The following is a 57671-nucleotide window of genomic DNA, read 5'->3' on the forward strand; positions in this document are numbered from 1 at the left end:
AGCCGCCGGACATCGCGAGCAGATCGCAGGAGAGCTCACTCTGCTTCGCACCGACCTGTCCGTTCGAATACGACGCTACATCCACCGACGCCACGCGCAGTTTGCCGTGCGCCGCCGTGATCACGACGCCGTTCATCACCTTGACGCCATAGCGCCGTGCAAGCGCGGGCAGCGTGCCCTTCGATTCGCTCGCGCGCGGATCGATGACTGTCACCTGAGCGCCGGCTGCTTTCAGATCGAGCGCGCATTGATAGCCGTCGTCGTTGTTGGTGAACACCACGGCATTGCGGCCCGGCAACACCGCATAGCGATGCAGATAGGTCGACACGGCCGACGCCAGCATCACGCCCGGCAGATCGTTGTTGCCGAACACGATGGGACGCTCATGCGCGCCGGTCGCGAGAATCACGCGTTTCGCGCGGATCTTCCACATCAGTTCGCGCGTGCCTTTGCGCTGCGAGACCGGCAGATGCTCGGTGAGCCGCTGCGTCACCGTCACGAGGTTGTGGTCCTGATAGCCGAACGCCGTGCTGCGGCACAGGATCTTCACATCGGGCATCTGCCGCAGTTCGTCTTCGATCTTCTGCACCCATTGCAGCGCGGGCTTGCCGTCGATCTCCGCGCGGCACGACAGCAGCGAGCCGCCGAGTTCCGGCTGATCGTCGACCAGCGTCACACGTGCGCCGGACAACGCGGCGGCATGCGCGGCCGCGAGGCCGGTCGGGCCACCACCGACCACCAGCACGTCGCAATGTGCAAAGCACTTGTCGTAGCGGTCCGCGTCCGTGTGTTCCGGCGCCTTGCCGAGACCGGCGGCGTCGCGGATCACTTCTTCATACTTCGGCCAGAATTTGCGCGGCCACATGAAGGTCTTGTAGTAGAAGCCCGCCGGAATGAAGCGCGCGAACTTCTGGTTGACCGCCATGCGGTCTTTCTCGATGCTCGGCTTCGCATTCACGCTGCTGGCGACGAGCCCTTGATACAACTCGACTTCAGTCGCCCGCGCATTCGGCACCGTGTAGGCGCCGGTTTCGAGTTGCACGACGGCATTCGGCTCTTCCACACCCGCCGTGACGATGCCGCGCGGCCGGTGGTATTTCCAGCTACGCGCGACGAAATGCTCGCCATTCGCGAGCAGCGCCGAAGCCAGCGTGTCGCCCTGATACCCCTGGTACTGGCGGCCGTTGAAGGTGAACGTCAGCGGCATGGCGCGATTGATGCGCCCACCGTTGGGGAGTCGGTCTTTCTGGCTCATGATGCATTGCCCTCTTGTGCCTTGTTCTGTGCCGTGTTTTGCGTTTTAGCCTCAGCGCTATCCATGGCGAGCAAAGGACGCTCGAACGTGTCGTAGCCCTGGATCTCATAGCTCACCGTGTCGCGCTGCGCCTTGAACCAGCGGCGGCAGCCTTGCGTGTGCAGCCACTGCTCGCGATGCACGCCGCGCGAGTTCTTGCGCATGAACAGGTAGTCGCCCCATTCCTTGTCGGTGAGTTTGTCGGTGTCGAGCGGACGGGCAATGTCCGCTTCGCCGCCGCAGGAAAATTCGGTTTCGGCGCGTGGCCCGCACCACGGGCATTCGATCAATAGCATTTCTTTGTCCTTGTCGCAGTGCGTGGCGTTAGTGGGCAACAGCGGCAGCGCCGTGTTCGTCGATCAGATGGCCGGTATAGAAACGCTCTAGCGAGAACGGCGCGTTCAGCGGATGCGGCTCATCCTTCGCAATGGTGTGCGCATAAGCCCAGCCCGAACCCGGCGTCGCCTTGAAGCCACCCGTGCCCCAGCCGCAATTGAAATACAGCCCCTTCACGTCGGTCTTGCTGATGATCGGGCAGGCGTCCGGCGACACATCCACGATGCCGCCCCACTGACGGTTCATCCGCACGCGCGAGAACACCGGGAACATTTCCACGATCGCTTCAAGCGTGCCTTCGATAATCTGGAAACTGCCGCGCTGACCAAAGCCCGTGTACTGGTCGACGCCCGCGCCGATCACCAGATCGCCCTTGTCGGACTGGCTGATATACGCGTGCACCGCGTTCGACATCACCACCGTATTGACCACCGGCTTGATCGGTTCCGAGACCAACGCCTGCAACGGATGGCTCTCTAGCGGCAACCGCACGCCGGCCATGTCGGCCAGCGACGAGGTATTGCCCGCCGCCACGATCGCGACTTTCTTCGCCTTGATGAAACCCTTCGTGGTATCCACGCCGATCACCTGGCTGCCGTTGCGGCGAATGCCCGTGACCTGGCAGTTCTGCACGATATCGACACCGGCCTGATCCGCGCCGCGCGCGAAACCCCAGGCCACCGCATCGTGACGCGCCACGCCGCCGCGGCGCTGGATCGACGCGCCGAGCACCGGATAGCGGCTGTTCAGATTGATGGTCGGCTCGATTTCCTTGATCTGCGCGGGCGTGAGAAATTCGGCGTCCACGCCATTCAGCCGGTTCGCATTCACGCGGCGCTCGGTGTCGCGCACGTCCTGCAGCGTGTGTGCAAGATTCATCACGCCGCGCTGGCTGAACATGACGTTGTAGTTCAGATCCTGAGAGAGCCCTTCCCACAGCTTCATCGCTTTTTCGTAGAGCGCGGCCGACTCGTCCCACAGATAGTTCGAGCGCACGATCGTCGTATTGCGCGCCGTATTGCCGCCGCCGATCCAGCCCTTCTCCAGCACGGCGACATTGCGCACGCCGTGTTCCTTGGCGAGGTAATACGCCGTGGCGAGACCATGCCCGCCGCCGCCGACGATCACGACGTCGTATTCACGTTTGGGCTCGGGGCTCTTCCACTGTCGCTCCCAGTTCTCGTGATACGACATCCCGTTGCGCAACAGGCTGAATATCGAATAGCGGCTCATCGTGGGTCCTTGTTGGTGCTGTCTTTACTGGTGTTTCGTATTGGGTAAAAGCGGGATTCAACACTCGATGACGTTCACGGCCAACCCGCCGCGCGACGTCTCCTTGTATTTCGTCTTCATGTCCGCGCCGGTTTCGCGCATCGTCTTGATCACGTTGTCGAGCGACACGTAGTGCTGGCCGTCGCCCTTCATCGCCATGCGCGCGGCGTTCAGCGCCTTGATCGCGCCCATCGCGTTGCGTTCGATGCACGGAATCTGCACAAGTCCGCCGACCGGATCGCAGGTCATGCCAAGGTTGTGTTCCATGCCGATTTCGGCGGCGTTTTCGACCTGCGTCGGCGTGCCGCCCATCACGGCGGCGAGCGCCGCGGCGGCCATCGAGCAGGCCACGCCGACTTCGCCCTGGCAGCCGACCTCGGCGCCGGAGATCGACGCCGTTTCCTTGTAGATGATGCCGATCGCCGCGGCCGTCAGCAGGAAGTTGACGATGCCCTCGTCGTTAGACGCATGCATGAACTTCACGTAGTAGTGCAGCACGGCGGGAATCACGCCTGCCGCGCCGTTGGTCGGCGCCGTGACGACGCGCCCGCCCGCCGCGTTTTCTTCGTTGACGGCCATCGCGTACAGGTTGACCCAGTCGAGCATGGAGAGCGGGTCGCGCAGCGACTCTTCCGAGCGCGAACGCAATTGCGCGCACAGATCGGCGGCGCGGCGCTTCACATGCATCGGACCGGGCAACTCGCCGCGCACCTTGCAGCCGCGTTCGACGCACGCCGACATGGTGCGCCAGATGGCCAGCAAGCCTTCGCGCACTTCATGTTCGGGACGCGCCGCACACTCGTTGCGCAGCGTGATCTGCGCGATCGACAAGCCGGTTTCGCGGCAGACGCGCATCAGATCGTCGCCGGTACGAAACGGATATGGCACTTCGGTGCCTGCACGCAGGCCGTTCACGCGATCGCCTTCGCGATTCACCACGAAGCCGCCGCCGATCGAGTAATACTCCTTCTCCACCAGCAGTTGGCCGTTTTCGTCGAAGGCCTGAAAGCGCATGCCGTTCGGATGCACGATGCCCGAACCCGGCGCGCCCGGCATCAGCTTGCGGAAAAAGCCGAGATGCTCGCGCTCGTCGAATTTCACGGGATGCTTGCCGAGCAGCACCAGTTGCTTCGTTGCGCGGATCGTCTGCAGGCGCGGTTCGATCAGGTCCGGATCGATCAGATCGGGCAGATTGCCTTCGAGCCCCAGCAGCACCGCCTTGTCCGTGCCGTGCCCCTTGCCGGTCGCGCCGAGCGAGCCGAACAGATCGGCCTTCACGCTGCGCACGAAACCGAGCAGGTTGGCGTCTTCGATATGCGAAGCGAAGCGGCATGCAGCGATCATCGGCCCCACAGTGTGTGAGCTTGAAGGACCGATACCGATCTTGAACAGATCGAAGACGCTGACGTTCATGGCGTGCCTTGTGCGTTGCGATGCCTTGGGTGGATTTGCCTCTATTGCACCGCACGTCAAATTGAATCGATAGAATAAAAACGGCATGACAGTGGGATAGTGGCGTCAAGCGGCGCGCCGGCAAAGGTCCGCGGCGTATTTACGAAGACTTCTGACGCATTTGCGACATGCGTCCGGCTTGCGGCTGGCGATGCTGACGATGCTGGGCACGCAACGCCGCTCATGCCGCCGGCACGCCCGGACGCGGTAGCCGCCATCCCCGGTGCTATGCTTGATCCAACCCTTTCCCCTGCTGGCTGCATGCATGAATTCCGCTGAACCGCTTCCCCCTCAATCGATCGACGGCACTTCGAAGCAGCGCATCCGCTTCGGCATCATCCTGTTGCCGAACTTCACGCTGACGGCGTTTTCGGGTTTCGTCGACCTGTTGCGCCTGTCCGCGGACGAAGGCGATTTCAGCAAGCCCGTGCGCTGTTCGTGGAGCGTGATAGGGGAAACCCTCGCTCCGGTGCGCGCGAGCTGCGGCATCCAGATCACGCCGTGGGAGACGTTCGACAGCACCGATCCATTCGATTACGTCGTGGTGGTAGGCGGCCTGCTACATTCCGGGCCGGCCGCGAACGACGCGACGCTCGCCTTCATCCGCCGCGCCGCCGCCACCGATGCGACGCTCGTCGGCATGTGCACGGGCGTGTTCTCGCTGATGCGCGCGGGCGTGCTGGACGGCCACCGCATTTGCGTGAGCTGGTTTCACTACTGGGATTTCATCGAGCGCTTTCCGTCGGTCAACGAGGAAGCACTGGTCGCCGACCGGCTGTTCGTGATCGACCGCCGGCGCATTACGTGTTCCGGCGGACGCGCGTCGATCGATGTGGCCGCCGCGATCCTGTTGCGTCACTTCGAAACCGCCACGGTGCAGAAGGCGCTGCGCATTCTGCTCGTCGACGACATGCAGAAAGGCAATGCGCCGCAGCCGCATCCACCGGGCCTCGCGCCCGCCGCGCATCCGAAGGTCAAGCGCGCGATTCTGCTGATGGAACAGCACGTGGGGCGTTCTTTATCGCTCGATGAACTCGCGCGCAAGCTCGATCTCTCGCCGCGTCAACTTGAACGGCTCTTCAAGGCGCAAACGGGCAAGGCGCCGCAGGCCTACGCGAAGCAGGTGCGTCTGCGCACCGCCGCGTGGCTGCTGACGAGTTCGGATAAGACGGTGGCCGACATTGCGTCGAGCTGTGGGTTTTCCGATGCATCGCATCTGGGCCGCGAATTTCGCAAGCAGTTCGGTTTGCCGCCGATGATGTATCGCGAGCAGCGCGGCACGGCGGCGGAGGCGGAAGATAGTGGGGATTATGACGAAACGTTTCCGGGGCGGGCGCGGGCGATTTGAGGTTGCTGACGGGCCTACCAAGACTTGGCCAGCCGAATGACAGGGCTCATACGGCCGGCAAGTTTGAGGACCAGAGCGGCGGGCCAGAATGTTGGCGCACACGTAGCGTCCCTGGCCCATCCCGTAAGTCAATCGACTACAGCTCTATTCTGAAGCGCTCTGGCGGCTGTAGAAAAAAGGGATAGAAGTTCCTCGCACACTCCATGATATCGGCTGGGCCATAAAAGACGCCGACGTCCCATGATCGATCGCCAAAAGCGATCCAGTCGCCATCAATTGGCATGATGGCATAGTGCTGATGATTCACACCAAGTGCATCCGCAAGACTTCCGCCCGGATCCTCCATCATAAAGTGAAAGAACTCGTCATCCGAGTTCTCACTACGATGAATGAAGCCCGGATACTTTCCAAAATGATGGTGGAAGTAACCGAACGGATCAGGATTCAAAATCAGCGTCACAAATTCGGTATTACTCTGGAAAGTGAGCAACGCCTGTACAAGATCAAAGAATTTTTGTGTCGAGATATCGATCGGATCGAAGTAGAGCAACTCGTTGCGTGGCTTACTCGCGAGCAAGCGAATCTCTGCTTTGGCACGATCGAAATACGTCCGGAACTGTACTTCGTCTCGAATGAAATCCAATTTACTCATTATTTGTCCAGGCGGATTTTAACGGTCGCCTTTTCGGCACCAGATGGGAAGTATTCGGCTGTAGGAACACCCGTATTTGACTGCTCGCGCACTGTATATTTAACGTCGCCCTTTGTAAGAATATCAGTCCGTCCATCCTTGCTGACAGTCTGCGCATAGCCACTCTCCACGAGGTTGGCTTCAAATTCAGCTTTGCCTATATCGGTTCGAATGTTTCGAACACTATCCAAGTATCTACCCGTCGCGCGTGCGCTAACAGGTACGCCCTGAGCCCAAATTTTTGCCGAACAACATATCGCTGAGAGGTATAACGGTTAAAACCGCGTCGGCACTTTCGTTTTCCCCTATGAGTTCGACGACTGCTGGGCGACCACACAACGGAGGTCAGGATGGCAACGACAAAAGGCGTTCCTACGATCGGTCTCGCCCTGCAGGGCGGCGGCGCGCACGCGGCGTTCTCATGGGGCGTACTCGACCGTCTGCTCGACGAAGTCGAGCGCGGGACCCTATCGATTCTCGCGATCAGCGGCGCGAGCGGCGGAGCGCTCAACGCCGCCGCCTGCACATACGGGCTAAGCAGAAGTCCGACCGATGCCAAACGGTCGCTCGAACAACTCTGGACGCTGGTCGGCGCCAGTTCGAAGTGGCAGCCGTTCTATAACTTCCCCAAGGACCTGCTGAAGTCTCCCGAGCGCTGGAATGTCGATCTCAATCCCGCGATACTCGCGCAAGGCATGCTCCAGCCGTTCGCCTCTCCGTATGCGATGCCATGGCTGACCAATTCCCTTGGCTCCATCATGGAAACCGTGATTCCAGACTTCGGGGTCGTCAATGACCCGAAGGGTGCCGTGCCCAAGCTTTACGTGGCGGCGACCAACGTCAACCTGACCGCATTGCGTATCTTCGAACCCGGCGAAATTTCGGCGAAGGCGCTGATGGCCTCCGCATGCTTTCCCACGCTCTTCGAGGCGGTGGAGATAGGCGGCGAGTTCTATTGGGACGGCGGGTATATGGCCAATCCGGCGCTCGCGCCGCTCGTCGAGTGGGTCGACGACATTCTGAGCGTGCTCATCGATCCGCTCTGTACGAAACATGGGCCGCCAGAGCGCCCCAGCGAGATCAACAACCGGATCAACGAAGTCAGCTTCGGTGCGTCGTGGGTCACGGAAGTCCGTCAGATCCAGTTGATCAACGAACTCGCCGCTGAAAACCCTGGCCTCGTTCATCGCGGAAAGCCGTACACGCCCAAGCGTTTTCACGTGATTCGCGCCGACCGCTTCATGGACGAGATCGGCGCCGCATCGAAGAACACGCCCTCCATCGAGTTTTTCCGCGCCTTGCGACACGCGGGCCATGCCACGGCGGACACATGGGTGCGCGATTGCTTGCCGAGCGTCGGCAAGGCTTCCACTTTCGACATCGACAAGCTCGTGAAGAGCCGGGTCAAAGGGACGCCCGCCGCGATTCATACCGTTCAGCAGGCCGAGGGGGAAACGCTTTGATAAGCGTTGTATGACCGAGCCGAATGAAGGCGGCTCGTCTTCGCGCCGAGCCGGTTTCGTAGCGTTGCAACAAGGCGCAGGTGCGACGGCATCGGCGTCTCTCACTAAGGCCAGTAAAACAAAAACCGGCGCCAGGCTTGACCTGTACGCCGGTTTAATCGCTTCCAAATCACCAGCGTAAAGCACGAACTCAGGTTTCGAGCTTCGCGTCCATCGTGATCGTGGCGTTCAGCACTTTCGATACCGGGCAACCGGCCTTGGCGTCGGCGGTCGCCTTCTCGAAGGCGGCTTTGTCGCCGCCGGGGATTTTCACGGCCACGTCGAGATGCACCGCGGTGATCGCAAAGCCGCCCCCGTCCTTGTCGAGCGTGACAGTGGCCGTCGTGCCGATGCGCTCCGGCGTGATGCCGGCCTTGCCCAGTTCAGCCGATAGCGCCATCGAGAAACACCCCGCATGCGCAGCCGCAATCAGCTCTTCCGGGTTCGTGCCGATGCCGTCCGCGAAGCGTGTCGAAAACGAGTATTGGGTCTCCTTGAGGACGCCGCTGTCGGTGGAAATCGAGCCCTTGCCGTCTTGCAGGCCGCCTTGCCAGACTGCTGATGCCTTGCGCTTCATCGCTCTCTCCTGTTTGTGCCTGCTTCGCGCGCTGCACGACCGAATCTGATGCCCACCGCAACGGTCCAGCCCAGGATTTGCGGTTTCGGCATCGGTCGCGTGTGTTGCGCGGTGCTGCGGGCGCGGGCGTGGACCGAACTTCATCATAGGCGCTTCCGTGTGCCAGCGTCGTGACGATGCCGGCTATCGGTCAAAACAGAAGCCGCCCGGAAATTATGTCGATAACGGTAATAATCTTTCCTCCGAAAGCGGCTTTTTCACCGACCTCGTAAGAAATAGACTCGTTTCAACGGATCGGCACCCCGCATTGAACCGATCTCATCAACAATCGAATACTGGAGGTCACCATGAAATCGCTTATTTCCGCAGTCGTTATCGCATCCGCGCTTTTCGTCCCGGCTGTTTCGTTCGCCCAGCAGGCGAATGGTCCGGTGACCCGCGCACAAGTGCGCGCTGAGCTGGTTGCCGCGCAAAAAGCGGGCCTTCTGAATCAGAACGACACCGACTATCCGAAGGCCATGCCGCAAAGCGGTACGACCGTCGCCGCCGCGGCGCAGGCTTCCCAGGACGTCGGCGGCGTGAAGGCAGTCTCGTCGGATGCCGGCGCGCGGGATTCGGTGCAGCAACGCCTGTTCTCGACGTATCGCGGTCAATAAGCCGTTAAGCCGCGCGGTTCGCGGCGCAGTGCTTGCCGGTGTAGTCAGTGCATGGAAGGTGAAGGTGTAGTCGCAGTAAAAAAGCGCCCCGGTTGCGAAGTTCGCAATCGGGGCGCTTTTTATTGTGTGGCGGAAAAGTTGGGCGGATAGGTTGTAAAAGAGGCGGCGTGGGATGCCGAAGCCGGCCGCTTCTCGATACAGATCACGCCGTAGCCGGCCGCTTCGAAGTTCGCTCCAGCAACGCCGCCCGCGCAATTACACAACGGCGCCGCCATGCCGCCCGCTATTCAGCGAACGGCAAGCCCTCCTGTCCCACCGCGCGCATCCCGAACACGTTCAGCGTCATCGCCACCAACGCGTAGTAGCCGAGCAGGCCCACCAGGTTGATCACCACCTGATGTCCGAAACGCTCGACCGCCTTCGCATGGATCGCGTCCGAAACGCGCTTCGTGTCGTACAGTTCGCTCGCGAAGTCGTGAATCAACGCGTCGTCGGCATCCGCGAAATCCGGGCGCTTTCCCTGGCGAATCGCCTCGGCATCCGCTTCGGACACGCCGGCTTGCAGCGCGATCGGATGGTGGATGTACCACTCCGCCTGTGCCTGCCAGCGCGCCGCGGTCACCAGAATCGCCAGCTCCGACAGGCGCAGCGGCAAACCCGTCCGATAGCGGCAAAACGCGCCCAGCCGCTGCGCGTGCTGGGCCAGTTCCGGGCTATGAATCCAGCCGAGAAATGGCCCGTTCAGATTGCCGCGTGGGCCGGACAGAATTTCGTCGAGCACCGCTTTCTGTTCAGGCGTGGCGTCGGACAGGTCGAAGTGAGGCAAACGCTCGGTCATCATCGTTCTCGCAATTCGTGGTGGTGTCGTCGTTTCAGACGGCGGCCAGCGCGCCGCCGACCGCATCCGTGAGCCGGCTGACGATTTCATCGATGTCGCGCTCAGTGCAGATGAACGGCGGCGCCAGCAACACATGATCGCCGATCTGGCCGTCGACCGTGCCGCCCATCGGATACACCATCAAACCACGCGCGAACGCCTCGCGCCGGATCGCCGCGTGCAGCTTGAGGCCCCCGTCGAATGGTGTTTTGCTGGTGCGGTCCTTGACCAGCTCGACGCCGACAAACAGTCCGCGTCCGCGCACGTCGCCGATATGCGGATGCTGCGCGTAGTGCTCACGCAGCCGGCCACGCAACTGTTCGCCGCGCGCCAGCACATTGGGCAGCAGCTTGTCTTCCTCAATCACGCGTTGCACTTCGAGCGCCGCGGCGCAGGCGGTGGCGTGGCCGATATAGGTATGGCCATGCTGAAAGAACCCCGAGCCGCCGACGATCGCCTGGTAAATCCGCTCGCTCACGAGCGTCGCGCCGATCGGCTGATAGCCGGCGCCGAGCCCTTTCGCGATGGTCAGGATGTCCGGCGCCACGCCGTCTTCCTCGCAGGCGTACAGGTGGCCGGTGCGGCCCATGCCCGACATGATCTCGTCGAGGATCAGCAGCACGCCGTAGCGATCGCACACCGCGCGAATCTTGCGGAAGTACTCGCGCACCGGCGGCACCGCGCCGGCCGTCGCCCCGACCACCGTTTCGGCGACGAAGGCGGCGACCGTGTCCGCGCCGAGTTCGAGAATCTTCTGCTCGAGTTCGTCAGCGAGACGCTGCGCGAAGGCCTCTTCAGTTTCGTCGGCGCGCTGCTCGCGATACGCGTAACACGGACTCACATGATGCGCTTCGATCAGGATCGGCAGGAACGGCTCGCGGCGCCACGCATTGCCGCCGATCGCCAGCGCGCCCAGCGTGTTGCCGTGATAACTCTGCCGACGCGCGATGAAATGGCGGCGCTGCGGCTCGCCCTTCTCCACGAAATACTGGCGTGCGAGTTTCAGCGCCGCCTCGATCGCCTCCGAACCGCCGGACACGAAGTACACATGTTCGAGCCCTTGCGGCGCGCTCGCCACCAGGCGGTCGGCGAGTTCTTCGGCCGGCGCGGTCGTGAAGAATGACGTGTGAGCGTACGGCAACTGCTGCGCTTGACGTTTGATCGCGTCGATCACGCGCTGGTTGCTATGGCCGAGACAGGAGACAGCGGCGCCCCCAGACGCGTCGATATAGCGCTTGCCGGTGGAATCGATGATCTCGATGCCGTCGCCCGCGACAGCGACCGGCAGCGACAGCTTGGGCGTTCGATGAAAAACGGTGGACATGGTGTTCGGTTTCCTGTGGTTGCGGCAAGCGCTTAGACGGTTTGATCAGATGCCGTGCGGGCGATGAAGGTGTCGAATGCGCACTGCCCTTGCCGGTAAACTTTCATCGACACACCGGCGTTGCCGATGTCGAAGAGCGCGCTGGCGAGCGTGTTTTCGTCGTCCGGATCGAGCGGGTCGTCGCGGTAGATCGGCAACCCCGAGGGCGCGCGATCGTGCAAGACGTCGAGCAAGGCGGCGGGTTGCAACGGGCGGGTGATCGCGGGCAACAAGGCATCCACGCGCAATTGACGGTCTCGCGAGGAATCCGTGACGATTTGCGCTTCGGCTTCGCAGCCGCGATGAATCATGTGGTTCGCGTGGCCGTAGAGATGCGTCACCGTTTGCATGGAACATCGCAGCGCGCTGGCCTCGACGCTGACGATGCGCGCGTCGCCCGCGCAGCCGAGCGTGTGATGAAAGCCGCTCGCGGCCGGCGTGTCGTGCAGGATGTGCAACGCTTCGTCGAGCGAGGCGGCATCGAGTACGGCACGCGCGAGGATCATGCGCGGCACGCCGGCAACGGGTGTGCGAATGCGCAAATTGTTGATCGCCTGCACGACGCCGGCGCGGCTCGCGGCGAAGGTGTGTCCGGGCAGCGATCCAGGGTAATAGAAACTCACGAAGCCCGGCTTGCCGGCCGGCCGAACCTCGACCAGCGCGCAACGCTTGCGCAGAAACGGATCGCCGTCCTCGTTATGCGCGATGAAGCGCGCGTCGCCAACGACCGCCGCCAAGGTGGTGCAACCGTCCGGCGCGTTGTGAATCAGTTCGCCGCGGCAGTTCCAGAGAAACACGTCTTCCGCCGACCAGCCGAGGCCTGCCGCCATACCGTCGAGTTCGGCGAGCAACGCCGGGAAATGCGCCTGCGCCGCGTCGCGCAGTTCCTGCACGAAGGGAGCGCCGCGCCAGCGCCGAACCGCCTGCCATGCGCCGCTCTGATGCATGTAGTCGGCGAACACCGGCCGCGCAAGTTCGCCCAACCGGTAGCCGATGTCATACGGCTCGCCGCTCACCGGAAAAATACTCAAATCCTGCTTCGACGCCACCATTCGCACCCATTCAACAATCGGTACGTATTTATACGTTAAAACAACATTTGTTGTCAAACGACGCGACACCGGACCAGATGGAGCGGAGCTGCGTCACGCACGAACTCCACCCGATTAGGACGGGAATGTTCAAGGCACGTACGCGCCCTTCGCATGCAGCGACTGCTCGGCGATGGCGAGCTGTTCGACCGCATTTGCGCCTTCCAGCGCAAGCAGATGCGCGACCAGCGATTCGGCAAGCGCCGTGGCCGCCACCAGCGACGGAAAAAACGAGGGACTCTCGTGCGAAAAGATCAGCACCTTGTCGGCGTTCAAGGCGATCGGCGAGACAGCGCTGTCAGTGATGGCAATCAGCTTGCTGCCCTTTTCCAGCGCGGCTTCAGCTACGCGCGCGGCTTCCACCGAATATGGCGCGAAGCTGATCACGATGGTCGCGCTATCACGCTCGATGGTACGCAGTTGCATTTCGAGCGTGCCGGCCTCGCCGTTGAGCAAGGACACCGAGGAACGGAACAGCCGGTAACCGTACACGAGACCGAACGCCACCGCGTAACAGGACCGGAAGCCGGCCACATGCACATGCGGCGCACGCCGCAACAGACGCGCCGCTTCGACGATCACGCGGCCGTTATGCGCGGCAGTAACCTCGAGATTGTGTTGCTGCGCGACCAGCAGATCGTTCGCCAGCGCGTCTTTCGATTTGACGAGTGAACGCGCGCGGCTCGTGAGCGGCTCGGGCCGCGTGCGCACGCGCGCGACGAACAGGTTGCGCAATTCGTTCCAGCCGGGGAAACCGAGTTGCTGCGACAGGCGCACCAGCGAAGCCGGTTGCACCTGCGCTCTCTCCGCCACTTTGCGCATGGACGAGACCGCGACCTCGTCGGGATGATCGAGCAGGAAACCCGCTCCCATCTGGAACTGCGGACTCAGTTCGGAAAAGCGCGCCCGGATCAGGGCGGCGAGCTGGTCGAAACTGTCTGGCATGCGGGTGTACCGGGCGAACGGTCGATAAGGATGACAACAAATGTTACCACCCGGCACCTCGTATCCAACAGCAGTTCCAGTGTGCTCAGTGTGCTTTTGACGCTTGTTTAAAGAAGCGCGACCACCCGCACGTCGCCCTGCTCCGTCGAGGCGACGACCTTATCGCCGATGCGCCGGAACGTGATCGACACGGACGCATCGCCCACCCGTAAATCGCCCACTTCGAGCCAGTCGATGCCTTCGGGCAGCATCGGCTGTTCGATCAGCACTTCGCGCCGCTCGGCGTCGATCGTGATGCCCAGACACGCTTCGAGCATCATGAACGGCGAACCCGCTGCCCATGCCTGCGGCAGACAGGCGACCGGATAGGCGGTGGGCGGCTCGCCGCGCCGCCGTGGGAAACCGCAGAAGAGTTCCGGCAAGCGCATGTCGAAATTGACCGCCGCCTGGAACAGCGCCTGCAAGAGCCGCACGGCCGCGGCCTTGCCGCCGTAGCGCGACAGGCCGCGCGCGCAGATCGCGTTGTCGTGCGGCCAGACCGAGCCGTTGTGGTACGCCATGGGGTTAAAACGCGACTGGCTCGCCGCCAGCGTGCGCACGCCCCAGCCGGTGTGGAACAGCGTGGAGTCGAGCGCGCGCACCACCGATTCGCCACGCTCGCGCGAAGGCAGACCGAAGGCCAGCAGGTGACCGGCGTTCGACGCCATCACGCGGCACAGTTCGCCGTGGCCGTCGAGCGCGATACCGTAGAAGCCGGCCTCTTCCATCCAGTACTTTTCTTCGACGCACTGACGGATTTTTTTCGCACGCTCGCTGTATTGCGCTGCCGCGTCATGCAGGCCGCGTAGCTTCGCGAAGTGAGCCATGGTATCGAAGGCGGCGCTCGCATACGCCTGCACTTCGACGAGCGCAATCGGGCCGTCTGGAAACCGGCCGTCGGCGTGAAAGACGGAATCGTGGCTGTCCTTCCAGCCTTGATTCGCCAGACCGCCGTCCGATTCGCGCTGATAGTCCAGCAGGCCAAAGCGATTCTTGTCGCACACGCCCGCGACCCACTGCGCCGCGCGCTCGAGCGCCGGCCACAATTCGTCGATCAACGCGAGGTCGCCCGTGCGCGCCGCATACGCGCCGGCCAGCACGATGAATAACGGCGTGGTGTCGACGCCGCCGTAATAGAGCGCGAACGGCACTTCGCCGGTGGCGGCCATTTCGCCCTTGCGCATCTCGTGCATGATCTTGCCGGGCGCGGCGTCGCGAAACGGCGAGTTCTCACGCGCCTGATGTTCGGCGAGAAAGCGCAACACGCCCGCGGCCAACTGCGGCTGCAACCACAGCGTCTGCAGCGACGTGATGATGGCGTCGCGGCCGAACGGCGTCGAGAACCACGGAATACCAGCGTACGGATACGGGCCGGTCACCAGATCCGTGGTCAGCAAGCCGAGGTCGGCAAGCGAGCGGTCGATCCATGCATTGAAAAGCGGGTTGCTCGAGCGCACGCGCGCAGTGACGCGGCGGCGCTCGCGCATCACGAGGTGGGCGTCGACGAGCGCGGCGCGCACGGCAGCGCGGCCGACACGCGGGCGTTCCGCGTCGATCTGCGACAGGTGGGCTTCGCTCAACGCATGCGTGGGCTGCGAGACGCCAGCGCTGGGTTTGTCCGACTGCGCCACGACCTGCACCGACACCGACAGATAGATCGACACACAGGCCTGGGCCGGCAGCTTGACGGTGTAGTCGGCGCGGTCGGCGAAAAGTTTGTCCGGTTCTGGCGAGAAAGCGATCTGCACATTGCGCGCCACGTCATCGAGGCCCACATAGCCGAGCAGCACTTCCCGATTCTCGACGCGCGCCGGTTCGACACGGCCTTGCTTGTCGCGCTTCAGGCCGCGCACTTCGAACATGTCGCGGAAGTCGCTGGCGAACGAAATGGACAGCGGCACCACGGCGTCGCTGGTGCCGTAGTTGGTGAGTTCGATGGCTTCGTTGAGCACGGTGCCCGACAGCACCCGCACGCGCTCGACGTGGATCACGCCTTCGGGCGTGCTGTCGCCGCCGAGCGGCGGCAACGGGCGGTTGGTCAGATGCGCGGTGAATGACGTGTTGTCGCTGCTGACGCTGCCCGATAGCAGCGACGGCGCGCGTCCGCCGAAGGTGAGGCGCAGTTGCGAGAGAACACGTGTGTCGTTGACGAACAGGCCGTCGTCGTGGCCGGTGATATCGCCGAGCGGATCGTTGACGATGAAGGTGTCGCCCGACTTCAGCACGTGCTGAGTGGCGCTGGCGACATTGAGGTTTTCTGTCGGGATGAATACGCCGTCCGGCTCGGGTTCGCGGTGGTCGATTCCGCCCGAAAGGCCGCCGAGGGCTTCTGGCTGCTGCATCAGGGTCACTCCTATGGGTTCGCTGCTGCGTTCACGCTTGTGCGTTCGGTCTACATCCGGTTGCTACCTGAGTCGCTTCAGATTGTAGAGGGTCTGTCCGCGTCAGACGAACTTATCACAGGGGAGTTTCGGTTTTTTTCAGTGGCACAGGACGTGCAGAGGGATGGCGCGGCGCTCCTCGTGAGAGCGCCGCGCGGGCGTCGGGCGGGTGGCCGCGGCGACGCTTACCGCTTCGCCAGCGGCGCGGCTTCGCGTTGCGATTCGCCGACGAAAAGCTGACGCGGACGACCGATCTTCTGTTCCGGATCGGCGATCATTTCGTTCCACTGCGCAATCCAGCCGACCGTGCGCGCCATCGCGAATATGCATGTGAACATGGCCGTCGGAATACCCAGCGCGCGCTGCACGATGCCCGAGTAGAAGTCGACGTTCGGGTACAGCTTGCGCGACACGAAGTATTCATCTTCCAGCGCGATCTTTTCGAGCGCCATGGCGAGCTTGAACAGCGGGTCGTCGTGCAGGCCCAACTCTTCCAGCACCTCGTGGCAGGTTTCGCGCATCAGCTTCGCACGCGGGTCGTAGTTCTTGTAGACGCGGTGACCGAAACCCATCAGCTTCACGCCGGAATCCTTGTCCTTCACCTTCGCGATGAACTCGGGGATGTTGTCGACCGAGCCGATTTCTTCCAGCATGTTCAGCGCGGCTTCGTTCGCACCACCGTGCGCAGGGCCCCACAGACACGCGATACCCGCTGCGATACATGCGAACGGATTCGCGCCCGACGAACCGGCGAGACGCACGGTCGAGGTCGATGCATTCTGCTCGTGGTCCGCGTGCAGGATCAGGATACGGTCCAGTGCGCGCACCAGCACGTCGTTGACCTTGTACTCTTCCGCCGGATTCGCGAACATCATGCGCATGAAATTCGCGCTGTACGACAGGTCGTTCTTTGGAAAAACGAACGGCTGACCCACGGTGTACTTGTACGCCATCGCCACCAGCGTCGGCAGCTTCGCGATCATGCGGATCGCGGAGATTTCACGGTGCAGCGGATTATTGATGTCGAGCGAGTCGTGATAGAACGCCGACAGCGCGCCGACCGCGGCAACCAGAATCGCCATGGGGTGCGCGTCGCGACGGAAACCGCGGAAGAAGAAGTGCATCTGGTCGTGCACCATCGTATGCTGCGTGACGGTCTTGACGAACTCTTCCTTCTGCTCCGCGTCCGGCAATTCGCCCTTCAGCAGCAGGTAGCAGGTTTCGAGGAAGTCGGCGTTCTGCGCCAGATTGTCGATCGGATAACCGCGGTACAGCAGCTCGCCTTTGTCGCCGTCGATATAGGTGATTTCGGAGTTGCATGCCGCCGTGGACATGAAGCCCGGGTCATACGTGAACTTGCCGGTCTGGCCATACAGCTTGCGGATATCGATCACATCCGGTCCGAGCGTGCCCTGATAAATCGGCAGATCAATAGTCTGGTCGCTGTCGGAAAAGCTCAGCGTTGCGTGTGTCTTCGAGTTCATCTACACGTTCCTTTTACTTTCACATCGCACACGTGCCGGCATGCTCGATCGTCATAGGCGCTTTGGCATGCTCAGGCTCCGCGGAGCATTTTAAGGTCCAGCGGGCCCCGGATTGCGACGATTGACCGCAACAATGCATCTCGGCTGGCGCAACATTCGTTGCCGGCATTTCGTCTTACGAGGCTTGACGTCGCCGGGAGAACTCGCAACGGCGCGGCGCGAGCAAACCGGTCGCGCCCGTCAGCACCCACTGCTAGCTAAATGAAAGTTGAGCACTTACTGCAACAATGTTTTGCGGCAGTCAGGCTGCGGAGGCACGGGTGCATCTGCGATACTGCATTCGTGTTTTGCTTCCCCTGCGAACACATCGCTGTGTTTGGCCCGCCGTCCTACGGCGGGCCTTTTTAATCAGCCAAAAGAACAGGAAGGACCACATGAACGCCTCTCTCGAAACGCTGTTTCCGGATCACGTCCACACCGACGAGAACATCGTCACCGCGCTGAATCACCAGGACATCGTCGTCGCGCTATCGGCGGCACTGAAGACGCAGGACGTGGCGGTGTTGCATATGCTCTACCCGCGCACGGACGCGCGCACTCATCGCAGCCTCGATACGCTCGTGAACGTGCTGCACGGTCATGGTTTGCATGAAGTCGCGGATCTGATCGCGCAGGAAGCGCACTATCTGCTGTTCAAAGACCCCGTGAAAGCGTGGAAAGCCTTCCACGAAATTCGCAACGACTCGCTCGCGATCGGCGTGCATCTGTACTATCACGGGCTAGTGGGCGAAGCGGCGGAACGCGCGCTCGATAAAGACGCGCATCGCAAGGCATGAGGTCGAGCGTTTGAAGTGTTGCCGGGATCGAGCCAGCTTGCGGATCATCATCGCGAGCGTGAGCCACCCGGCGCGGCGTCGCCGTGCATTGATTGCACGTTTATTACGCGCTCATGGCGCTCGTTGCTCGCTCACTGAACGAATGAATTCGTCGACGTAGCGATTGAACGCCGACGGATGCGCGAGGTTCATTCCGTGCGACGCGCCGCGCACCGTTGCGCGGCGCGCGTCCGGCAACCAGTTTTGCAGCGCGGCCGCGGTACGGCGAAACATGTCGGGACTCTTTTCGCCGTCGATCAGCAGAACCGGGCAACGCACCTCGGCGGCTTCCTCGGGAACATAGGCGGGCAATGGATCGCGGAATTGACGCGCGAGCGTGTGCGCATTGTCGGTCGCCATCCGGCGAAAGCCCGGTGTGCTCATCGCCCAGAAACCGGGCCGGCTGACCGAGTCGACGAACAGTTGCAAGCCGGCCTCCACTTCACCGCTTTCGATCAGTTGCGCCGCTTTCGCGCGTAACGCATTGACCGGCTCCGGCAAACGCGCGGGCGGGCGTCCGGCAATCTGCAACGGACCGCCCGGGTCGGCGAGCGTCAACGTCCGCACCTGCTCAGGATGGCGCCGCGAGAAATGAAATGCCACACAACCGCCACGCGAATGTCCGACCACGTGCGCCGGTCCCACGCCAAAACGCTCGATGAATTCCGCCACTTCGTCGGCATGCTTGCTCCAGCTGAACGGCAGGCCAGGCTCGGTATCGGTAGCCGGCCAGTAGTGCGTGAGACTCGCTGCGACACAACGGTAGTGCTTCGACAGGCCCGCGAGTTGCGGTTGCCAGTAACGGTAGTCGCACAGCGAGCCATGCACGAACAGCAGCGGTTCGCCCTCGCCGGCTTCTACGTAAGGCATGCGCAAACCGCTTCGCAGTTCGATGAAAGATGACGAAGAAGACGCAGCGGAAGCGGATCGATTCACGAGTGGTTCATGGACAGCGCGGCAACGCCCGAGTACGGCGCTGTCGGCTCGAAATGGAATGGGGAGCGAAAGTGCGTCCCTGGATTTGGGACGCGAAGCCTATTGTCACATAGCCAGCCGATCGGCGTGGCGGCCCGCTTCAGCGAACGGAAGCAACCGTTCCGACGGCGGCAGCAACACGACAAGCCCCGCGCGAAATCATTCGTAAGCGAACTCGTCCAGCAGACCGGCGGCGGCCGCCGCGCCCGCGCCGCGCACCGCGCAGGTCAGCGGTTCATCGGCGACGCGCACGTCGAGGCCGATCTCGTTCGTCAGGCGGCGGCTCAGGTTGCCGAGCAGCGCACCGCCTCCCGTCAGCACGATGCCGTTGTTGGCGATGTCGGTCACCAGTTCGGCCGGCGCCTCTTCGAGACCGCGTTTCACCGCGCCGATCATCTGACGCAGCGGCCCCTCGATCGCATCGGCGATATCGTGGTTGCTCAGTTGAACCGTGCGCGGCAAGCCGTCGTCGACGCTACGGCCGGTCGCGTTCATATGCTCGCGCGGCACGTCGCGCACGGCTGAGCCGATGTTTTTCTTGACGTGTTCAGCGGTCTGCTCTCCGAGCAGCACGCCATATAGATTGCGCACGTAGCTCACGATCGCCATGTCGAAGCTGTCGCCGCCCACGCGGATCGAGCCGCTATACGCCATGCCGCCGAGTGCGATCACGCCGACTTCCGTCGTGCCGCCGCCGATATCGACCACCATCGAACCGGTCGCCTCGGACACCGGCAAACCCGCGCCGACCGCCGACGCCAGCGATTCGCCGATCAGGCTCACCTTCCACGCGCCGGCCGCCACGGCCGCTTCCTTGATCGCGCGACGCTCGACCTGGGTCGCGCCGGCCGGCACGCACAAGGTGAACGCGGCGCGGCGGCTGAACAGCGGCCGCAGGCGCGCCATGTCGACGAATTGCCGGATCATGTGCTCGGCGGCGGAGAAGTTGGCGATCACGCCGTGGCGCATCGGCCGCACGGCTTCGAGGTTGCACGGCGCGCGGCCCAGAAGCTGGCGCGCCTGGGTGCCCACGGCGGCGACGCGTTTCGGCCGGTCGGCGGCCTCTTTCTGGAAACACACGACGGACGGCTGGTTCAGCACGATACCGCCGTCGTCGGTATAGATCAGGGTGTTGGCCGTGCCGAGGTCCACCGTCACGGCATGACGGAACAAGCGATCGAACAGCGGGTAATGCGGCGTCGGTCTGGCCATAGGAAGGCTCTGATGTGTCGTTATCCGCCCGTACCGGGCAGTCTGGAAAATGCGCCCCCGGTCACCCGAGCCGCTTGGGCCGCCTGGTCGGGCGTTCCGCGGTCCGCGCGGCGGGGGTGATTCTCATGCTTAAGAGCAGTTAACGGCAACCAGATCAGAAGCTTTAGCGCCGCTTTTCATCAGGGCTGTGTCAATCGCGCGACAAAGCGCCCAGCGCGCGTTCCAGCGCCTCCTGGCCGAGCGCGACACCGTCGGCGTTAATCGTGTGACCAATGCCGGGCAGCGCATACGCGTCGACGGTGTAGCCGGCGTTATTGAAGGCGTCGGCGGCGTATTCGAGTTCCTGCACCGGGATCACTTCGTCGTCCTCGCCGTGGATCAGCGTGAGCGGCGTGCCGTTCTGCGCGACGATCACCGAGGCGAGCCGCCCCGAATACGCGATCACACCCGCCGCGCCGTCCGCGCTGGTCGCCACATGGTGCATCGCCATGATCGACCCTTGCGAGAAGCCGACCAGCGCAAGGCGCCCGAACGACACCTGCCAGTGCGCCAATTCGGTTTCGAGCATGCGCCGCAACGCCGGGTAGGCCGCGGCGACACGGGCCTCGCGATTGCCTTCGTTGACGTCGCGCAGGCTGAACCACTGGCGTCCGCCGAAGCCGCCGTCGAAGGCGTCGGTGCCGTCGAGCGAGGTGAAGGCCACGTCAGGCAGGCTCTCGCTCCAGATATCCGCAAGCGGCATCAGATCGCGCGCATTGCTGCCGACGCCGTGCATCAGCACCACCAGCCCTTTAGCCGGCGCGGTCTCCGGTGCGCGCCGCCAGCCGTGTTCGAATTGCTCCCAGGCCATATTCGTTCCTTCTATTTGTTGATTCGTGGATGGTCGTTCCGCACGCACCGTGCCAGGCGCGGCGATGGATCTCGCCGTGCGGCCGTGTGCGGCCTCAGCCGCGAGCATACGCTGCCGGATTTGTTTTCGCCCTCGCCTTTGCACGCGCCGATGACGTCCAAACGTGAATACAGGTATGCTTTTGCGAGCATTCAGCGGACCTGCGGCCCGACGCATCGCGCGGGCATGAAATACAACAGCCACGCAGCCTGTCCGCGGCACACCGATCCGGAGAACCGTTTGAGCCAGCCCACTTCCGCGCCTGCCTCGGCGCCGCCCGCACCACCGCCGCCGCTGAAGGGTGGCCAACTGGTGCTGGCCACGATTGCCGTCGCGCTCGCCACCTTCATGAACGTGCTCGACACGTCGATCGCGAACGTTGCGATTCCAACCATTTCGGGCAACCTCGGCGTCTCGGTCGATGAAGGCACGTGGGTCATCACCGTGTTCGCCGCGGCCAATGCCGTGTCGATTCCGCTCACCGGCTGGCTCACGCAACGCATCGGCCAGGTGAAGCTGTTCGTCGGCGCGATCCTGATGTTCGTGCTGGCATCGTGGTTATGCGGCATTGCGCCGACGCTGCCCATCCTGCTGCTCGCCCGGATTTTCCAGGGCGCCGTGGCCGGCCCGCTGATCCCGCTGTCGCAAGCCATTCTGCTCGGCTCGTATCCGAAGGAGAAATCCTCGACCGCGCTCGCCTTATGGGCGATGACCGCGACCGTCGGCCCGATTGCGGGCCCGGCGCTCGGCGGCTGGATCACGGATAGTTACAGCTGGTCGTGGATCTTCTACATCAACATTCCGGTTGGCATTTTCGCGGCCGGCGTCACGTGGATGATCTACCGCACCCGCGAGTCGCCGACCCGCAAGCCGCCCATCGACGTGGTCGGGCTCGGCCTGCTGATCACGTGGGTCGCCTCGCTGCAGATCATGCTGGATAAGGGCAAGGACCTCGACTGGTTCTCGTCGCCGGTGATCGTGATTCTCGGCATCACCGCGCTGATCAGCTTCGCATTTTTTCTCGTGTGGGAATTGACCGAAGAGAATCCGATCGTCGATTTGCGGCTCTTCCAGCAGCGCAACTTTCTCGGCGGCACGATTGCGATTTCGGTCGCGTACGGCGTGTTCTTCGGCAACCTCGTGCTGTTGCCGCAATGGATGCAGGAGTATCTGAACTACCGTTCCGTCGATGCCGGCCTCGTGACCGCGCCGCTCGGCGTCTTCGCGGTGCTGCTCGCGCCGGTGATGGGCCGCGTGCTGCCGCGCTCGGATGCGCGCGTGATCGCCACGCTGGCATTCGTCGGCTTTGCGATCGTGTTTTACATGCGCTCGAAATACGTGATCGAAATCGACACGTGGCATCTGGTGATACCCACGCTGCTGCAAGGCATTCCGATGGCGCTGTTCTTCGTGCCGCTGACTTCGATCATCCTGTCCGGCCAGCCGCCGAACAAGATTCCTGCGGCGGCGGGCGTGTCGAACTTCGCTCGCGTGTTTTGCGGCGCGGTGGGCACTTCGATCGCCGGCAACGAGTGGAACAACCGCACGGTGCTGCATCATGAGAGGCTTACCGAGCAGGCCTCCCTCAACAACCCGGTGTTCAATCAGCAGATCGATTCGACCCAGTCGCTGCTGCATCTGAATCCGCAATCCGCCCATGCGTTGTTCGATTTCACCGTGAACACGCAGGCGGCGATGATGGGCCTGAACGATATCTTCTTCGTCTCGGCCGTCATCTTTATTCTGATCATTCCGTTGATCTGGATTACGCGGCCGGCCAAGGGCGGTGGTGGGCCGGATGCGGCGGGCGCGCATTGAGCGCGATGCCGATGCCGATGCCGATGCCGACAGCGATGCGTCAGCGGAAATAACGTGCAGGCGTGTCGCCGAACGCGTCCCGAAACACCGCGATAAACGACGACACGTCGCTGTAGCCCACCTCGAGCGCCACCTGCGTGACGCTCGCGCCGGCGCCAAGGTGTTCCAGCGCAACCAGCAGGCGAAGTTGCTGACGCCACTGTCCGAAGGTTTGCCCCGTTTCCTTGACGAACAGGCGCGCCGCTGTGCGGGCTGTCACGCCGGCGGCCGCGGCCAGATCTTCGAGTACCGCGGCGTCGGCCGGATTGGCGCTCAGCGCGTCGGCGATCCGTTCGGCACGCGGATCGCGCGGCCAGTTCAACCCTAACGGCGCTGTGCTCAGACCCGGCAGACGGTCCAGCAGCACTTGCACGAGACGCGCAGCGGGTTCGTCGAACGGTTGGTCGTGCGGCAGATCGGCCGCGGCGTTCAGCAACGCACGCACCAATGGGTCGGGCACGACGGCGCAGCTGTGCGGTGGGAGCGGCGCGGCATCCATGCCCACATGGAGCGAATGAAACTCGACGGGACTGGCAGCGGACAAGCGGTGCAGCACATCCGCGGGCATCCAGACCGCGTGACCCGGCGGCACGACCCAGCGCTCGGCCTCGGTGCGCACGATCAGCACCCCGGCGCTCACGTGGATCAGCCGCGCGCGACGATAGGCGCCCAACGGTTCGTCCAGCGTCTCGTAGCGCTCCCCGATCACGAAGGCCGGTTGCTCGACGCCGTGTGGATCAAAAGTCTCCATCAGGGAGTCCGTTTTGCCCGGTTGTTGCCAGAAAGGCAGCAAGATTAGCATAGCCGGTCAGAGACGCACGCCGAACAGCGCCGAAAACGGCGTGTGTGGCGACGGCTTGAGCACGGCCGTATTGCCGGCGAGCAAAGCCGGAAATAGACCATGCCGTTGACCGAACTCGAGCCGCCGAGCGTGCGCCCTTTCAACCAGTCTTCCGAATCGCGGCCGCTGCGCTGAGTGGCCCGATAGCTCCAGACGAGCGGGCCGCCCCGGGCGCAGTTTCTTGCCGATGCCGCGCGGCATGTGAATCAGCGCGCTGCGATCCGGCGGACCGCTTTCGAGCAGCAGCACGGACACGCCTGAATCCGCCGACAAACGATTGGCCTGCACACAGCCCGCCGAGCCTGCTCCGACAATCACATAGTCGTAATGCTCACGATGAAGTTGATCGTGAAACGCGCATCGAGCGTGATCTTTCGTACGTCGATACGGAAGACGAGGCAATCGAGGTTGCCCGACATCGGGCGTTTGCACAGATCTGCGAACGAGACGGAGGCGTCGATAGCGTGAGGGATGAGACGCAGAAATGCCGGAGTGGTATTCCGGCCGAAATTCCATCCAGATCAAAGGCAGGATGCTGTGCTCTCACTGAATTATTTGCGTAGCTTATGCTTAAAAATATGTACGTCGCGGGTGGCCGGCGTCGGGTCAACGCCGACCCTGGTTCCGCCAGCTACAATGAGACCTTAGTCCTATTGTTTCGCTAGAAAAATAGAACTAGATTGCTTGTGAGCGATGCACACCGCTTTCAGAACTCGGCCAATGGCCTGAGCGTTTGTGCCATGGCAGGGAACAACCTGCTGCGAGCTGGCATGATCACGCCGCACCGCAGTGGCGAACCAGCATCTGTGTGTGGAAATTTTTGGCCCAATTGGAGAGCGCAATGGAAGCATTCAAGATACTCAAGCTCATGAGTGGCGCATTGATCGTTGTGGTATCCATCAATGCGTGGTCGCAGACTAGCGAATCCGCTGCGACATCGACTCAATCCAGCATGGCGCCGGCAACCGACGGAAGCGCGAAAACCACCAGACAGGCGAATCGGGCGCTCAGCAAGAAAGTGCTTCGGGCACTCTCGAAGGGCGGCGTCAGCACTTCCCGGCTCAACATAGTTGCAAAAGGCGGTGCAGTGGCGCTTGCCGGATCCGTCACCGACTCGAGTCAGATTGACAAGGCGGGCGAGATAGCGAAGGGTGTGCCTGGCGTTACATCCGTGAAGAATTCTCTGACACTCAAAGAGGTAGGCCAGTAAACCTTCCTGATCAGGTCGGCTGGCGCGCGCCGGCCGGATGAACTCGCTGCAAGACTGAGAGCATACGCTGTGTCGCCTTCCCGCTAGATCCTGTCGCACGGACGCCAGAAGGCACATATAGGGATGTAGTCGGGTGAAACGGTGCCGTGTACAACACAATGGCCAGGGATAACCCAGCGCTTCGTCGCAGCCACAAAGCCCCTCTGACTTCGGGGCGCCGGCGCCTTCTCGTCGTTGGCACGATACTGTTGCTGGCCGCCGCAGGCTGGTCGCTGGCGACAGTAATCCGGCCCGCCATCCAGCACACTATTGTCATCACAACCGGGGCGGACCAGGGCATCTATCGCGGCTTCGCGGATCGCTATGCGCCCATCCTGAAGCGTGACGGCATCACGCTGGATATCCGCAGTTCCTCAGGTTCTATCGAAAATTATCAAAGGCTGAAGGATCCAGACAGCGAATACGAAGTGGGCTTTATCCAATCCGGCACCACCAGTCCGAAAGAGACAGACCACCTGCAGACCATTGCTGCCGTTTCCTATGAACCGATCTGGGTGTTCTATCGCAAAGGACCTATCGTCAGCCGCCTGGCCCAGTTGCGTGGAAAAAAGATCTCCATCGGTGTACCCGGCAGTGGCCTGCTCAACGTCGCCCAGGTCTTGCTCGGCTATAGTGGCGTCACTGGTAGCAATACAACGCTGCTGGAAATGGATGCAGTCAACGCTCATCGAGGCCTCGAAAGCGGACAACTGGATGCTGCGTTCTTCATCGGCCGGCCCGACGCCGAGATTCAGAAAACGCTATTGAACAGCGATCTGCAACTGATGAATTTTGCCCAGGCCGATGCATTGGTGCAAAAATTTCCGTCTCTCTCCAAAGTGGTTTTCCCGCGCGCGTCGACAAGTATCGTCAACGATCTTCCGCAGACTGATGTCACCCTGCTAGCCGCCACGGCTCTGCTCGTGTCCAAAGATACCCTGCACCCTGCTCTGGCTTACCTGCTGCTGGATGCGGCCAAAACCGTCCACGGCGGTGAAGATTACTTCACGCCGCTCGGCGCATTTCCCAACCTGAACACCGATGAATTTCCCGTTTCCGACGAAAGCGTGCGCTACTTCAAATCCGGTCGTCCCTTCCTGCAGCGCTACCTTCCATTCTGGCTGGCCAGCTTTATTGAAAGGCGCCTGCTGATTCTGCTTCCCTTCATGGCCTTACTGGTAGGCTTGCTGCAAGCGTTGCCGCGCATGGTGGAGGCTCGGATAAATAACCGGTTCGTGGTCTGGTATCGCGAAATCAAATCGCTGGAAGATGAAATATGGAGAAACAGGCACCCGACCGTGGACCAGATCGCACAGTGGCGCGATGAAATCGAGAGCATTGACGCGCATGCCAGCCAGATAAGGACTCCGCAGCGTTATCTGCGGGATATCTACGCCCTCAAACAGGCAATTAGCGTCGTACGGCACCGGATTTCCCAAGTCGCGGGGAAAAAGACGGAATAGCGGAACGGCGAAAATTGCTCCGACCGGCCGTGGGCTACATCGTCCTCATCAAAGTCAGCTGCTTACGGGAAGCCGGGAGCCGCCCTCGATTGACAATCAGCCTATCGCAACCGGTTTCATTTGCTGTGCATCCATGACGGGTGTCGTACTCCGGCTGCCCGGTTTCTACCGCGTAAGTTCATAGATACGGATGCCATTGCCAAGATCCGTTGCATCCTTCCACTTCGGACTGTCCAAAGACCGACGTGCGTCCTCCAGTCCGCCGTGTTAATGAAATGCACCGACGCGTTAAGCAAGCCCCCCACAACGCTCACGCCGTGGTCCGCAATCGTTCAGATTCTTGTTCTCGATCTCGTGTTTTCGGTCGACAGCATCGTGACTGCGGTCGGTATGACAGAACACGTTCCCATCATGTTTGTCGCTGTGATTGCCGCCGTCGCGGTCATGCTATCCGCGGCGAGCCCACTGTCGCGTTTCATCGAGCGCAATCCCACCGTTGCGATGCTTCGCACTCGGCTTTCTTCTCATGATCGGAATGACGCTCATCGCCGAGGGCTTCGGTTCGCATGTCCCCAAGGGATATATCTACGCCGCGATGGTTTTTTCCGCATTTGTCGAAGGCTTGAACATGTTGACGCGGCGCGCGAAATCAAAGATGCATCGCGCTTAGATGCTCCTCAAATCAGATCTATGCTAGCCGGGCGCAAAAGACCTGCGCAGATTGCTCGCGTAGGTCTTCTCGATGCATACGGGTTAGCTAGTTTGCTCATGTCGGCATTTCATATCGGAGGCCTGTGGGACTTCCACTGGCGGTGATCCTTCCGCCCGGATGCCGAGGCGCTCAAGCAGCTTGCGGTCCGCTTCGGCTTGCGGGTTGCCAGTAGTCAGCAACTGGTCGCCGTAGAAAATCGAATTCGCGCCGGCCAGGAAGCACATGGCCTGCAGCGCTTCGTTCATCTGCTCGCGGCCTGCCGACAGGCGCACCATCGCGCGTGGCATCGAAATGCGCGCTATGGCGATCGTGCGCACGAATTCGAACGGATCGATCGGTTCGGTGCCGGTGAGCGGCGTGCCCTCGACCTGCACCAGATTGTTGATCGGCACCGACTCCGGATACGGATCCATGTTCGCCAACTGCGCGATCAGGCCGGCACGTTCACGGCGCGATTCGCCGAGGCCCACGATGCCGCCGCAGCATACGTTAATACCTGCGTCGCGCACGCGCTCCAGCGTGTCCAGCCGGTCCTGATAGGTGCGCGTCGAGATGATCTGACCGTAGAACTCCGGCGACGTATCGAGGTTGTGGTTGTAGTAATCAAGCCCGGCGTCGCGTAACCCCTGCGCCTGATGCGTCTCCAGCATGCCGAGCGTCACGCAGGTTTCGAGACCCATCGATTTCACGCCGCGGATCATCTCCTTGATCGGCTCGAGGTGCCGATCCTTCGGGTTGCGCCACGCCGCGCCCATGCAGAAGCGCGTTGCGCCATTTTCTTTCGCGACGCGTGCGGCGGCCAGCACGTCATCAACCGGCATCAATTTGTCGGCCTTGAGGCCCGTATCGTGATGCACGGACTGCGGACAGTATGCGCAATCTTCTTCGCAGCCACCGGTCTTGATCGACAGCAGCGTCGACAGTTGCACGGTGTTCGCGTCGAAGTGTGCGCGGTGCACCTGTTGCGCACGGAAAATCAGGTCGTTGAGCGGCAGTTCGTAAAGCGCGACGAGGTCGAGGACGCGCCAGCGTGCGGCCGACGCAACGGTGTCTGCGACGGCCGCGGCTGCTTGCGTCGAGGTGGTTTGGAGTTGGGTCATGCGGTCAATCCTCGTGAATAAAACGTTTGAGCGTTAGCCTGGTGCGGCAAGGTCCGGGAGTGCTTGCTCATGCCCGATTCCGCGCAGTTGCTGCAAGCCCGCCTCGAGCCGGTCAAGATCCGCTTGCGAATGCGCGGCGGAAAGCGAAATGCGTAGCCGCGACGTACCAACCGGCACGGTCGGCGGACGGATAGCCGGTACCCAGAGACCTGCGCGATCGAGCTCGGCGGCGATGTCGAGCGTCGCGTCGTTCGCCCCAATGATGAGCGGCTGCACGGCGGTGTGCGAATCGACCGGCACCCAGGGGGTGGCCTTGAGCATCGTGCGGGTGCGTTCGATCAGTTGGTGCAAATGCGAGCGGCGTGCATCGCCTTCTTCGCCGCCGATGATGCGCAGGCTCACCGATACGGCATGCGCCGCAGCCGGCACCGATGCAGTCGTGAAGATGTACGTCCGCGCGCGCTGTACGAGCCATTCAATCACGGTTTCGTGGGCCACGACGAAGGCCCCGGACACGCCAGCTGCCTTGCCGAGCGTGCCGATTGAAATCAGATGAGGCGAGCGCAGCGCCTCCTGGGCGATTGCGCCGCGGCCTTGCGGGCCGAGCACGCCGAAACCGTGCGCGTCGTCGACGACGAGCCATGCGCCATGCTGCTCGGCAAGTTCGAGCAAGCGCGGCAGCGGGGCCATGTCGCCGTCCATGCTGAACACCGTATCGGAGACGATCACCTTCACCTGCGCATCTGACGCGACAAGCATCGTGCTCAACGCTTCAGTGTCGGCGTGCGGATAGATCCGCACATCGGCGCGCGACAACCGCGCGCCGTCGATCAGGGATGCGTGGTTCAACTCATCGCAAAAGAGCGCCGCACCGCGACCGGCAAGCGCGGTCACCGTCGCGAGGTTCGCCATGTAGCCGGTGCTGAAGTAAAGAGCGCGCGGTGCATCGACGAAGCCGCCAGCAAACTCCGCAAGGTCGTCTTCGAGTCGTGCGTGCGCGCGCGAGTGGCCGCCAAGCAGATGCGAACCTCCGCTACCGGCGCCGTAGCGCTTTGCGCCTTCGGCGATAGCCGCGACGAGTAGCGGATGCGCGGCGAGACCAAGGTAGTCGTTGCTGGCGAAGCCGATGATTTCCCGGCCATCGACCGTCATGTGCGCGGCGCACGGTGTATCCGCGGTGCGCCGTCGACGACGCAGGCCGCCTTCATCGAGATGTTTCAGCCCCTGTTCGAGCGTTTCCAGCAGTCGCATTATTGACCGTCCGTAAGTGTGGTTTCAAAAGTCTCGCGCGTATTCGCCCCGCGCATCACATTGCGCGCCGCGTCCGTCTCGTAGCTCCGCGAGGCAAGCAGGAAGAAGATCGCCGCTGCCAATGCCAACACCGGCGCGAGCGTTAGCGCGAGCCTCAGGCCTAAAAAATCCGACAGGATGCCGACAATGAACGGGCCCGGCGCGAGGCCGATCAGATTGTTGGCCAGGGAGATCATGGCCGTCACCGTCGCTCGCACGCCCGGATGGGTTACATCGCAAACGATGGCCGCGGAACAGCCTCCCTGCGCGGCGGCGAACAATGCGCCGAGCAAGATCAAGCCAAGCCCTAACGGCCCCGGAGGTAGGGCGAACGCGACGATCAACACCAGAGCCGTCACCGCCGAATAGAAGGCCGGCACCAACGCCCGGCGCCGCGGATGGTCTTCACTCAGCCGGTCCGCCAGTCCGCCCCCGAAGATCATGCCGATGCCTGAGGCCAATACCGCCACGCCGGCCATCAGCGCGGCCTTCTTCACGTCCATGCCGTGGTAGCGACCGAGGTAGGTCGGCAGCCAGGCAATGAGAATCGCCGGCATCGCCATTTGCAGTCCACTCGCGACATAAGTGAAATTGCCCGAGCGTGCGGCGAACACTTCGCGCGCGATCTGGGCGATGCTCAAACGGGGCGGCGCGGCGTCCTGTTTGCCCTCGACGGTCAATGCGACCGTCTTGTAGTCGCGCACCACGAACGGATAGACCGCGGCCAACAGGAGACCGGGCGCGCCCACGGCGAAGAATGCCATGCGCCACCCTGATTGGGCCGCAATGGAGCCCCCGATGACCACACCAAGGACCGAGCCGAACAAACTCGCCGAAAGGAATGCGCCAAGCACCGCGGCACGCTGTCTGGAGGGAAACACATGCGCGAGCAGCGCCCCTCCCGCGGCACCGTAGGCCGCCTCGCCGAGACCGACAAACATCCGCGCCGACAGCAACTGTCCATAGCTTTGCGCCAGGCCGCAGGCGACGGTCGCGAGGCACCACACGAAGGCCATCGCCGTGATGCTCTTGACCCGTCCCCAACGATCCGAAAGAAGCGAGATTGGCACGCACAGCAGGCCGACCGCAAGCGAGACCACGCTTACCAGCATCCCAAGCTGCGAGTCCGATAGCGCCCACTCAGCCTTCAGCGAAGGGAACACCGCTCCGATGAGTTGACGTGACAGGTAGTCGGACAGCATCAAGCCGAAGGTGAGCGCAAACACCGCCCACGCATAGGCTCTCGGCACTCGGGCAGCGTCGGCTGAGTAAGAGTCGGCATCGGCGACCGACAAAGTGGTTTTCATGGCAAGCGTCTCCTTATTTGTTGCGGGGCAATCTCTGGTTACGACGGTGTGTTCCGGGACCGAACTACGGTCAGATGTAGGTCGGCCAGGACCTCATCTCGTGGTTGCCAATACCACCGTTGCGCTCGCGGCGATGCGTGGCCAGGGCGTCGATCAGCCAGGCCCGGGTCTGCTGCGGAGCAATCACCGACTGCACGCCGAACGCGCCGGCCAGTGCGTAGGCCGAGGTGTCGCGCGTCAGTCCGGCCTTCAGCTGATCGAAGCGCGCGGGATCGTCCTCCCGTTTGATACCGTAGAGCACGCTGACACCGATCTGCGGATCCATGAAGCTGGCGTCCGCGCTGGTCCAGGCCGCCACCTCGTCGCTGTTACGGCCGCCGCCCATGTTGATGTAGGCCTGACCGTAGCTCTTGCGCAGAATCACCGACAGCTTGGGCACACTGCACAGTTGCACGGCGTGGATCATGTTCATGATGTGCGCGGGCGCGGCCTTCCGCTCGCCCTCGATGCCGACCAGGAAGCCTGGCGTATCGACCAGAAAGACGAGTGGAATATTGAATGAATCGCACAGCACGACGAACGAACTGATCTTGCGGCAAGCCTCAGGGTCCATCGCACCGCCCTTGAACATCGGGTTCGACGCGACGATTCCAACGCTCTCGCCGTTCAGCCGCGCGAGACCGGTCACGGCGGCGCGGCCAAAGCGATCCTTCAGATTGAGGAAGCTTGCTTCATCGACGACGCCGGCAACGACCTTGCGCATGTCGTACGTCTTGCTGCGCGCGCAAGGCACGAGTTCGAGGAGCTTGGCCGCGTCGGGCGCAATGGCCTGGGCTGCCGGCTGGCTGGGAGGCCGGGCATCTGCGTGCGACGGCAGGTAGCTGAGGAAGCGGCGAATCGCGGCCAGCGCCTCGGCGTCATTGTTGACGACCACGTCTACCAGCCCGGTTTGCTCGGCATGCAACTTCCAGCCCCCCAACTCTTCGGGATCGACGGCTTCACCGATCGCAAGCGAGGTGACGCGCGCGCTCGAGACCGCGAGGAATGCGCCTTTACGCATCACCACGAAATCGGCGAGGCAGGTGTACCAGGTCGACGAGCCCAGACAGGGTCCGAGCACGGCGCTGACCCATGGGGTTTCGCGGCGGCGGCAGTACTGCTGCGGGTCCTGCCCGGCAGCAGCCATCGCCTGCGCGCCCAGGCTGTCGGGCACGCGTGAGCCGCTCGATTCGCCAAGGAAGATTAACGGCATGCCGTTTCGGGTAGCCGTCTCTTTGAGGTGGCCGATCTTGCGCATGTTGACGGTCGACGACGACGCGCCCTTGACCGTCATGTCGTTCGACACCACCGCCACACGTCGCCCCTCGATGCGACCGGTGCCGGTAATCTTGGCGTCGGCGGGCGAGGTCTCGCGATCGGCGGCAAGTGCGGAGACGGCCAGCATGCCGGTCTCGCTGAACGAGCCTGCGTCCAGCAGTTGTTCGATGCGCTCCCGCGCGTTCAGGCCGCCGGTGGCGCGGCGCTGCTCGAGCCTGGCGGCGCCGCCCATCGCGAGTGCACCGCGGACACGATCGTCGAGCTGGGCACGTTGTTCTTCGTAGGTAGAGAGGCTGGCATCTGCGGCATTGGAGGCCCGGCTCGTCGATGTGGTTGGGGTATTCATGTGAATTGCCTTTTGGGTTTCAGGTAGTCGTGCAACGGATCGCTGCTCGGCTCGGTCAATGATCGTCCGGCACTATCACGGCACGACCGAGAATCTCGTTGCGGCGCAACTTGTCGAAGACGGCGTCCACCTGACTCAAAGGGTGACGCTCGACGTGACATGCAATCCCGCCGCCCTCCGCCAAAGCAAGCAGTTCCATCAGTTCGAGCTTGCTGCCGCCGAAGGTCGAACTGATGCAAGCACCGTGCGGTAACCCGTGCGGGCTGAAGTCAATCGAGCCACCGCCGCGCCCGACCACGACGATATGGCCGAGTGGGCGAATCACCTGACGTGCCAGCTGAATGCTTGAATTCATCCCGACGAAATCGAGCACGGCCTGTACGTCGGCACCGGCGGTGGCGTCGATAATTTGCTGCGCCACGGTATCGCCGCTCAGCATGGCGAGATCAGCGCCCATGCTGATGGCCAGTTCCAGCGCTTGCGGGCGCTGGTCCGTGACAATCACACGTGCAGCGCAAATTGCCTTCAGGGCGGCAACTGCCAGATGGCCGAGACCGCCGACGCCGATCACCACCACACTGCTGCCCGGTGTGAGCAAAGGAAGTACACGCTTGACTGCGTGATACGAACTCAACCCGGCGTCAGTGAGCGGCGCTGCCTGCCAGGGTGCGAGCGAGCGCAGCGGCACGATAGCGCTGACAGGCGCGACGACGTACTCGGACAGGCCGCCGCCCAGGCCCATGCCAACCTGTTTGCCGCGGCTGCGGCAGTAGTTGTTCCAGCCTTGGGCGCACAGCACGCATTGCCCGCAACCGGCGATCGTGATCGCGCACGGCTGGCCAATGTCGAGACCCTGCACGCCCGGACCGAGCGCTTCTACCCACCCCGCGATCTCATGACCCAGCGCTAACGGTAATTCGATATCCAGATGCGGCGGACAGCAGGTGAGATCGTCGACCGCATGCAAATCCGAATGACACAAGCCGTTGCCACCCACCTTGACCAGAACCTGATTCGGACCGGCCGTCGGCTGAGGAACATCCACCAGGCGCGGCCGGGTTTGCCAGTTGAACAGTTGGTAGGATTTCATGGCAATGCTCCTTGCTCAGCGCATCGTCCGGCCAACAGGACCGAGGCGTCGCCCGGTCGCCCGGTACGCATCTTCGACCCACGCGCACAGCAACGGCCGCGTCGTCGCAGGTTCGATGATGTCGAGCACACCGAAGCGTTCGGCCGTGCGCATTGGCGACGAGATTGCGTGATAGTGAGCCTCGAGATCGAGGCGATGCGCGACAGGATCGGCGGCAGCAGCGATGTCCTGCTTATAGGCCGCGGCGACGCCGCCCTCCACTGGAATCGACCCCCAGCGCGCCGACGGCCACGCATAGCGGTTCGGCAGTGCCGTGCCCGAGGGACCGTGCCACGGGCTCAGCATGGCGCCGGCGAGACCCACGCAACGCCTCAATACGATCGCCAGCCACGGCACGCCCGATTGTTCGATGGCGTGCATGGCCTGCAATGCGGCGGAGAGTGTGCCTTCGCGTTCGGCGTCGGGGCCGGTCATCACGCCCGGCTGATCGGCCAGGTTGACGATGGGCAGGTGAAACGTGTCGCACAAGTCGACGAAGCGCGTCATTTTCAAGGCCGCGGCGCGCGTCAGGGCACCGCCCATGACCATAGGGTTGTTTGTCATCACGCCCACGGCATGGCCGTTCAGACGTGCGAGGCACGTGATAGTCGAGCCGCCGAAGTCGGGCGACATCTCGAAGAGCGACCCCTCATCGAAGATTGCCTTCAGGATCTTGCGGGGCTGGAATATCTTGCGCTTGTCGGCCGGGATGGCGCGATTGAGCCATTCGTCGCAGCGATCGACCGGATCCTCACAGGCCACGCGCGGCGGCTGTTCCCACACATTGCCTGGCAGATAAGAAAGGAAGCGGCGGGTGGCCTGCAGTGCTTGTTCTTCGGTGTCGACGGCCAGGCTCACAGCCCCGCTGAAACGGTGCATCGCGTCGTAGCCGCCGAGCCCCTCCTTGTCGATATCGATGCCCAAAGCCTGCTTCACAACCGGTGGCCCGCCGGCGAAGACCTGACTTTTGCCACGAATCATGATGGAAAGATGCGCGGAGCCGACCCGCACGGCACCGAGGCCCGCGCAGGCGCCCAGCGCGATGCCGACTACCGGGACCGCGCCGAGCAATTGCGTCATCGGCAGCATGGCGTAGCCCGGGATCTTGGTATGTCCAAGCTTGTCTAGCAGTTTGACGCTGCCGCCCGCGCTATCGACCATGCGCACGATCGGCAGCTTGTATTCCCAGGCGTAGCGGTCGGCATAGATCCACTTCTCGGACACCGAACCTTCGGATGAACCAGCGCGGATCGTGAAATCGTCAGCCGCCACTACGGTTCGCCGCGCGTCGATCTTGCCGATACCAACGACCGCATTGCTGGGCGTGAAGTGTTCCCGCTTGCGGTCCGGGCCGTACTTGACGGCACCGGCCAGCATACCGATCTCCGCGAAACTGCCGGCGTCGACCAGGTGGTCGATTCGTTCACGCGCAGTGAGCTTGCCCTGGGCGTGATGGCGCGCCACCTGCTCCTCGCCGCCCAGCTCTCGCGCGATCGCGCGACGCTGGGCCAGTTCGTTCAGGTCATCGGCCCATTCATCCGTTGCGTGCGGGGATGTCTGTGTCGTATTCATTGAGAGATTGCTCCGTCGGGATGGCGCGCCAGATAGGCGTCGCGCAAGTCGTTCTTGGTCACCTTGCCGGCGTGGTTACGCGGCAGCGCGTCGACAAATTCGATCACGCGTGGTTTCTTGTAACCGGCGATCAGCGTGGTGCAATGTTGGGCGAGCGCATCGGCGTCGCCCGCTTGTCCCGGCCGGCGAACCACGAATGCGGCAACCACCTCACCCCATTCGGCGTTCGGCAGGCCGAGCACTGCGACCTCGGCGACGGCCGGATGTGCCTCCAGCGCATCTTCGACCTCCCGCGCATAGACGTTAAAGCCCCCACTGATCATCATGTCCTTGTTGCGGCCCACGATGTAGAGAAAGCCCGCGTCGTCGAAGCGGCCCAAGTCGCCGCTGTAATACCAACCGTCCCGGATTGATTCACGCTCCAGGTCAGGCCTGCGCCAGAACGCGACTTCGCCGATGCCCCGATGCGCGAGCGCAATCTCGCCCACTTCACCGGTCGGCAAGGCATGGCCGTCTGTGTCGCGCACTGTCATCTCGACGTTCATCGTCGGTCGGCCGCACGATGTGATGCGCGTCGAGGGCAGGCCGTCCTGCAGATGCTCGTGCGGATACAGAACGCACAGAGGCTGGACGGCCTCGGTCATGCCGTATTGCTGGCGCAGGATCGGGCCCAGCCGCTCCAACGCCTCGTGAACCGTGCTCGTCGGCGTAGGCGCGGTGCCGTAGTGCACCCGGCGCAGCGCGGACACATCGGCTGTGGGATTCGAGACCAACGCCTCGACCAAGCGGCTCAGCATCGTGGGTACGACCATCAACTGCGTGATGCGATCGCCTGCAATCCGCGCCAGCACCTGGTCGGCATCGAACCGGTCGGCCACGATGTTGCGCGCTCCCCGCAAGTAGCACGGCAGCAGGTGCACGCCGGCCGCGTGCGTAAGCGGCCCCACGTGAAGCATCGCATCGTCGACGCCGAGGCCGTATTCCATTGCACTGAAATGATTCGCCAGACGCGCCTCGAAGCGTTTGATGCTGTATGCGACGCCCTTCGGCTGGCCCGTCGTGCCAGATGTGTAGGCGATGCGCAGCAGCAGGTCGTCGGGCACCGGCAGTTGCGGGGCCTGGTCCGACGCGCGGGCCAGAAGCGCATCGAACTCGAGCACATCGGCATCACGCCAACCCACCCCGATCACGTGGCGCAGCGACGGAACAAGAGACCTGACCTGCAGCGCCAATTCGCGGAATTCAACGCCGACGATAAGCGCTGACGCCTCGGCGTCATTGAGAATCGCCGCATGCTCACGCAACGTGTGGCGCGCGTTCAGAGCGACGTAGGCCTGCCCCGCCTTTTCGGCACCGAACTGGCTGTCGATGCTCTCAACCGAATTGTTAAGTAGAACAGCCAGCCGCTCGCCGGGACATTGGCCCAGCCCGATGAGCGCGTTGGCCAGTTGATTGCTGCGCCGTTCAATCTGCGTAAAGCTGAAACTGCGGTCGCGAAACACGACTGCGGGCCGGTCGCGAAATTGGCCCGCGGCCCATGACAGGGCATGCCCTGCGATTCTTGTCGAACTCATTGAAGAATGTCCTGTATCTGGCTGGCGGCATTGCCCGCGTGATGTCCCGCGCTGGTTGCCTGCAACTGTCTGATGGCTTCATGCTGCGATGCGCAAATGAGGGCTTCGACCGCCACGACGGCGGCGTCCAGATTTGCCGCCGTCAGCGCGTTTTGCATGGTTCGCCAATTGCGCGCCGACTCCTGGCGCCGTGCCGGCGTGGCCAAGCCCAACTGGGTGTAGCGCAATGTCTGGCGCGCCAGAGAACCGAGGATCTCGGCCAGACGCTCGTTGCTACAAGCTTCCCGCAGGATGCGACTCAGGCGGAAGGTAGTCTTGAAGTAAGCTGCGGCGCCGTCCGGATCCTGCGCCAGCGCCTCGAGCGTGCAAATGTCCGCATCGATGGAAGTCGCGAGGGACGCCGCCTCCGCAGCCAGGAGCCGGCCGATCATGACGCCGGATAACTTGCTGCGAATCTCGAAGATGTCGTTGACTTCCTTGATCGACAACTGCGTGACGCGCGCGCCACGGTTGGGCAGGATGTGCACGACCGCGTCCTTCTCCAGGATCCGCAACGCCTCACGCACGGGACCACGGCTGACCTCAAACTGCTCTGCGAGCATCTCTTCACGGATGCGCTCGCCCGGCGCGTACTCACCGCTTGCGATGGCCGTGAAGATCCCTTCGGCGATCTGCGCCGGCAGCGTCTTCAACTGGCGACCCGCCGTCTTGGCGCGCACCGGAGGTGGGTCCGCCTTCACGTCGGGCAATGCCTGCGAATCCGCGCCTGACATCTTGCCGGCACTCATGCTTCTTCAAAGACCGCTATTTCCTGACCTTCGCGTACCGGTTCGCCCTCAGCGACGAGAAGCTTGATCAGCCGGCCGGCTTCGGGCGCGATAACCGGTATTTCCATCTTCATGGATTCGAGGATCATGATCGTGTCGTCAGCCTCGAGCGCAACGCCCGGCTCCGCCACGATCTTCCACACCGTGCCGGTGATCTCGGATCGAATCGTCTCTGTCGTCATGTGAAGTCCCTCAACTTAGTCCGACCCATGTCGGATACCTACACTTTATTCTACATTGTGATTGTAGACAATCTTAATGTGATCATGTTCTAATGCGACCATGCGCTGACGTAAGGCGCGCACACTTCCGACAACCGCGGAGACAAAGTCATGACGCTTTCCCATGCCGACGTACGTCGCATCCTCGAAATCCTGGACACTGCCGAAAATCTCGAATCGCTGGACGTCACAGTTGGTGAATTCGAGCTTCACGCCCGAAAACCCGGCGCGGCGGGGTCAATGCGCCAGCCGGCGGCTCAGCCCGAGGTCATCCGCGCTATTGAGCCGGCGACGCCCGCCGTCCATGTGCCCGTGGCTGCAGTCGACGCGCCACTGGCAGAAGTGCCCCCCGGCCTGATCGCGGTAAGAGCGCCGATGGTCGGGACCTTTTATTTGCGCCCGAGTCCGGACCAGCCGGCGTTCGTCGAGCCGGGCAGCGTGGTGCAAGCAGGCGACACCGTGTGTCTGGTGGAAGTCATGAAGATGTTCAATTCCGTACAAGCGCATGCTGCGGGCACGATCGAGCGCATTCTGATCAGCGATGGAAAACCGGTGCAGCACGACCAGATCGTGATGTTGATCAAGCCGGCGAAGGAGGGTTGAATATGAACAGGAATGGTCTGTTCCCCGTCGCTGCGCGTGACATCCGGCGTCTGTTCGTCGCCAACCGCGGCGAGATCGCCGTGCGTGTGATCCGCGCCTGCCGCACCTTGGGTATCGAGACGGTGGTTGGCGTTTCCGAAGCCGACATCGATACGCTCGCCGCCAGAATCGCCGACGATGTGGTCGTGCTCGGGCCACCTCTCGCCGCTGAGAGTTATCTGCGCGCCGACAATATCGTCGCGGCGGCGTTGTCCAGTGGCTGCGACGCGGTGCACCCGGGATACGGTTTCCTGTCGGAGCGTTCGTCCTTCGTGCGCGCCTGCGTGGATGCCGGCCTTGTGTTCGTCGGCCCGTCCGCCGAAGCCATCGACGCGATGGGCGACAAGATCACCGCAGTGAGCCTGGCCGAAAAAGCCGGCGTGCCTCGCGTGCCGGGATCCGGCGCGCTGACCGATCTGGCGCACGCGCGGCGCGTCGGGGCGCAGATTGGCTACCCCGTGCTCATTAAGGCGACGGCCGGCGGCGGCGGGCGCGGCATGCGAATTGTCAGGGACGAGAGCGAACTCGAATCGCTAATGAGCTCGGCGGCCAACGAAGCCCAGTCCGCGTTCGGCGACGCCACGCTGTACATGGAGAAGTTCATCGAACGTGCGCGCCACATCGAGATCCAGGTGATGGCCGATTCTCACGGCAACGTGGTCTATCTGGGCGAGCGGGAGTGCTCCACCCAGCGCCGGCACCAGAAACTGATCGAAGAAGCACCCTCGCCCGCTGTCGACGCGGCAATGCGGCAGGCCATGGGCGAATGCGCAGTGAATCTCACGCGTAACGCCAACTACTGCGGCGCGGGCACGATCGAGTTTGTGGTCGACCAGCGCGACAACCAATACTTCTTCCTCGAGATGAACACGCGTATCCAGGTCGAACACCCGGTGACGGAGATGATCACCGGCTTCGACCTGGTCGCTGAACAGATCCGGGTCGCGGCCGGGTTGCCGATGTCGTTCACACAGGCCGACGTGCGGCTCGAGGGTCATGCGATCGAATGCCGTATCAACGCCGAAGACCCCGAGCGCAACTTCCTGCCGCGCCCGGGGCTGATTTCGCGCTGGGAAGTGCCAACCGGGGAAGGCGTACGCGTCGATTCGCATTGCTATTCCGGATACACCGTTCCCCCTTATTACGATTCGCTGCTCGGCAAGCTGATCGTGCATGCGGCTACGCGCCAACAGGCCATTGAGCGCATGCGTCATGCGCTCGCCGGCCTGCGGGTCGAAGGGCCGACAACCACGGCGCTCTTTCACGAATCGGTGCTGGCCCATGACGACTTCGTGAACGGTAACGTCACGACCCGATGGGTCGAAGAGACCTTTCTGCCACAGCGCAAAGCAGTGCAGAAAGCTGCCAAAGAAGCCGCCAGGCAGGCCGCCTCGGATGCGCAAGCTGCCGCCGGGGTGAAGTCATGAACGGGCCCGCCCTGCGTTACACAGATGTCAGTCTGACCGACGGCCAGAACGCATGCTGGGCCGGCGAAATGACGACGCCAATGATGCTTGCCGTTGCCACCCGGCTGGCGGCGGCTGGACCTGCGGCGATCGAAATCGCCTCATTGGCCACGCTACAACAATGTGTGGCGCGTGGCGAAAATCCCTGGCAGCGCATCGAACTGCTGCGCGAACGCTTCCAAGGCGTCGCGCTGCGCGCGGCGGTGGCGCTGCTGACCGAACATGGCAAGCGCGGCATCGACGTGATTTCGACCGAAGTTGCCACGCTGTGGCTGCACGAACTGGCGCAGCGCGGCGTCTCCGAGATCGTGCTGATCGACCCGCTGGTCGTGATCGAACGCATCGCACCGGTGCTGAAGGCGGCCAAGGCACTCGGCCTGACGACAATCGCCGCACTACCGTACACGCAGGAATCGACGGGCAGCGACGACGACTTGCGCGCGCGGGCCGCGGCCCTGGCACGGGCGGGCGCCACCCGCGTGATGCTTCGCGACGAGGCCGGTTTGCTGACCGTGGACCGGCTGGCCACGTTGCTACCCGCGCTGCGTGCCGGACTCGGGGGCACACCGCTCGATTTGCACTTACGCTGCCAGACGGCGCTGGGTCCCATGATCGCACTCGAGGCGGTACGGATCGGCATCGACGGGCTTGACACCGCATTCGCTCCGCTAGCCAACGGCGCGTCCGTGCCAGCGCTTGGCACACTGCTCAAGTCGCTTCGCATGCTGACCGTGGGACAACCGATCACCAATCAGGGGCTCCACGCCATTGGCGAGGCCGACCGGCTGCTCGCGGAATTAGCCGATCGCCACGGCTTTGGGCCGGCCCGCGCCTGGGTATTCGACCTCGCGCCGTACGCGCACCAGTTGCCGGGAGAAATGGCTGCGCAGTTCATGCAGCAGCTGGCGGCGCTGGGATTGCAGCACAAGTTGCACGCCTTCGCCAACGAGTGCGCTCGTGTGCGCGACGACGTCGGAGCGCCGCCGATGCTGGCGCCCTTTGCGCGGCCGATTGCCGAACAGGCGCTGCTGCATCTGCAGGGCATGCCGCGCTACGCCGAGCTCCGGCCGGGCGTGCGCCGCGCCTTGCAGCAAGTCCACGGCGCGACGCGAGGCGCCGTGAACGCGCGGCTAACGCAACGCGTCGGCGCGCTGCCGAAGACACCCGCAGCCCCGGTCGCAGCGCTTCACGCGGCACACCCCGAAGCGAGCGACGCCGCCCTCGTGCTGGCGCAGACCTGCGGTGTGGCGCCCGAAGCGTTGCCCGCTCCGGCTTGCACGGAAGCGTTGCGCTACGTCTCTACATCGCCGGCGGATGCACTCCTTGCCGGGCTCACCGCCCGTGCCGCGCGTTATGCGCAGCTTGAAGTGCGTGGCCCCGGCGTGTCGATCCAACTCCAAGGCACCGAGGGCTGACGCCATGCTCGAACACCTGAAACAACTCGTTGCGGCCGAAACGGCACGCACCGGCAAGCGCCGTACGATCCACCTCACCGACGACACGCTGCGCGACGGCCAACAGTGCCTCTGGGCCACCCGCATGCGCACCGAGCACATGCTGCCGATCGCGGAGCGCATGGACCGGGCCGGCTTCGTCTCTCTGCAGGCAATCGCGCTGGTCCAGTTCGACGCAAGTGTGCTGTTCCTGAACCAGGATCCTTTCGAGCGCATTCGCCTGCTGCGCGAGCGGATGACGCGCACGCCGCTGCGCGCGGCGATCCGCAGCAACCTGATGCGCGGCTTCTTTCCGGTGGCCGACGACATCACCGACCTCTTCGTCGAGCGCCAGATCGCGAACGGCATCCGCGAAATCGGCGTCTTCGATGCGCTGATGTGCAATGACAACCTCGCGTCGAGCATCGGCACGGCGCGCCGGCTCGGGGCCGACGTGACGCTGCTGCTCGGCTACAACATCGCGCCCGGCTATGACGACGCCCTGTACGCGAGCAAGGCGCGCGAAGCGGTGCAGCGTTTCGGCGTTCAGACCGTCGCGCTCGCCGATGCGGCCGGCATCCTGACGATAGAACGCGTTCGCACGCTCATACCGGCAATCAAGCAGGCGATCGGCGACAAGCGACTGGAATTCAATACCCATTGCCTCACTGGCCTCGGGCCGTTGCTCGCGATCGAGGCGGCCGTGCACGGCGCGGACAGCATCCTGACGGCCGTCGATCCGATGGCCAATGGCAATTCGCTGCCCGCCAGCCAGATGATTGCGCGCAACCTGCGCGAGATCGGCTTCGATGTGGTGGTCGACGATGCCCTTCTCGACGAGGTGGGCGACTACCTCGGCGCGTTGGCAGAACGCGAAGGCCAACCCGTCGGCGTGCCTGCGGAATACGAGCCGAGCCACTACATCACCCAGTACGCGGGAGGCGCGATGAGCAACCTGGAATCGCAGCTCAAGCTCGCCGGCATCTCCGACAAGCTGCCTGCAGTGCTGGAAGAGATCGGACGGGTGCGCGTCGAGCTCGGTTCGCCGATCATGGTCACACCGTATCCCGCGATCATCGCGGCGCAGGCCGTGATGAACGTCCTCAATAACGAGCGCTATAAGGTCGTCCCGGACGAGGTCAAGAAGTACGTCTGCGGCTATTTCGGTGCTCTGCCGCTGCCGGTCGACGCAAACGTGAAGGACAGGGTCATTGCTAGCGGCTCAAAGGATGTGGCCCTGACGCCTCCCGTCATCGAACCGGTGCTGCCGGCGCTGCGCCAGCGCTACAGGAGTATCGGCGACGACGAACTGCTGCTGCGATACATGTACGGCGACGAGAAGGTGAACGGCCTGGCGCCGACGGCGACGGGCGACTGCTTCAGCGTCCACCACCCTGTCGTCGATCTCGTGGCCGGCCTGGCAAAGCGCCCACGCAAGACGCGGGTGCAGGTGTCGGGCAGTGGTTTCTCGTTGAACGTAAATTGAGGAGAAACTGGTGAGCTCATCCCCTTTGCGCCCCCAACCGCTGCCCACTGCCGAGACCGAACGCTACTGGCAGGCGGCACACGAAAACCGGCTCGAGATCCAGTACTGCCGCATGTGTGCCCGGCACCAGTTCTACCCTCGCCGTTTCTGCACGCAATGCCTGTCTGACCAGATCGAATGGGTACAGGCAAGCGGCCGCGGGCGGGTCTACACCTACACGGTGTGCCATGTTGCCGGGCATCCAGCTTTCGAGTCGCAGGTGCCCTATGCAATCGCGATGATCGAGCTCGACGAGGGTGTGCGCATGCTGGCAGGCATCGTCGACTCGGACATGGAGCGCCTCGCCGTCGGCGTGCCGGTGCAGGTCTGCTTCGAACGCATCAGCGACGAGATCGCACTGCCGATGTTCCGGCTCGCGGCTGGCGATTCGCCTGGTGCATGAGGGTGCCCGCGCCCACCCATTCCCGATACCGGAGACAACATGATCATTGATTCTTTCGATGCCGGCGCCACGGCATTTCCAGACCGCATTTTCGTCCAGGGCGGTGACCTGAATCTCAGCTACCTTGAAGCGGCCGATGCATCGCACGCGGTCGCAGCCGCTCTGGTGCGCGATGTCCAACCGGGGGCTCACGTCGGCGTGCTCTCGCCCAACCATCCGATGGTGTTGCCGGCAATGCTGGGCGTGATGCGCAGCGGCGCGGTCTTCGTACCGCTAAACGCACGGGACCCGATTGAGGACATCATCTGGTTCGCCGGATTCTGCGACGTCGCGGTGTTGATTTGCCACGAACAGTATGCGCCGCATCTCGAACGCCTGAAGCGCGAGATTCCATCGCTCAAGCGCATCATCGGGCTGACGAAACCGCTGGAACAGGACGGCCACTGCATCGCGCAATGGGCGAACGAGTTTGCCGGTCAACGCGTCACCGTGCGGCGCGAAGCCGATGACATTGCGATCATCAAATCGTCCGGCGGCACCACGGGCCGTCCGAAGGCGATTATGCAGAGCCACAGGTCGCTTGAGACGGCATACAGGATCGCTAACCAGTTCATGCCGCCGCGCAAGGATCCGGTACATCTGGTCGTCGCACCGCTCACGCATGCCGCGGGCGCGACGATGGTCGCGTTGGCGCGCATTGGCGCGCGCAACGTGATCGCCCCATCGGCCGACCCGGGCGTGATCCTGGAGGCGATCGAGCGCGAGCGTGTGACGCACATCTTCCTGCCGCCCACGATGATCTATCGCTTGCTCGCGCATCCGGATGTTGCAACACGCGACTGTTCCTCGCTCGAGTACGTGATGTACGGCGCCGCGCCGATGTCGGTCGACAAGCTCCGCGAGGGGCTTGCCCGGTGGGGTCAGGTCTTCATGCAAAGCTACGGCCAGTCCGAAGTGCCTGGGGTCATCACCTGCCTGTCGCGCAAGGACCACTTCGTGCACAACGACGCCGAGCTCGACAAGCATCTCGCCTCCGCCGGCCGCCCGTCCGGCGCATGCGAGGTAGCGCTGATGGACGACGCCGGGAATATCGTGGCCACCGGCGAACGCGGAGAGATCGTGGCCCGCGGCGACCTCGTCTCGCCCGGCTATTACAACAACCCGGACGCAACCGCCGAGGCGCGAGCGTTCGGCTGGCATCACACCGGCGATATCGGCGTGTTCGACGAGAACGGCTATCTGTATGTGGTCGACCGAAAAAAGGACATGGTCATCTCCGGCGGATTCAACATTTATCCGAGCGAGATCGAACAGGTGATCTGGGGACATCCCGCGGTGCAGGACTGCGCTGTGGTCGGCGTGCCCGACGCCGACTGGGGTGAACGCCTGACCGCCGTGATCGAACTCAAACCGGGGAACAGTGTCACCGCCGACGAGATTCTCGATCTATGTCGAAAGCGTTTCGGCAGCCTGAAGACACCCAAGCACGTCGAATTCTGGCCCGCACTGCCCCGCAGTCAAGTCGGCAAAGTATTGAAGAAGGATGTACGCGCGCAGCTTACGGACGCGTCGACGTCGACCTGAAAGGACAGACATGGACCCGAAAGATCTGAGCGGTCGCTACGCCATCGTCGGCGTTGGCGAAGCAGGTATGGGGAAGGCCCAGCCGGGCGACACGGCGTTGTCGCTGCAATGCGAAGCAGCGCGGCTGGCGATTCTGGACGCGGGGTTGAAGGCTGCTGACATCGACGCCGTGTTCGCTCACTGGGACGATCGCGCGGCCGGACTGCTCGTGACAGAGTACATGGGACTTGATCCGCGCTATGTCGACAGCACCGTTGTCGGCGGCCAATCGAATCTGACGCATATCGTCCATGCGATGGCTGCGATGGAGGCGGGTCTGTGCGATGTGGCGTTGATCACCTATGGCAGCACGCAACGCCTGGACCGAAGCCGATCGCGAGGCGGCCATGCACAGGATGCGCGCATGCCGAACGGCCAGTTCGTGCTCCCGTACGGCATGCTGAGTCCAATCGGTTTCTACGCGATGCTGGCGCGCCTGCATATGCAACGCTACGGCACCCGACCGCAGGATCTGGGCGAAGTCGCGCTGGCGGCGAGGCGCTGGGCACAGCTCAATCCGAACGCGATCGCCCGTGCGCCGCTGACGATGGAGGATTACCTGGCCTCACCACTAATCGCGGACCCGCTGCGCAAGCTCGACATCTGTCAGGTTACCGACAGCGCCGGCGCGATCGTGCTGGTGCGGGCCGATCGCGCGCGCGACCAGCGCCGACCGCCCGTCCTGGTGAAGGGCTTTGCGGAACGCTACATCCAGCACGCGACGCCTTTCGGCACCGACGACTGGATCGACAACGGCGTGCTCGCCGAGATGGGCCGGCTGGCGCTGGCACGCGCCGGACTCACCCGTTCCGACATCGACGTCGTGCAGATCTACGATGCGTTCACGATCAACGTGCTGATTGGCCTTGAAGAATTGGGCTTCTGCGGGCGCGGCGAGAGCGGGGCCTTTGTGAAAAGCGGACGTATCGCCCCGGGTGGAGCGTTTCCGCTGAATACCTCGGGTGGCGGATTGTCCTTCAATCACGGCGGGATGTTCGGCATGCCGCTGATGATCGAGTCGGTGCGTCAACTGCGCGGCGATTGCGGCGAACGCCAGGTACCGGGTGCGCGTAACTGCCTGCTGCAGGCCGGCGGCCTCGTGATGTCCGCCTACATGGTCATGATCCTGGGGACAGAAAGGTAACCCGTTGCTTCTGGCCCCTGCGCCAGTCCGCCGCCTTTTCGTCGAACGTTTTCGCATCAGGGCGACCGCAGCATTCGCCGCATGAACCTGTCCGTTACTTTGTCGTTGCCGACGCACCACTGCATGTGTTCCGGCCTGGCGCATAAGGCAATGCGCAGCCGCGCCTGCGGGCGTCGACAGGAGAAACAGCAGAGAGTCGTGTGACTGGTTTCAGAACTGGCTCATGCTCTCGCGCATCACGCTGCAGCCGTTGACTGAGGTAGTTATTAATTAAGTAGTGCAAATTACAAAGGAGACAAAAATGAAGTTGAAATGGGTAACTGCGGCCGTAGCGGCGGCGCTCGGAAGTTCTGCATACGCGCAGTCTTCGGTGACGCTATATGGCGTCGTTGACGCGGGGTTGCTGTATCAAAGCACTTCAGCGGCTTCTTTCAGTCCACAGGCAAAAAACCTCGGCAAGATCTACCGCTTCAAGGATGGCGGGATCTACTCGAGCATGTGGGGCATGAAGGGCGTCGAGGATCTGGGCGGCGGGTACTACGCCAACTTCAAACTGCAGGGCGTCTTCGACAGTGGTACCGGCAAGTTTGGTCTCTCCGATACGCCCGGCGTTGCCGCCCAGTTCAACCAGGTGGCGAGCGTGGGAGTATCCGGACCATTCGGATCGGTCAACGCAGGGCGTCAGATCGTTCCGATGGCCTACGCAATGGCAGAGACAGATGTACGCTCGGGCCAGTACTTCGGCAGCATCCTGACCGCGTGGATCGGTTTGAACACCGCAGCGGGATGGCCTGGCACCAGCACAAACGGACCGATTGGCGCGCTGTACGACAGTAATGCGATCGTTTACCAGTCGCCAGTCTTCGGCGGCTTGAGCGCCGCGCTCGAGTACGCGCCGGGTGGTGTCGCCGGGAGTTTCCAGGGCGGCACGCGCGAGTCAGCCGTACTGAAGTATTCGAACTATGGCCTGAAGTTGTCGGCGGTTTACTACAACGGTCACGACACCAACCCCGGGCCGACGACCGTGCCCACGGGACTGGACAATAATCGCTTCTGGTACCTGGGTGCGCTCTACACGATCAAGGGTTTCTCCATCTCAGCGTCGTATGGCAACGGCAAGAATCCCGCACACTCGAATGTCGCCAATCTGGAAATGTATTCGCTCGGCCTCGGCTATCGTGTCACGCCGGCCTTTCAGTTGACGAGCGGACTCTACTACCTGAAAGACCGGAACGATTCAGCCAACAAATCGACCGAGATAGCGGCGGGAGCTGAATACAGCCTTTCGAAAGCCACCTTGGTCTACGGACAGGTGGGACACGTCAACAATCGGGGCACCATGACGCAGACGATCACCTACGGCCAACCGGTGGCTCCGGGCATGGGAACGACTGCGGTCATGATGGGCCTGCGCCACTATTTCTGATCGATACAGGAACCGGCTCGCGCACCTTGTGCATGCGAGCCGGTCATTCGGCGGATAGCACCAGTCTCTCTAGAGACCCTGATCGAGGCTCGCAGGTGAGCCTGTACAGCACACAATGGCGGTTGCATTGCGGACCTGGACGCGACCTCAGGCGCCGCTCTCGCCCGGGTCGCCAATGGCCTGCTGAGCTTTAAGCTGCTTGACCGCCTCGCGCTGTGAATCCTCGATCAGCTTCTCGACCGTGTCCGCCGCGACATCCAGGTTGCCCGCCTTCAGCGCCTTTTGCATTGTTCGCCACGTGCGCGCCGACTCTTTGCGTCGTGCGGGCGTGGCCAGACCGAGTTGGCTGTAACGCAGCGTCTGGCGCGCCAGAGAACCCAGAATTTCGGCCAGACGCTCATTGCTGCACGCTTCACTCAGGAGGTGGCTGAGACGGAACGTGGTCTCGAAGTAGGCGGTGGCTCCATCCGGATCCTGCGCCAGCGATTCGAGCGCGCGGATGTCGGCGTCGATGGTCGTCACGAGGCGTGCCGCCTCCTCGATCGTGAGCCGCCCGATCATCAAGCCCGCCAGCTTGCGGCGGATCTCGAAGATGTCGCCGACTTCCTTGATCGAGAGTTGCGTAACGTGTGCGCCACGGTTGGGCAGGATCTGTACAACCGAGTCTCTCTCCAGTATGCGCAACGCTTCGCGCACCGGCCCGCGACTGACCTCAAACTGCTCGGCAAGCATCTCCTCGCGAATCCGCTCGCCAGGCGCGTACTCGCCGTTCGCGATGGCCGTGAAAATTCCCTCGGCTATCTGCTCGGGCAGTGACTTCAACTGACGGCTGGCGGCCCTGGTGCGCGTCGGCGGCACCTCAGCCTTCACTCCATACAGCGCTTGCACATCTACGTCTGGATTCTTCATGGCGCTCATGTCTCATCAAAGACCGCGACTTTCCGGCGCTCGCGCAACGGCACAAGGGCTAGAATTCCGATCTTTGCGAATTCGAAAATCATGGTCGCGTCGCCTATCGCGCAACGCCTGTTTCTGGCAGGTTCTCCGACACCGTGCGGGGAGCCCCGGATCGAATCGTCTCAGTTGTCATGTCCGCATATTCGAAAACTGCCAGACATCCAAATTAGCATTGTCAACAAACTCAATGTAAACCCAGAATTAAACCACAAAACACCGCGTTTGCGGGCGGCGGGCTTGACGGTCACCAAGCGCGCCGTCCGGTGCCAGCGCGGGTAACATCTGAAAGTCGACGAAAACGGACCCGAACACGGGCATTCTGGAAAATCTCGCGAGAAGAAACTTTCACGCGCGCCCCGTTTTCCGTTAGCGAAAAGCCGGGTCGTCACCCGTGCGCCCCACGCCTATCGTGAAGATGGCGTACTCCGGACAAAGTGAATGATCCCGGCCGCTGCAGGTGGTTGCGGCTTCCCGTTAGCTCGCAAACGAAACAAGGTGAACAGATTAGTGGCAACGCCCACGCTACTTGCTCGAATCGGCTCGCTCGCGGTACTTCGGCATAGTGGCGGCGTACTGTGATGATCTGGGCGTGACGGCGTCGCATAAGCAGCGGGCGGGCGCGATATGTTTCGCGCCGCCGCCGAGCCGTCGCACGGATCTGCGACGGCACCGTCACAGGACTCTAAACCACGAGCACCCTCGCTTCGATTTGCTGAGCGCTAATGGAGGGCGTGCTGCCGTGCGCATCCGTGACTGTGTAGACCGCGCTCACGCTCAATTCCATGGTGCTAGCGATTTCCAGAATCCCCATCGTGAGCGGCACGGACGCTGCCGGACGCGCGCCGAAGATCAGTTCAGCCAGCCTGCAGCAATCGTCCATCGTGGCGTTATGCGCAGGCAGCAGGAGCGTCTCGAGCGTGGCGGGCGCACTGAACTGCGGTTCACGTCCCTTCACCGCACCCGCGAGAACCAGCGGAATCACGCGCTTGATCACCGGCGCATCTTTGCCTTGCCAGTTGTGGATATTGATTTCGGTCGAGTAGTGTCCAGGACGCACCGGAGCACATCCACAGCAATCGTCGCGCTGCTCGCCGCATACGAACTTGACGCTGTACATGAAGAGACGGAAGTTGGCTGACGTGACAACGACTGGGGTTCTTCCGGGCTGTACGATGCCGATCCGCGGTGGCTCGAACGACCCCGGATCCATGCACACGTCGACCTGATATGAGCCATTGCCCAGATCGTTCACCGAGCTTGAGAGCGTGCTGCCGGGTTGCGGCGCGAGCGTGAACCCGTCCGCGCGGCCCGGCCCCAGCAGATTGCCGTACCTGTCGCGCGGCGTGAACACCATGCGAACGCACGAACCCCCGGCCGCGTCGGGAGGCAGATCCGTGGTGGTGGCGGTCGTCGTGTCCGGATCGATGCCGACCTCCACGTGAATCGACCACGTCAGCTCGCGCATGCCCATGCAATCGCCGCCGTAGGTCGCCTTCGCGTGGAACGTGTAATTGCCTTCGGCCTTCAGAAAATCGACCAGCGGCTTGCCGAACGTTGCCGTCGCTTCGAACGCGCCGTTGGTGTTCACAGAGTCGTTGAGCAGATCGATCGTGGTGTCGATATACGTCACGACCGGCTTGCCGCTCGACTGCTCGATCGACTGCAGCGTCGCCTGGCGCGGCGCTATCCCGTCCGCGTCGATGTTGCCCGCGGGCGCAAGCCCCGTCTTGCTGAGCACATTGCCGATGCTGGTGTCGGGATACGTGATCGTCATCGACGCATTCATGCCGTCGGGCCAGCCGCCATCGTCGTAGCGGACGAGCACCATCGGATTGATCGTGTCGCCGGTGTAGTAGCGCAGACCTTCGCGGAAGCGGCGCATGCGCGGTCCACCGCTTGGAATGATGTTGACGAAATATCGCAGTGCCGGCGTGGGCGGCGGGAATTCGCCACCGCCTCCGGGTCGCACGACGTTGACGCTCCAAAGTCCATCGCGTTCGCCGCCGACAGGAAGCGGGACGCGCAGGAACGTCCACGTCCTGCCCGACGACGTCTCGACAGTCGGCGCACCGATCGTAATCACCGCGCCGCCGGGCGTCGTGACTTCCGCGTAGAGGGCTGCGTTGGCATTGTCCCAACCGGCCACGACCGTGATCGCCTCTTCGCCGCAGATACGGAACGGCAGAGCGGTTCCAGCCGGCTGATTCGCCGGCAGATCGAATTCGGGGTCCATCAGGATGCCGTATTCGAAGATGTTGCCGAAGGCGGTCGCGAAAAATTTCTCCAATGACAAACCGCCGCTCGCACGGGTGTAAAGGCCGCCATGCGACCCGGCGAGCGTCTGAAGCAGCGCGCCGTCGAGACTGGATTCGCTGCCGAAGCCGATGGCGTGAACCGTCGTCCCGGCAAGTGAGCTATCGACGTCAGCGATCATCGGTGGCTGGTTCTGCAGTCCGTCCGTCATCAGCAGGATCGCCTTCGGGTTTGCTCCGCCCGCACCGGCCAGTTGCGCCTGCGCGGCGCCGAGACCACCGCCGATGCTGGTCATGCCGTCCGGGATCAAAGCAGGCAGCTTGCCTCCGATGTAAGGCGGCGGACCGATCAGCGCATTCTTCGACGCCGGCGTGACGTCGTTGATCGCGAAGTCGACCGGCGAACTGGCCGACGTGCTGAACGAAACGAGGCCAAGGCGGTTGCCTGTGTTGGATCTCACGAGCTGAACGAACAACGACAGCGCATCGCGGGCCGCATCGATCTTCGGCCGGCCCGTACCATCGTCGAGCGACATGCTGCCGGAGCGGTCGAAAACCAGCATTACGTCACGCGTAACAGGCGGCGGCGGAGCGGGAGCGATGATCTGCAGTGTGGTTGCGATAGGAAAATAGTTCAGCAGTCCGCCCGCGCAAGGATTGCCGTTCGACAGAATGCCAACGATCCGTCCTGCGGCATCGAATAGCCCCGACCCGGAACTGCCGCCCGATACATGGATGTTGGTGGGTACGTTGATCGCCGATGCACTGCTGTTGATGACTGTGGCGAATCCCTCACCATGCGGGATCGAAAGTTTTTTCACTGCGCCGTTCGGATGGTGCACGCCGAATATCTGCTCCCCGGCAAGTGGAAGATCCGGGCGCATCTGTATGACCGGGATCCCGGCTGGTGCCTCGGCCAACTGCAACAGGCTGTAGTCGCCCGTCGAGTCATAGCGGTGCGCGAGCACCGCTTTCACCTTGTAGAAGCGCGGATTGTAGCCAGCGGGCTGGGTGCCGCCGCATTGCGTCTGGTAGTCGAAGGTGACGGAACTGTTCAGTGCTTCCGCCGGCGTGTGGCAGTGGCCCGCGGTAATGACCTTGTCCGTATCGACGAGCGTGACCGAGCAGGTTGAGAGTTGCAGATCGCCCGTGTAGCCATCCTCGACGGACAGAATCATCCCAACGCTGCGCGACACCAGTGCGCGTACGTCGCTCGAAGGCGTGGCACACGCGGCATTCTCCCAATTGGGCGGGTTGGAGCAATACCAGAACGGATCGTAAGTCGGCTCCTCGTAGGCCGGCGCCTGATAGAACGGATCGCAATTCGAAAAGCTGGGATGCCCAGATTCCCCCTGATGCCGTTCGCCGCGCCCGTACTGGTCGAGTTGCACGCTGCCCGTGCCGGGGCCGGCAGCGACATATGTGATCTGAACGCCCGCGGGGAATGCGTAGACATTGACGGGGCGAGTCCAGAATGACGGACCGTCGGCGGCCGTAAACCGGTCGATGTCATAGCCAAGATTGACCTGCAACTCGTCGCCGGGCTGGAAGTTGAGGTTCTGGAAATGCAGGACCAGATACTTGGTTCCTCCCGGAGCAGGCGACGCAGGCGGATTGAATACGGTGGTCCCGGGCCCGATCGTGAGCGGGGCGCCAAGAATCTGAATCGTTCCAGTGATATGCGACACGGCCGTCCTCCTCTAAAGCTATCGGCGGGCGATAACCTGTTTGACGTCGATCGAAACGCCGCTGTCGGGCATCGATCCTGACGTCGTATAGACGGCCGTGACTGCGACATCGGCGCTTGCCGTAATCTCGATCAGACCGGTGGTAAGGGGTAGCGATACTTGCGTTGCCGCGCCCAGGAGTTTTTCTGCAATCCGGCAGCAGTCATCCATCGTTGCGGTTTGCGCAGGCAGAACGATCCGGTCTTCCGCGCGCGCGCCGGCCGTTCGCGGCTCCCTTGCGATCGCTGCACCGGACAACACGACGGGGACGAAGCGCTTCAGGATCTCTACCGGCTTGAGCGAATAGTTGTGGATTGCGATCGACGTGGCGTAACGACCCGCCTGCACCGGCGAGCATTCGCAGCCGCACGCGTTTTGCGGCCCGCAGACGAAGTCGACTGCATAGACGAACTGACAGGCCGGCACGGTGATCTTCACGGCCTTGCTTGCGACAGTCTTGCCGTCGGCCACTGCGTCGATGGCGCCTGTCACGACCTGGTCCTTTGGCCCGCACGGTGTGCCAGTGAATCTCACCTTGAAGGTCAGCACGTGATCCTGATCGCCGGCAAGCGGGCCGTAACCCGCGGGCGGATCGATCGAAGTCACGAAGGGCGCGACGTTCGACGAAGGTACGAGCTTCACGTTTTGTAGTGAGCCGACCGCGGCCTTTACGAGCGCGATGATCGTGTTGACGATATTTCCCGCGTTGATGCCGACAGCGAGCGCCCCACCCGTCGCAGCGGTCAATCGGCTGGCCTGGCCCGGCGCCCCGCCGGGCGCGCCGCACTGAGGCTGATAGCCGTCGGCGTTGACGGTCGGATCGCCGTCGAGGCCAGGCGTCGCGGTGGAGATGGCGAGGACGATGATGCCCTCGTTGACGAGCCGGGCGGTTGAGCTTGCCTCGGTGACGGTGGGTGCACCCGATACCGCATTGCAGATCGGATCGTGGCTGGGAGCGTCACCGAACCAGACGATGATGCGCTTGCTCCCCGGACGCCAGCCGACGCCCGGTCCTGCTGGCACTGCGAGGCTGTCGAGCGCGAACAGCGCCGCCTCCGCTAAATCGCCGCCGCCGTTCGCAGACCACGCGTTGATACCCGCGGCAACGGCTGCGGCGGCGTTGGTCGGGCTGACTTGATGCTGGAAGCCGTAAGGATCGCCAGACGCGAAATCCTTGTAGTTGCCGACGCCGAACATCAGGTCGAGGCCGAGCGCGTTGAGCGACGCCAGGACATTGTTTGCGCCGACCTGGACGGCGTTCAGGATCGCGCCCATCGAGCCGGTGGTGTCCGCAAGAAAGTAGACGTCCGCTTTCGCCGGTCCGGCGTTCTTGGGAATAGTGACGGTGATGGTCTCGTCGAACGTCGCGCCGGGATTCAGCACCAGCGCATTGGTGTCCGGGTTGATGACGATGGGCGCTATTGCCGATGCCGTCTTCGCGTCGAGAACCGGCCGGTCGAAGCGTTGCTCGAGGGCGTCTGTCGATTCGAGCGCTTTGCCGTGATCGTCGACAAGCACGGTATAGGCGGGACCATTGGCGTTGCCGGCATCCACCAGCCTGAATCGATAGAACGGTTTGTTCGTGTCCGGGTGTCGTGCCTCTGCGGTGTCCACCACGAGTGGCGCATCGAGCCGATGCTTCTGGGCCGCGAGCGCGGCGGCCTTTTCGGCGTGCGACTTGTTGGTCATGGATTCACCTTTAACGGTTGCACACGACGAGCTTTCCAACCCCGCGTATCCGGGGATGCCGAGCCGGAGCACGGGGTCCGGATGCGTGCGGGTACGCAGCCAAAGCCGTTTTGCCGGTATTCCAGCAACGGCCGATCGCCGACAAGTCTCCGTTGAACGTGCCAGATCCTTTCCGTGGCAGACGCTCTCCAAAGGAATGCCTGCTCTGGCAAAGTCCTGACCCGGTTCAACTGTCAGGTCGAGCCCAGAGATTCAAAAGGTAAACGGGTATCGACAACACTGTTTTAACGGAGGGCCGGCTTCTTTTGGGCCATCCAGGGAATCGGTCCGTAGGTCACGCCGGAATTTGAAGTTCAGTTGTGACCCGAGAGTCGCAAAAGCTTTGATCAACGATATATGTGACCGTCTCACACTTGCCAGGTAACGGACGACCGCCGCTCCTTCCCGAGCGACTCAAACTGGCCGATCCCTGCCTGACGGTGGACAGGATGTACGGCACAGGCCCTGGCGTGGCATTCGACTTTTCTTCACAGCGGTCGAGAGAGCCCGGACGGCGAAAAGCGGCGTGGGCGGCGGGGTCGTCGCCGTGCTGCCGGGCGAGATGGCGGTGTGCGTGTGGTCGCCGGGGCTGGATAGCAACCGGAATTCGCTGGCCGGCGTGATGGCGCTGGATTGGCTGCCGACTTACACGGGGCAGTCGATTTTTTGATTGTGATGAGCGGGTGAGCGCGGCCTGCGCTCACCACACCCCTACCGCGACCTACCCCACCCGCCCGATCAACTCCGCCAGCACAGTCTCGTAGGCGGTCGCCCCAATCACCCGCTCATTGACCCCGTCCTCGAACTCGATCCACCCCGAGTTGAACCCGTCGATCATCTCGATGCGCGGCGCCGGCCACGCCGTGCCTTGTGCCTTGAACAGCGCTTCCCACTGAGCGCGCGGCACCGCCTGAGCCTTCACCGACCGACCGAGCACGCCGCCGAGCAGCACGGCGATCTCGTGCTGGGTGTAGCGCTGCGGACCTTCGATCTCGATCACGCGGCGGCCTTGCCACGACTGCGTCAGCGTGGCGGCGATCACACGGCCGATATCCGCGGTGGCGATCATCGGATACGCGCGCTCGAGCGGTTGCAGAAAGCTCGGCATCACGCCCGTGTCGCGGGCCGGGGCGATATCCCACAGCGAATTTTCCATGAACCACGCGGGCCGCAGGATCGCCGTCGGAATGGATAGACCGGCGAGCGCCGTCTCAAGAATATGCACTTGCGTAATCAGGCCGAGCCCGGACTCGCGCTGGCCGCCAATCGACGACAACGCCGCGACGCGCGCCGGCCTCGCCTTCGTCAACGCCTCCTTCAGCACGGCCGCGGCCGCGTGCGCGCTGGGATAACCCGGTTGCGGCGCGAAGTTCGGCGCCACCATCACGAAGACACCCGTCGTACCGCGAAACGCGGTGGCGAGCGCGTCGGCGTCCTCGAACGAGGCGATCGCCACTTCGGCACCCCGCTTCGTCCACTGCTCCGCCTTGCTCTCGTCGCGCAATACGGCGCGCACCGCATGCCCCTCGTCCAATAGCGCGCGCGCCGCCGCGCCGCCAACCTGCCCTGTCACACCGGTAACTGCAAACATTTTCGTCGCTCCTGGAATACGGCCAATGCCGCGCTAGTAAGCATTTTCGGTGTTTCCAATAAATTTCACGAGAGCATGAATGTCATTTAGTTAATGACAATTTGGCATGAAAAAACGCCTCTTGGGATGAACCTCGAAAAAAGCAGTTTGACAAACTATCTTTAGATATATATCTTAAGACACATCTTAAGACACAAGCGGGAGTACTAAGATGCGTCATCAACACCGTTTTTCCCGTCCGCGCACGGCGGACGACAGTTTCCACAGCGGCCACGAACGCGGCGCACTTCATGCGTTCTGGCACGCCTTTGCCCATCACCACGGCTATCGCGGCGAGCGCGGCGGCGAACCACGCGGTGAGGGCTTCGAACGCCGTCGCGGCGAACGCGGCCACAGTGACCGCGACGAATTCCGTGGCGACATGCGCGGCGGCCCTGCCCATCACGGCTACGACCGCTTCTCGCTGCACGCGCTGTGGCATGCCATCGGCCGTCATCACGAGCATCGCGGCGGCGGGCGTGGCGGGCGCTTCGGCGGCGGCCCGGGCGGCTTCGGCGGCGACGGCGACGGTTTTCCGCGCGGCCGCAAATTCAGCTCCGACGACCTGCAACTGCTGCTTCTGTCGATGATCGGCTCGCAGCCGAGCCACGGCTACGAACTGATCAAGGCGCTCGAAACGCGCTCGAACGGCTTCTACAGCCCGAGCCCGGGCATGGTCTATCCGGCGCTCACGTATCTGGAAGAACTCGGCTACGTGACGGTGCAACTCGAAGGCAACCGCAAGCGCTACGAGCTGTCGGAAACGGGCCGCGAATATCTGGCCGCCAACCGCGACCGCGTCGAATTGATGCTGGCCAGGCTGAGCCATATCGCCCGCAAGATGGATTCGGTGCGCCGCGCGTTTGCCGGCGAAGAGCCGGCCGACATCAGCGAAGGCGGCTGGCTGCCCGAGCTGAACGAAGCGCGCCGCGCGCTGAAGCATGCGTTGCTGCGCCGTGACAACGCGCCGGCGGCGCAACAGCGCCGCATCGCTGAAATTCTGATGCGCGCGGCGAAAGAAATCGAAAGTGAAGTCAAACCGGACGGCAGCGAAAACGACAACGGCGGCGAAGCGGCCCTTTGAAATCATGCCGCCCGTTCCCCGCGTGCGCTTGCACGCCAGGAGCGCTGCAAGCGCGTGAGCGCGCGCCCATCGAACCAACCGCAACCATCTTGCATGGGACCAGAGTAAGTGCTTTGCATGGCACCGGAGTAACGCGCTAATGCGCGAACTCCGTTCGACAGCTTAAGCGCCAACTCCGGTCGACAGGAGCACCACTCTTATGCCGACAAAAGACCACCAAGCCGACAATCAAATCGACCTTGCAGTCCACCGCGTGCGCCATCCGCTGAAGTTCCGTCTGCTGCAAGTCAGGCAGGTGCGCGCGCTGACTCCGCATCTGATCCGCGTCACGTTCACGGGCGAAGATCTGCACGACTTCGTCTCCGCTTCGTTCGACGACCACATCAAGGTGTTCTTCCCCGAACCCGGCGCGGACAAACCGGTGCTGCCTGAAGCGGGCCCCGACGGTCCGGTGTTTCCCGCCGGCCAGCCGCGTCCGATCGCACGCGATTTCACGCCGCGCCGCTTCGATCGCGAGGCGCGCGAACTCGACATCGAGTTTGCGATGCACGAAGCGGGCCCCGCGGC

General features: G+C 62.9%; 46 protein-coding genes and 3 pseudogenes (2 of these 49 cut by a window edge). 19 read left to right on the forward strand and 30 right to left on the reverse strand.

Annotated elements, in window-relative coordinates:
• The 4 genes in view from PQR32_RS08270 to PQR32_RS08285 are tightly spaced (at most 57 nt apart) and all read right to left on the reverse strand, a layout consistent with a single transcriptional unit that may run on beyond the window.
• A protein-coding gene (locus PQR32_RS08270; RefSeq protein ID WP_408224292.1) for a sarcosine oxidase subunit alpha family protein crosses the window boundary here: on the reverse strand, nucleotides 1-1255 show its beginning. It extends 1748 nt beyond the left edge of the window; the window shows 1255 of its 3003 coding nt (coding positions 1-1255); its start codon is at nucleotides 1253-1255; its stop codon lies off the left edge, out of view.
• Nucleotides 1252-1590 (reverse strand): sarcosine oxidase subunit delta, encoded by a 339-nt coding sequence (locus PQR32_RS08275; RefSeq protein WP_408224295.1) that lies wholly within the window; start codon nucleotides 1588-1590, stop codon nucleotides 1252-1254. The genes PQR32_RS08270 and PQR32_RS08275 overlap by 4 nt, the downstream gene beginning before the upstream one ends.
• Nucleotides 1591-1618: 28 nt before the next feature.
• Entirely contained in the window at nucleotides 1619-2863 is a 1245-nt protein-coding gene (locus PQR32_RS08280; RefSeq protein WP_132377089.1) for a sarcosine oxidase subunit beta family protein, read from the reverse strand.
• A 57-nt stretch (nucleotides 2864-2920) separates the two neighbouring features.
• Nucleotides 2921-4315 (reverse strand): L-serine ammonia-lyase, encoded by a 1395-nt coding sequence (locus PQR32_RS08285; RefSeq protein WP_408224298.1) that lies wholly within the window; start codon nucleotides 4313-4315, stop codon nucleotides 2921-2923.
• Between the two features lie 304 nt (nucleotides 4316-4619).
• Here PQR32_RS08285 and PQR32_RS08290 point away from each other — a divergent pair, with 304 nt between their 5' ends.
• The gene (locus tag PQR32_RS08290; RefSeq protein ID WP_408224301.1) at nucleotides 4620-5702 is read left to right on the forward strand and encodes a GlxA family transcriptional regulator; all 1083 of its coding nucleotides are present in this window, start codon (nucleotides 4620-4622) and stop codon (nucleotides 5700-5702) included.
• Between the two features lie 136 nt (nucleotides 5703-5838).
• On the opposite strand, the gene PQR32_RS08295 is transcribed toward PQR32_RS08290, so the two are convergent.
• Nucleotides 5839-6354: a hypothetical protein gene (locus tag PQR32_RS08295; RefSeq protein ID WP_408224304.1), complete on the reverse strand. Its 516-nt coding sequence runs from the start codon at nucleotides 6352-6354 to the stop codon at nucleotides 5839-5841.
• 389 nt (nucleotides 6355-6743) lie between these two features.
• Here PQR32_RS08295 and PQR32_RS08300 point away from each other — a divergent pair, with 389 nt between their 5' ends.
• Entirely contained in the window at nucleotides 6744-7856 is a 1113-nt protein-coding gene (locus PQR32_RS08300) for a patatin-like phospholipase family protein (protein WP_408224307.1), read from the forward strand.
• A 190-nt stretch (nucleotides 7857-8046) separates the two neighbouring features.
• Here the strand turns inward: PQR32_RS08300 and PQR32_RS08305 are convergent, their stop codons facing one another.
• Nucleotides 8047-8472: an OsmC family protein gene (locus tag PQR32_RS08305; protein ID WP_011492126.1), complete on the reverse strand. Its 426-nt coding sequence runs from the start codon at nucleotides 8470-8472 to the stop codon at nucleotides 8047-8049.
• Between the two features lie 347 nt (nucleotides 8473-8819).
• Between PQR32_RS08305 and PQR32_RS08310 the strand changes: the two genes are divergently transcribed.
• Nucleotides 8820-9128 (forward strand): DUF4148 domain-containing protein, encoded by a 309-nt coding sequence (locus PQR32_RS08310; RefSeq protein WP_408224310.1) that lies wholly within the window; start codon nucleotides 8820-8822, stop codon nucleotides 9126-9128.
• 283 nt (nucleotides 9129-9411) lie between these two features.
• On the opposite strand, the gene PQR32_RS08315 is transcribed toward PQR32_RS08310, so the two are convergent.
• The 6 genes from PQR32_RS08315 to gltA all read right to left on the reverse strand — a co-directional run bounded on the left by PQR32_RS08315 (nucleotide 9412) and on the right by gltA (nucleotide 17308).
• Nucleotides 9412-9966, reverse strand: coding sequence for a carboxymuconolactone decarboxylase family protein (locus tag PQR32_RS08315; protein ID WP_408224639.1), 555 nt, complete (start codon nucleotides 9964-9966; stop codon nucleotides 9412-9414).
• Between the two features lie 34 nt (nucleotides 9967-10000).
• A complete protein-coding gene (locus PQR32_RS08320) occupies nucleotides 10001-11329 on the reverse strand; it encodes an aspartate aminotransferase family protein (RefSeq protein WP_408224313.1) in 1329 nt (442 codons plus the stop codon).
• Between the two features lie 32 nt (nucleotides 11330-11361).
• Entirely contained in the window at nucleotides 11362-12420 is a 1059-nt protein-coding gene (locus PQR32_RS08325; RefSeq protein WP_408224316.1) for a C45 family autoproteolytic acyltransferase/hydrolase, read from the reverse strand.
• Between the two features lie 129 nt (nucleotides 12421-12549).
• Complete coding sequence (locus PQR32_RS08330) at nucleotides 12550-13404, reverse strand: MurR/RpiR family transcriptional regulator (RefSeq protein WP_408224319.1); 855 nt, start codon at nucleotides 13402-13404, stop codon at nucleotides 12550-12552.
• Between the two features lie 107 nt (nucleotides 13405-13511).
• A complete protein-coding gene (locus tag PQR32_RS08335) occupies nucleotides 13512-15785 on the reverse strand; it encodes an amylo-alpha-1,6-glucosidase (RefSeq protein ID WP_408224322.1) in 2274 nt (757 codons plus the stop codon).
• A gap of 224 nt (nucleotides 15786-16009) precedes the next feature.
• Entirely contained in the window at nucleotides 16010-17308 is a 1299-nt protein-coding gene (gene gltA, locus PQR32_RS08340; protein ID WP_408224325.1) for a citrate synthase, read from the reverse strand.
• 434 nt (nucleotides 17309-17742) lie between these two features.
• Between gltA and PQR32_RS08345 the strand changes: the two genes are divergently transcribed.
• Nucleotides 17743-18144 carry a hypothetical protein gene (locus PQR32_RS08345; RefSeq protein WP_132377429.1) on the forward strand — a complete coding sequence of 134 codons (402 nt, stop codon included), beginning with the start codon at nucleotides 17743-17745 and terminating at the stop codon, nucleotides 18142-18144.
• Nucleotides 18145-18255: 111 nt separating this feature from the next.
• Here PQR32_RS08345 and PQR32_RS08350 read toward each other — a convergent pair whose 3' ends face one another.
• The 3 genes from PQR32_RS08350 to PQR32_RS08360 form a co-directional block, all read right to left on the reverse strand.
• Complete coding sequence (locus PQR32_RS08350; RefSeq protein WP_408224328.1) at nucleotides 18256-19053, reverse strand: alpha/beta fold hydrolase; 798 nt, start codon at nucleotides 19051-19053, stop codon at nucleotides 18256-18258.
• A 264-nt stretch (nucleotides 19054-19317) separates the two neighbouring features.
• Nucleotides 19318-20370, reverse strand: coding sequence for a rod shape-determining protein (locus tag PQR32_RS08355; RefSeq protein WP_408224331.1), 1053 nt, complete (start codon nucleotides 20368-20370; stop codon nucleotides 19318-19320).
• A 190-nt stretch (nucleotides 20371-20560) separates the two neighbouring features.
• Nucleotides 20561-21220 (reverse strand): alpha/beta hydrolase, encoded by a 660-nt coding sequence (locus PQR32_RS08360; protein ID WP_408224334.1) that lies wholly within the window; start codon nucleotides 21218-21220, stop codon nucleotides 20561-20563.
• Between the two features lie 279 nt (nucleotides 21221-21499).
• Here PQR32_RS08360 and PQR32_RS08365 point away from each other — a divergent pair, with 279 nt between their 5' ends.
• The gene (locus PQR32_RS08365) at nucleotides 21500-23077 is read left to right on the forward strand and encodes a DHA2 family efflux MFS transporter permease subunit (protein WP_459252004.1); all 1578 of its coding nucleotides are present in this window, start codon (nucleotides 21500-21502) and stop codon (nucleotides 23075-23077) included.
• A 40-nt stretch (nucleotides 23078-23117) separates the two neighbouring features.
• On the opposite strand, the gene PQR32_RS08370 is transcribed toward PQR32_RS08365, so the two are convergent.
• Together PQR32_RS08370 and PQR32_RS42260 are read right to left on the reverse strand one after the other, a co-directional pair.
• Complete coding sequence (locus tag PQR32_RS08370; RefSeq protein WP_408224340.1) at nucleotides 23118-23867, reverse strand: AraC family transcriptional regulator; 750 nt, start codon at nucleotides 23865-23867, stop codon at nucleotides 23118-23120.
• Nucleotides 23868-24136: 269 nt separating this feature from the next.
• Nucleotides 24137-24275, reverse strand: a pseudogene (locus tag PQR32_RS42260) (NAD(P)-binding protein); the annotation flags it as partial.
• Between the two features lie 523 nt (nucleotides 24276-24798).
• Here PQR32_RS42260 and PQR32_RS08380 point away from each other — a divergent pair.
• The 3 genes and pseudogenes from PQR32_RS08380 to PQR32_RS08390 form a co-directional block, all read left to right on the forward strand.
• Complete coding sequence (locus PQR32_RS08380; protein WP_408224346.1) at nucleotides 24799-25167, forward strand: BON domain-containing protein; 369 nt, start codon at nucleotides 24799-24801, stop codon at nucleotides 25165-25167.
• A gap of 158 nt (nucleotides 25168-25325) precedes the next feature.
• Nucleotides 25326-26669, forward strand: a complete 1344-nt coding sequence (locus PQR32_RS08385; RefSeq protein WP_408224642.1) for a TAXI family TRAP transporter solute-binding subunit — start codon at nucleotides 25326-25328, stop codon at nucleotides 26667-26669.
• 309 nt (nucleotides 26670-26978) lie between these two features.
• Nucleotides 26979-27339: pseudogene (locus tag PQR32_RS08390) on the forward strand (TerC family protein); the annotation flags it as partial.
• Nucleotides 27340-27422: 83 nt separating this feature from the next.
• Here PQR32_RS08390 and bioB read toward each other — a convergent pair.
• The 9 genes from bioB to PQR32_RS08435 form a co-directional block, all read right to left on the reverse strand.
• Nucleotides 27423-28481: a biotin synthase BioB gene (gene bioB, locus PQR32_RS08395; RefSeq protein ID WP_408224348.1), complete on the reverse strand. Its 1059-nt coding sequence runs from the start codon at nucleotides 28479-28481 to the stop codon at nucleotides 27423-27425.
• Nucleotides 28482-28514: 33 nt separating this feature from the next.
• Nucleotides 28515-29732 (reverse strand): 8-amino-7-oxononanoate synthase, encoded by a 1218-nt coding sequence (gene bioF / locus PQR32_RS08400; RefSeq protein ID WP_408224351.1) that lies wholly within the window; start codon nucleotides 29730-29732, stop codon nucleotides 28515-28517.
• Nucleotides 29732-31066 carry an MFS transporter gene (locus PQR32_RS08405; RefSeq protein ID WP_408224354.1) on the reverse strand — a complete coding sequence of 445 codons (1335 nt, stop codon included), beginning with the start codon at nucleotides 31064-31066 and terminating at the stop codon, nucleotides 29732-29734. Before PQR32_RS08405 ends, bioF begins: the two co-directional genes overlap by 1 nt.
• Before the next feature lie 82 nt (nucleotides 31067-31148).
• The gene (locus PQR32_RS08410) at nucleotides 31149-32741 is read right to left on the reverse strand and encodes an acyl-CoA carboxylase subunit beta (RefSeq protein WP_408224357.1); all 1593 of its coding nucleotides are present in this window, start codon (nucleotides 32739-32741) and stop codon (nucleotides 31149-31151) included.
• Between the two features lie 55 nt (nucleotides 32742-32796).
• Entirely contained in the window at nucleotides 32797-33831 is a 1035-nt protein-coding gene (locus tag PQR32_RS08415; RefSeq protein WP_408224360.1) for an alcohol dehydrogenase catalytic domain-containing protein, read from the reverse strand.
• 15 nt (nucleotides 33832-33846) lie between these two features.
• Nucleotides 33847-35442, reverse strand: a complete 1596-nt coding sequence (locus PQR32_RS08420) for an acyl-CoA carboxylase subunit beta (RefSeq protein WP_408224363.1) — start codon at nucleotides 35440-35442, stop codon at nucleotides 33847-33849.
• The gene (locus PQR32_RS08425) at nucleotides 35439-37016 is read right to left on the reverse strand and encodes a class I adenylate-forming enzyme family protein (protein WP_408224366.1); all 1578 of its coding nucleotides are present in this window, start codon (nucleotides 37014-37016) and stop codon (nucleotides 35439-35441) included. The genes PQR32_RS08420 and PQR32_RS08425 overlap by 4 nt, the downstream gene beginning before the upstream one ends.
• Entirely contained in the window at nucleotides 37013-37804 is a 792-nt protein-coding gene (locus tag PQR32_RS08430) for a GntR family transcriptional regulator (RefSeq protein ID WP_408224369.1), read from the reverse strand. Before PQR32_RS08430 ends, PQR32_RS08425 begins: the two co-directional genes overlap by 4 nt.
• On the reverse strand, nucleotides 37801-38025 hold the full coding sequence (locus PQR32_RS08435) for a biotin/lipoyl-binding carrier protein (RefSeq protein ID WP_408224372.1): 225 nt from the start codon (nucleotides 38023-38025) through the stop codon (nucleotides 37801-37803). The genes PQR32_RS08430 and PQR32_RS08435 overlap by 4 nt, the downstream gene beginning before the upstream one ends.
• A gap of 150 nt (nucleotides 38026-38175) precedes the next feature.
• Here PQR32_RS08435 and accB point away from each other — a divergent pair, with 150 nt between their 5' ends.
• The 8 genes from accB to PQR32_RS08475 all read left to right on the forward strand — a co-directional run bounded on the left by accB (nucleotide 38176) and on the right by PQR32_RS08475 (nucleotide 47726).
• A complete protein-coding gene (gene accB / locus PQR32_RS08440) occupies nucleotides 38176-38667 on the forward strand; it encodes an acetyl-CoA carboxylase biotin carboxyl carrier protein (protein ID WP_408224375.1) in 492 nt (163 codons plus the stop codon).
• A gap of 2 nt (nucleotides 38668-38669) precedes the next feature.
• Nucleotides 38670-40133, forward strand: coding sequence for an acetyl-CoA carboxylase biotin carboxylase subunit (gene accC / locus PQR32_RS08445; protein ID WP_408224378.1), 1464 nt, complete (start codon nucleotides 38670-38672; stop codon nucleotides 40131-40133).
• Nucleotides 40130-41587, forward strand: a complete 1458-nt coding sequence (locus PQR32_RS08450; RefSeq protein WP_408224381.1) for an acetyl-CoA carboxylase biotin carboxylase subunit family protein — start codon at nucleotides 40130-40132, stop codon at nucleotides 41585-41587. Before accC ends, PQR32_RS08450 begins: the two co-directional genes overlap by 4 nt.
• 4 nt (nucleotides 41588-41591) lie before the next feature.
• Nucleotides 41592-43091, forward strand: coding sequence for a carboxylase (locus PQR32_RS08455; protein ID WP_408224384.1), 1500 nt, complete (start codon nucleotides 41592-41594; stop codon nucleotides 43089-43091).
• Between the two features lie 10 nt (nucleotides 43092-43101).
• Nucleotides 43102-43533 carry a Zn-ribbon domain-containing OB-fold protein gene (locus PQR32_RS08460; RefSeq protein ID WP_408224387.1) on the forward strand — a complete coding sequence of 144 codons (432 nt, stop codon included), beginning with the start codon at nucleotides 43102-43104 and terminating at the stop codon, nucleotides 43531-43533.
• A gap of 39 nt (nucleotides 43534-43572) precedes the next feature.
• Nucleotides 43573-45117, forward strand: coding sequence for an AMP-binding protein (locus PQR32_RS08465; protein WP_408224390.1), 1545 nt, complete (start codon nucleotides 43573-43575; stop codon nucleotides 45115-45117).
• Entirely contained in the window at nucleotides 45077-46300 is a 1224-nt protein-coding gene (locus PQR32_RS08470; RefSeq protein ID WP_408224393.1) for an acetyl-CoA acetyltransferase, read from the forward strand. The genes PQR32_RS08465 and PQR32_RS08470 overlap by 41 nt, the downstream gene beginning before the upstream one ends.
• Before the next feature lie 301 nt (nucleotides 46301-46601).
• Nucleotides 46602-47726 carry a porin gene (locus PQR32_RS08475; protein ID WP_408224396.1) on the forward strand — a complete coding sequence of 375 codons (1125 nt, stop codon included), beginning with the start codon at nucleotides 46602-46604 and terminating at the stop codon, nucleotides 47724-47726.
• A gap of 147 nt (nucleotides 47727-47873) precedes the next feature.
• Here PQR32_RS08475 and PQR32_RS08480 read toward each other — a convergent pair whose 3' ends face one another.
• The 3 genes from PQR32_RS08480 to PQR32_RS08490 form a co-directional block, all read right to left on the reverse strand.
• On the reverse strand, nucleotides 47874-48644 hold the full coding sequence (locus PQR32_RS08480; RefSeq protein WP_408224399.1) for a GntR family transcriptional regulator: 771 nt from the start codon (nucleotides 48642-48644) through the stop codon (nucleotides 47874-47876).
• 721 nt (nucleotides 48645-49365) lie between these two features.
• Nucleotides 49366-52623, reverse strand: coding sequence for a trypsin-like peptidase domain-containing protein (locus tag PQR32_RS08485; protein ID WP_408224402.1), 3258 nt, complete (start codon nucleotides 52621-52623; stop codon nucleotides 49366-49368).
• 18 nt (nucleotides 52624-52641) lie between these two features.
• Entirely contained in the window at nucleotides 52642-54351 is a 1710-nt protein-coding gene (locus PQR32_RS08490; protein ID WP_408224405.1) for a vWA domain-containing protein, read from the reverse strand.
• 553 nt (nucleotides 54352-54904) lie between these two features.
• On the opposite strand from PQR32_RS08490, the pseudogene PQR32_RS08495 reads away from it, so the two are divergent.
• Nucleotides 54905-55060, forward strand: a pseudogene (locus tag PQR32_RS08495) (glutaminase); the annotation flags it as partial.
• Nucleotides 55061-55111: 51 nt separating this feature from the next.
• Here PQR32_RS08495 and PQR32_RS08500 read toward each other — a convergent pair.
• Entirely contained in the window at nucleotides 55112-55981 is an 870-nt protein-coding gene (locus PQR32_RS08500; protein ID WP_408224408.1) for an NmrA family NAD(P)-binding protein, read from the reverse strand.
• A 211-nt stretch (nucleotides 55982-56192) separates the two neighbouring features.
• Here PQR32_RS08500 and PQR32_RS08505 point away from each other — a divergent pair, with 211 nt between their 5' ends.
• Nucleotides 56193-57104, forward strand: coding sequence for a PadR family transcriptional regulator (locus tag PQR32_RS08505; RefSeq protein WP_408224411.1), 912 nt, complete (start codon nucleotides 56193-56195; stop codon nucleotides 57102-57104).
• Nucleotides 57105-57303: 199 nt separating this feature from the next.
• A protein-coding gene (locus tag PQR32_RS08510) for a siderophore-interacting protein (RefSeq protein ID WP_408224414.1) crosses the window boundary here: on the forward strand, nucleotides 57304-57671 show its beginning. The gene runs 472 nt beyond the window's last position; only the first 368 of its 840 coding nucleotides appear in the window; its start codon is at nucleotides 57304-57306; the stop codon falls past the right edge of the window.

The sequence above is a fragment of the Paraburkholderia dipogonis genome (genome assembly GCF_046027395.1).
GTDB lineage: Bacteria > Pseudomonadota > Gammaproteobacteria > Burkholderiales > Burkholderiaceae > Paraburkholderia > Paraburkholderia dipogonis_A.

Excerpts from the sequence above, each read along its gene's own strand:
- PQR32_RS08500 (WP_408224408.1), bottom strand. The coding sequence starts at position 55,981 with ATGTTTGCAGTTACCGGTGTGACAGGGCAGGTTGGCGGCGCGGCGGCG.
- bioF (WP_408224351.1), bottom strand. The coding sequence starts at position 29,732 with ATGCGACTGCTGGAAACGCTCGAACAGGGGCTGAAACATCTCGATGAA.
- PQR32_RS08420 (WP_408224363.1), bottom strand. The coding sequence starts at position 35,442 with ATGAATACGACACAGACATCCCCGCACGCAACGGATGAATGGGCCGAT.
- PQR32_RS08505 (WP_408224411.1), top strand. The coding sequence starts at position 56,193 with ATGCGTCATCAACACCGTTTTTCCCGTCCGCGCACGGCGGACGACAGT.
- PQR32_RS08385 (WP_408224642.1), top strand. The coding sequence starts at position 25,326 with ATGGCCAGGGATAACCCAGCGCTTCGTCGCAGCCACAAAGCCCCTCTG.
- PQR32_RS08290 (WP_408224301.1), top strand. The coding sequence starts at position 4,620 with ATGAATTCCGCTGAACCGCTTCCCCCTCAATCGATCGACGGCACTTCG.
- PQR32_RS08300 (WP_408224307.1), top strand. The coding sequence starts at position 6,744 with ATGGCAACGACAAAAGGCGTTCCTACGATCGGTCTCGCCCTGCAGGGC.
- PQR32_RS08370 (WP_408224340.1), bottom strand. The coding sequence starts at position 23,867 with ATGGAGACTTTTGATCCACACGGCGTCGAGCAACCGGCCTTCGTGATC.
- PQR32_RS08455 (WP_408224384.1), top strand. The coding sequence starts at position 41,592 with ATGCTCGAACACCTGAAACAACTCGTTGCGGCCGAAACGGCACGCACC.
- PQR32_RS08280 (WP_132377089.1), bottom strand. The coding sequence starts at position 2,863 with ATGAGCCGCTATTCGATATTCAGCCTGTTGCGCAACGGGATGTCGTAT.
- PQR32_RS08435 (WP_408224372.1), bottom strand. The coding sequence starts at position 38,025 with ATGACGACAGAGACGATTCGATCCGAGATCACCGGCACGGTGTGGAAG.
- PQR32_RS08315 (WP_408224639.1), bottom strand. The coding sequence starts at position 9,966 with ATGACCGAGCGTTTGCCTCACTTCGACCTGTCCGACGCCACGCCTGAA.
- PQR32_RS08330 (WP_408224319.1), bottom strand. The coding sequence starts at position 13,404 with ATGCCAGACAGTTTCGACCAGCTCGCCGCCCTGATCCGGGCGCGCTTT.
- PQR32_RS08430 (WP_408224369.1), bottom strand. The coding sequence starts at position 37,804 with ATGAGTGCCGGCAAGATGTCAGGCGCGGATTCGCAGGCATTGCCCGAC.
- bioB (WP_408224348.1), bottom strand. The coding sequence starts at position 28,481 with ATGACCCAACTCCAAACCACCTCGACGCAAGCAGCCGCGGCCGTCGCA.
- PQR32_RS08275 (WP_408224295.1), bottom strand. The coding sequence starts at position 1,590 with ATGCTATTGATCGAATGCCCGTGGTGCGGGCCACGCGCCGAAACCGAA.
- PQR32_RS08425 (WP_408224366.1), bottom strand. The coding sequence starts at position 37,016 with ATGAGTTCGACAAGAATCGCAGGGCATGCCCTGTCATGGGCCGCGGGC.
- PQR32_RS08380 (WP_408224346.1), top strand. The coding sequence starts at position 24,799 with ATGGAAGCATTCAAGATACTCAAGCTCATGAGTGGCGCATTGATCGTT.
- PQR32_RS08465 (WP_408224390.1), top strand. The coding sequence starts at position 43,573 with ATGATCATTGATTCTTTCGATGCCGGCGCCACGGCATTTCCAGACCGC.
- PQR32_RS08320 (WP_408224313.1), bottom strand. The coding sequence starts at position 11,329 with ATGTCCACCGTTTTTCATCGAACGCCCAAGCTGTCGCTGCCGGTCGCT.
- PQR32_RS08410 (WP_408224357.1), bottom strand. The coding sequence starts at position 32,741 with ATGAATACCCCAACCACATCGACGAGCCGGGCCTCCAATGCCGCAGAT.
- PQR32_RS08350 (WP_408224328.1), bottom strand. The coding sequence starts at position 19,053 with ATGCCTTACGTAGAAGCCGGCGAGGGCGAACCGCTGCTGTTCGTGCAT.
- accC (WP_408224378.1), top strand. The coding sequence starts at position 38,670 with ATGAACAGGAATGGTCTGTTCCCCGTCGCTGCGCGTGACATCCGGCGT.
- PQR32_RS08285 (WP_408224298.1), bottom strand. The coding sequence starts at position 4,315 with ATGAACGTCAGCGTCTTCGATCTGTTCAAGATCGGTATCGGTCCTTCA.
- PQR32_RS08325 (WP_408224316.1), bottom strand. The coding sequence starts at position 12,420 with ATGGTGGCGTCGAAGCAGGATTTGAGTATTTTTCCGGTGAGCGGCGAG.
- accB (WP_408224375.1), top strand. The coding sequence starts at position 38,176 with ATGACGCTTTCCCATGCCGACGTACGTCGCATCCTCGAAATCCTGGAC.
- PQR32_RS08475 (WP_408224396.1), top strand. The coding sequence starts at position 46,602 with ATGAAGTTGAAATGGGTAACTGCGGCCGTAGCGGCGGCGCTCGGAAGT.
- gltA (WP_408224325.1), bottom strand. The coding sequence starts at position 17,308 with ATGAACTCGAAGACACACGCAACGCTGAGCTTTTCCGACAGCGACCAG.
- PQR32_RS08345 (WP_132377429.1), top strand. The coding sequence starts at position 17,743 with ATGAACGCCTCTCTCGAAACGCTGTTTCCGGATCACGTCCACACCGAC.
- PQR32_RS08310 (WP_408224310.1), top strand. The coding sequence starts at position 8,820 with ATGAAATCGCTTATTTCCGCAGTCGTTATCGCATCCGCGCTTTTCGTC.
- PQR32_RS08470 (WP_408224393.1), top strand. The coding sequence starts at position 45,077 with ATGTACGCGCGCAGCTTACGGACGCGTCGACGTCGACCTGAAAGGACA.
- PQR32_RS08480 (WP_408224399.1), bottom strand. The coding sequence starts at position 48,644 with ATGAGCGCCATGAAGAATCCAGACGTAGATGTGCAAGCGCTGTATGGA.
- PQR32_RS08335 (WP_408224322.1), bottom strand. The coding sequence starts at position 15,785 with ATGCAGCAGCCAGAAGCCCTCGGCGGCCTTTCGGGCGGAATCGACCAC.
- PQR32_RS08295 (WP_408224304.1), bottom strand. The coding sequence starts at position 6,354 with ATGAGTAAATTGGATTTCATTCGAGACGAAGTACAGTTCCGGACGTAT.
- PQR32_RS08450 (WP_408224381.1), top strand. The coding sequence starts at position 40,130 with ATGAACGGGCCCGCCCTGCGTTACACAGATGTCAGTCTGACCGACGGC.
- PQR32_RS08305 (WP_011492126.1), bottom strand. The coding sequence starts at position 8,472 with ATGAAGCGCAAGGCATCAGCAGTCTGGCAAGGCGGCCTGCAAGACGGC.
- PQR32_RS08490 (WP_408224405.1), bottom strand. The coding sequence starts at position 54,351 with ATGACCAACAAGTCGCACGCCGAAAAGGCCGCCGCGCTCGCGGCCCAG.
- PQR32_RS08355 (WP_408224331.1), bottom strand. The coding sequence starts at position 20,370 with ATGGCCAGACCGACGCCGCATTACCCGCTGTTCGATCGCTTGTTCCGT.
- PQR32_RS08360 (WP_408224334.1), bottom strand. The coding sequence starts at position 21,220 with ATGGCCTGGGAGCAATTCGAACACGGCTGGCGGCGCGCACCGGAGACC.
- PQR32_RS08415 (WP_408224360.1), bottom strand. The coding sequence starts at position 33,831 with ATGAAATCCTACCAACTGTTCAACTGGCAAACCCGGCCGCGCCTGGTG.